Annotated in this window: 30 protein-coding genes and 1 pseudogene; 18 read left to right on the top strand and 13 right to left on the bottom strand. The window is 45.9% G+C overall.

Going from position 1 to position 40755, the window contains the following annotated elements; all coding sequences use genetic code 11:
- Positions 1–103: pseudogene (locus CHL74_RS16220) on the top strand (ISAon1 family transposase); the annotation flags it as partial.
- Here the strand turns inward: CHL74_RS16220 and CHL74_RS09495 are convergent.
- Entirely contained in the window at positions 100–1170 is a 1071-nt protein-coding gene (locus tag CHL74_RS09495) for a site-specific integrase (protein ID WP_254923263.1), read from the bottom strand. The pseudogene CHL74_RS16220 and the gene CHL74_RS09495 overlap by 4 nt on opposite strands.
- Before the next feature lie 331 nt (positions 1171–1501).
- On the opposite strand from CHL74_RS09495, the gene CHL74_RS09490 reads away from it, so the two are divergent.
- Entirely contained in the window at positions 1502–2416 is a 915-nt protein-coding gene (locus CHL74_RS09490) for a glutaminase (protein WP_094880928.1), read from the top strand.
- 101 nt (positions 2417–2517) lie between these two features.
- Here CHL74_RS09490 and CHL74_RS09485 read toward each other — a convergent pair whose 3' ends face one another.
- From CHL74_RS09485 to CHL74_RS09460, 6 genes are all read right to left on the bottom strand, one after another.
- The gene (locus CHL74_RS09485) at positions 2518–2901 is read right to left on the bottom strand and encodes a HepT-like ribonuclease domain-containing protein (RefSeq protein ID WP_254923262.1); all 384 of its coding nucleotides are present in this window, start codon (positions 2899–2901) and stop codon (positions 2518–2520) included.
- A complete protein-coding gene (locus CHL74_RS09480) occupies positions 2876–3175 on the bottom strand; it encodes a nucleotidyltransferase family protein (protein ID WP_094880926.1) in 300 nt (99 codons plus the stop codon). Before CHL74_RS09480 ends, CHL74_RS09485 begins: the two co-directional genes overlap by 26 nt.
- A 191-nt stretch (positions 3176–3366) precedes the next feature.
- Positions 3367–3837: a low molecular weight protein-tyrosine-phosphatase gene (locus CHL74_RS09475; RefSeq protein WP_094880925.1), complete on the bottom strand. Its 471-nt coding sequence runs from the start codon at positions 3835–3837 to the stop codon at positions 3367–3369.
- Positions 3827–5314 carry a DUF1846 domain-containing protein gene (locus CHL74_RS09470; RefSeq protein WP_094880924.1) on the bottom strand — a complete coding sequence of 496 codons (1488 nt, stop codon included), beginning with the start codon at positions 5312–5314 and terminating at the stop codon, positions 3827–3829. The genes CHL74_RS09475 and CHL74_RS09470 overlap by 11 nt, the downstream gene beginning before the upstream one ends.
- A 424-nt stretch (positions 5315–5738) precedes the next feature.
- Complete coding sequence (locus CHL74_RS09465) at positions 5739–6647, bottom strand: TraB/GumN family protein (RefSeq protein ID WP_094880923.1); 909 nt, start codon at positions 6645–6647, stop codon at positions 5739–5741.
- A 149-nt stretch (positions 6648–6796) separates the two neighbouring features.
- Positions 6797–8035 (bottom strand): hypothetical protein, encoded by a 1239-nt coding sequence (locus tag CHL74_RS09460; protein WP_141241285.1) that lies wholly within the window; start codon positions 8033–8035, stop codon positions 6797–6799.
- Between the two features lie 170 nt (positions 8036–8205).
- Between CHL74_RS09460 and CHL74_RS09455 the strand changes: the two genes are divergently transcribed.
- Positions 8206–10473 carry a fibronectin type III domain-containing protein gene (locus CHL74_RS09455; protein ID WP_094880921.1) on the top strand — a complete coding sequence of 756 codons (2268 nt, stop codon included), beginning with the start codon at positions 8206–8208 and terminating at the stop codon, positions 10471–10473.
- 36 nt (positions 10474–10509) lie between these two features.
- Positions 10510–10746 (top strand): hypothetical protein, encoded by a 237-nt coding sequence (locus CHL74_RS09450; protein WP_094880920.1) that lies wholly within the window; start codon positions 10510–10512, stop codon positions 10744–10746.
- Positions 10747–10842: 96 nt separating this feature from the next.
- On the opposite strand, the gene CHL74_RS09445 is transcribed toward CHL74_RS09450, so the two are convergent.
- Entirely contained in the window at positions 10843–12177 is a 1335-nt protein-coding gene (locus CHL74_RS09445) for an MATE family efflux transporter (RefSeq protein ID WP_094880919.1), read from the bottom strand.
- A 266-nt stretch (positions 12178–12443) separates the two neighbouring features.
- On the opposite strand from CHL74_RS09445, the gene CHL74_RS09440 reads away from it, so the two are divergent.
- Positions 12444–15050 (top strand): chitobiase/beta-hexosaminidase C-terminal domain-containing protein, encoded by a 2607-nt coding sequence (locus tag CHL74_RS09440; RefSeq protein ID WP_176452216.1) that lies wholly within the window; start codon positions 12444–12446, stop codon positions 15048–15050.
- Positions 15051–15149: 99 nt separating this feature from the next.
- Here CHL74_RS09440 and CHL74_RS09435 read toward each other — a convergent pair whose 3' ends face one another.
- Positions 15150–16721 (bottom strand): hypothetical protein, encoded by a 1572-nt coding sequence (locus CHL74_RS09435; RefSeq protein WP_141241284.1) that lies wholly within the window; start codon positions 16719–16721, stop codon positions 15150–15152.
- A gap of 153 nt (positions 16722–16874) precedes the next feature.
- Here CHL74_RS09435 and CHL74_RS09430 point away from each other — a divergent pair, with 153 nt between their 5' ends.
- The 5 genes from CHL74_RS09430 to CHL74_RS09410 all read left to right on the top strand — a co-directional run bounded on the left by CHL74_RS09430 (position 16875) and on the right by CHL74_RS09410 (position 24744).
- Positions 16875–18566, top strand: coding sequence for a sulfatase family protein (locus CHL74_RS09430; protein ID WP_094880916.1), 1692 nt, complete (start codon positions 16875–16877; stop codon positions 18564–18566).
- Between the two features lie 131 nt (positions 18567–18697).
- Positions 18698–19954 (top strand): DUF6361 family protein, encoded by a 1257-nt coding sequence (locus CHL74_RS09425; RefSeq protein ID WP_094880915.1) that lies wholly within the window; start codon positions 18698–18700, stop codon positions 19952–19954.
- On the top strand, positions 19947–20744 hold the full coding sequence (locus CHL74_RS09420; RefSeq protein WP_094880914.1) for a hypothetical protein: 798 nt from the start codon (positions 19947–19949) through the stop codon (positions 20742–20744). Before CHL74_RS09425 ends, CHL74_RS09420 begins: the two co-directional genes overlap by 8 nt.
- On the top strand, positions 20741–21763 hold the full coding sequence (locus CHL74_RS09415; RefSeq protein WP_369597365.1) for a phospholipase D-like domain-containing protein: 1023 nt from the start codon (positions 20741–20743) through the stop codon (positions 21761–21763). Before CHL74_RS09420 ends, CHL74_RS09415 begins: the two co-directional genes overlap by 4 nt.
- Before the next feature lie 2 nt (positions 21764–21765).
- Positions 21766–24744 carry a helicase-related protein gene (locus tag CHL74_RS09410; RefSeq protein WP_094880912.1) on the top strand — a complete coding sequence of 993 codons (2979 nt, stop codon included), beginning with the start codon at positions 21766–21768 and terminating at the stop codon, positions 24742–24744.
- Positions 24745–24818: 74 nt separating this feature from the next.
- On the opposite strand, the gene CHL74_RS09405 is transcribed toward CHL74_RS09410, so the two are convergent.
- Genes CHL74_RS09405 through CHL74_RS09390 form a run of 4 tightly spaced genes read right to left on the bottom strand, consistent with a single transcriptional unit; the run spans position 24819 to position 27102 of the window.
- A complete protein-coding gene (locus tag CHL74_RS09405; protein ID WP_094880911.1) occupies positions 24819–25715 on the bottom strand; it encodes a prolyl oligopeptidase family serine peptidase in 897 nt (298 codons plus the stop codon).
- Positions 25712–26167 (bottom strand): hypothetical protein, encoded by a 456-nt coding sequence (locus CHL74_RS09400; protein ID WP_094880910.1) that lies wholly within the window; start codon positions 26165–26167, stop codon positions 25712–25714. The genes CHL74_RS09405 and CHL74_RS09400 overlap by 4 nt, the downstream gene beginning before the upstream one ends.
- Positions 26168–26201: 34 nt before the next feature.
- Positions 26202–26546 (bottom strand): hypothetical protein, encoded by a 345-nt coding sequence (locus tag CHL74_RS09395; RefSeq protein ID WP_094880909.1) that lies wholly within the window; start codon positions 26544–26546, stop codon positions 26202–26204.
- A gap of 4 nt (positions 26547–26550) precedes the next feature.
- Positions 26551–27102 carry an RNA polymerase sigma factor gene (locus CHL74_RS09390; protein ID WP_094880908.1) on the bottom strand — a complete coding sequence of 184 codons (552 nt, stop codon included), beginning with the start codon at positions 27100–27102 and terminating at the stop codon, positions 26551–26553.
- Positions 27103–27677: 575 nt separating this feature from the next.
- On the opposite strand from CHL74_RS09390, the gene CHL74_RS09380 reads away from it, so the two are divergent.
- The 8 genes from CHL74_RS09380 (at position 27678) to CHL74_RS09345 (ending at position 40542) form a co-directional block, all read left to right on the top strand.
- Positions 27678–28634 carry a tyrosine-type recombinase/integrase gene (locus CHL74_RS09380; protein ID WP_094880906.1) on the top strand — a complete coding sequence of 319 codons (957 nt, stop codon included), beginning with the start codon at positions 27678–27680 and terminating at the stop codon, positions 28632–28634.
- Positions 28635–29187: 553 nt separating this feature from the next.
- Positions 29188–31158, top strand: a complete 1971-nt coding sequence (locus tag CHL74_RS09375) for a hypothetical protein (RefSeq protein WP_094880905.1) — start codon at positions 29188–29190, stop codon at positions 31156–31158.
- An 820-nt stretch (positions 31159–31978) separates the two neighbouring features.
- Positions 31979–33025: a M42 family metallopeptidase gene (locus CHL74_RS09370; RefSeq protein WP_094880904.1), complete on the top strand. Its 1047-nt coding sequence runs from the start codon at positions 31979–31981 to the stop codon at positions 33023–33025.
- A 207-nt stretch (positions 33026–33232) separates the two neighbouring features.
- On the top strand, positions 33233–34567 hold the full coding sequence (locus CHL74_RS09365; RefSeq protein ID WP_094880903.1) for a radical SAM/SPASM domain-containing protein: 1335 nt from the start codon (positions 33233–33235) through the stop codon (positions 34565–34567).
- Positions 34568–34692: 125 nt separating this feature from the next.
- Positions 34693–36885, top strand: coding sequence for a DEAD/DEAH box helicase (locus CHL74_RS09360; protein WP_176452215.1), 2193 nt, complete (start codon positions 34693–34695; stop codon positions 36883–36885).
- 6 nt (positions 36886–36891) lie between these two features.
- Positions 36892–39495 carry a hypothetical protein gene (locus CHL74_RS09355; protein WP_094880901.1) on the top strand — a complete coding sequence of 868 codons (2604 nt, stop codon included), beginning with the start codon at positions 36892–36894 and terminating at the stop codon, positions 39493–39495.
- Positions 39496–39514: 19 nt separating this feature from the next.
- On the top strand, positions 39515–39820 hold the full coding sequence (locus tag CHL74_RS09350) for a hypothetical protein (protein WP_094880900.1): 306 nt from the start codon (positions 39515–39517) through the stop codon (positions 39818–39820).
- A 221-nt stretch (positions 39821–40041) separates the two neighbouring features.
- Complete coding sequence (locus CHL74_RS09345) at positions 40042–40542, top strand: hypothetical protein (RefSeq protein WP_094880899.1); 501 nt, start codon at positions 40042–40044, stop codon at positions 40540–40542.
- Positions 40543–40755: the final 213 nt, after the last annotated feature.

The following is a 40755-nucleotide window of genomic DNA, read 5'->3' as shown; positions in this document are numbered from 1 at the left end:
TGCAGAATCTTTCAATGCAAAAGTCAAGCATTTCAGAGCACAACTTCGGGGTATCATTGACAAGAAATTCTTTCTCTTCAGACTAACAAGATTGTATGCTTAATCCACACACTTTTTCAGGTGAGCCCAACTATGACGTGAGACATGAAACGAGACACGCTTCTTGATGCCACACATTGCAGCAACTTTCTTTATGCGCTTGTTGATGCTGTCAAGGTTGCCGATATTGAACAAGTGACTTCCTTTTCTGAAAGCCTTGTATCTCTCAATAATCTGCATGGGAATATCCATCAGCTTGATTTGGAAAGGCACACCTGTCTTCTGACGCTTGGAAACAATCCAAGGAGCACCGTTTATCATGCTGATGTTGTCTTCCGTCAAGTTCTTGATGTCGATGAAAGATATACCTGTCCAACAACCAAAGATAAAAAGGTCTCTCGCAAATGCTATATTCGGGTCTTCCAACGTTATCTCGGTCATGGCGGTAAGCTCGTCCAATGTCAAGAACTCACGTTCCTTGTGGTCTGGGTCAACGTGGTACATGGCAAATGGATTTCTCGGTATCTTGCCGTTGTAGTGAGCTGCCGTTACGATATGCTTCAGTGGTATGGAATAAATCCAAATGGAGGACTGCGCAAGTCCGACGACATTCTTCAGATACAGGCAATAGTCACGGATGAACTCCTCAGTAAGCTCGTTCATGGACATATCGCTGCGCTTGTACTGATACTTGATGAAATCGGCAACATACTTTCTTACCGTCAGATACTTGCGGTAGGTGTTCTTGGCTCTATCCTTGCCAACACGCTTGGCAAAAGCTGCGTTCTCCTTGTCAAAGGCTCTGAGCAATGTCTCGTATTCCGTGCCTATGCCTTGGTAGGCGTTTCTCACCATTTCAGCGGTAACGAAAGCCTCACGGTCGGAAAGTCGCTGGTAATGCTTGGTGATTTGAGCCTTGATGTTGTCAAGCGCAAAGTTCACCTCCTTGGCTTCCTTACTCTTGCCTGTGGCTCTGTTGCCCTTGGCATCCCAAATAGCCTTGGTAACGCTCTGCTTGCAACTGAACTGTGCGATAGTTCCGTTGATTGTCACTCGCCCCATGATAGGGACAATTCCGTTTCTCTCCTTGCTTCCATTTACATAGAAGACTGTCTTGAAAGTGCATCTCATAATTCTTACTTTTTTGTTCGGTGCAAAATTAAACTATGAGAGTTGCATGGCAAAACCAAAACTTACGCAGAACGGGGAAATATGAACCGCCACCGTTAAAAATGCTTATTAGGGCGTTTCTGCGAGGTAATGATTTGAAAGCGTTTCTATTTCTCCAATCTGCGTTTTTCGCTTTTCCTCGTCTATGCCACTTAAAGCCAACGACTGCCACAACCACTTGAAACTCAAAATAAAAGCATCATTCTGCTATTTCTTGCTTTTTTAGGCGTTATTTTCTGAAAAAAACGATATCTTTGCAGCGTCTTATAATACTACTTGAATAATGAAAACAATGGACTATCAACCTTTATTGGAAAAAATAAGGAAGGAGATTGAGATATATGCCAAGGACGGCAAGCAGGCGGATTATATTCCGGCTTTAGCTGAGGTCAATCCTGACCAGTTCGGTATATGCCTCACAATGCTTGACGGCAGAACCTATCGCCTCGGCGAGTCGGACGTTAAGTTCTCCATACAGAGTATAGCAAAGGTGTTCTCCCTGGCCGTGGCTTTGAGTATTTTGGGTAAGGACTTGTGGGCAAGAATAGGCAAGGAACCTTCCGGTTCGGCTTTTAATTCGCTCGTGCAGTTGGAGTATGAGCACGGAAAGCCGCGCAATCCGTTTATCAATGCCGGTGCCCTGGTAACCGCCGACGTCATTCTCTCGCATCTTGACAATCCTAAGGAGTTCTTCCTTGAGTTTGTACGCACCATCGCCGGCAACCGTGACATCAACTATTCTGAGGAGGTGATGCGCTCGGAGCTGAACAGCTGTTACCTCAACGCTTCCATCGCTTACCTGCTGAAGCATCATGGCAACCTGCATAATGACGTGCATGATGTGCTGGAGTTTTATTGCACGATTTGTTCGTTGGAGATGAGTTGCGAGGATCTCTCACGCGCTTTCATGGCGTTCGCAAAGAGTAGCGAGCCTTTCTCTCACGCTGGCGTAAACCTCACCATATCAAGAGTGAAGCGCATAAACGCCATAATGCAGACTTGCGGTTTCTACGACGAAGCCGGCGACTTCGCCTTCCTCGTGGGACTTCCCGGCAAGAGTGGCGTAGGCGGTGGCATCGTAGCACTCTATCCCTCACGTTACTCCATCGCAGTATGGAGCCCGCGACTCAACTCGAAGGGCAACTCCATCATGGGAATGAAAGCCTTGGAACTGTTTACGTCAGAGACGGAAGAGTCGATATTCTGAGTTGACAGTTGAGAGTTATGATATGCATTGTAGTTAGGATATGAATAAAGGAGACTATTGTATTTTGCCATGGTCTCCTTTATAATTATAGCAGTATAGCCTTAAATCTCATTTATCATTTCTTTTACAGCCTTTTTCAATGGCTGTAATTCTTTTTCGATAATCCACCAGATTTGATCGGGGTCTACGTCAAAGTAGTGGTGAGCAATTATGTCACGCAATCCTTTAATGTTTTTCCAGTCTATTTCAGGATGTGTGGGAAGTAACAGGCCTTTAGTGACTTTATCTAAGCCTTTCAAACTCTCTCCTATGGCAATAAATTGCATACAAATGGAATCAAGTATAGCGACACCCGTAGAGGACATAATGAAATCATCGCCACAATGATAAGGTTGTGAACGTTCTTCAATATGTTCTATGGACGTCAATACTCTATTAAGTATGTCCTTGGCAATGTATTTATCGTATTGCGTAGATTCCATCATGTTCTATTCTTGACTTGAAGAGGGGATTCATGTTTTTATGTATGCGGATTACGTCCACTGAACAATGGAATAGACTTTCCAAGAATTCTTTTAAGTCTGCTAACAGGAATGGATTCGGGGTTTCTGTTTCCACGCATACATCCAAATCGCTTAATTCTGTATGTTCGTTTCGTGAAACCGATCCAAAGATGCGTAATGTCTTTATTCCAAAATCATTAGTGATTTTGAAACTGTTTTGTTTTATGGTTGCTATGTAATCTTGAAGTGCTCTCATCTCATTATATTATTATGTATGCAAAAATAAGGAATATTTCTTTTACTTGTATATTATTCATGTCGTTTTTTTCATATTAAACTTGAAATAACCATATAAAGTTAATGTCAAATAAAAAGGAGAATGTGACTTGTGAGAGGTTTTCTCTTACAAGTCACATTCTCCTTTTTATATTGTTAACCCGAAGGCTGTTATGCGTTAAGCAGATTGCTGCATGCGTCCTCTATGAGGTCGAGCGCATAGTCGAAGTCGGCGGTGCCGCCGTAATATGGGTCGGGCACCACGCTTACGTTCTTATGGTCCTTAAGATAGTCGGTGAGCATCTCCACCTTTGCCCTTGCTTCCTCTGTCGGAGCCTTGGACGTGACGATGCGATAGTTGTCGTTGTCCATGACGAGCAGCTTGTCAAAACGAGAGAAGTCGTCGGCGCAGATTTGGCGTGCATGGCTGTCAAGGGTGTATCCGCGGCGTGCTCCACGCTGTCTCATTCTGCTGTCAGGAAGCTGTCCTACGTGCCAGTCGCCTATTCCTGCAGAGTCGATGAAGAACTCGTCCTCTCTTCCTGCGTCTGCCACCATCTTCTTCATCACCGCTTCAGCAGCCGGAGAGCGGCAGATATTACCGAGACAGATGAAGAGCAGTTTCTGTTTCTTATATTCCATTCTTTCTGTCACCAACGCTTTTAAGTACCGGCTCGCATGTAAGATTCACACCAAGCTTCTTGAATATTTTCTGGTCGACGTCGCTGAGCATCACGGTGCTGTGCACCTGGCAGCCGCGAAGCTTCGGAAGCTGCTCCAGAGCCTTACGACAGTTCTCGTCGTTCTCGGAAAGAACTGACAGCGCCACCAGCACTTCGTCAGTATGCAGACGCGGGTTGTGGCCTCCGAGATAGCTGATCTTCGTGTGCTGTATCGGCTCAATCATCGACTGCGGGATGAGCTTCACGTTGTGGTCGATGCCGGCAAGATACTTTGTGACGTTGAGGATAAGCGCTGCGGAGCACCCCAACAGCTCGCTCGACTTGGCTGTGATGATGGTGCCGTCCTCCATTTCGATGGCTGACGACGTATGTCCTGTCTCCTTCTTATAGTTCTTTGCTGCAACGGTGGTGCGGCGGAAGTCGGTGTTGATCTTAGCCTGATTGAAGAGCATCTGTATCTTGCTTATCTCTTCCTCGTTGCATGCTCCACGTGCCATCTTGTTGGTGGCGTCGTAGTAACGGCGGATAATCTCGTTCTTCGATGCCTCGCAGCAAGCCTCGTCGTCGCTGATGCAGAAGCCCACCATGTTGACACCCATATCCGTGGGCGACTTATAGGGGTTAGATCCGTAGATGCCTTCGAAGAGAGCGTTGAGAACCGGATATATCTCGATGTCACGGTTATAGTTGATGGCGATTTTGCCGTATGCCTCAAGGTGGAACGGGTCAATCATGTTTACGTCGTTAAGGTCGGCTGTGGCAGCCTCGTATGCGATGTTCACGGGGTGCTTGAGCGGCAGGTTCCATACGGGGAAGGTCTCAAACTTGGCATATCCTGCTCTTACGCCACGCTTGTTCTCGTTGTAGAGCTGGCTCAGGCACACAGCCATCTTGCCGCTGCCCGGTCCGGGAGCAGTTACGATGACGAGTGGACGCTCCGTCTCCACGTAGTCGTTCTTGCCGAATCCCTCGTCCGAGGCGATGAGGCTGACGTTGTGGGGATAGCCCTCAATAAGGTAATGGCAGTATGTCTTGATGCCGTCTCGCTCAAGACGCTGGCGGAAAGCGCTGGCTGCAGGCTGTCCGTTGTAGTGTGTGATGACCACTGAACCGACCATGAATCCACGGTTCTGAAACTCGCCACGCAGACGGAGCACGTCTTCGTCGTAGGTAATGCCTAAGTCGGCGCGCTTCTTGTTCTTCTCGATGTCGGTGGCGCTGATGACGATGACAATCTCTATGCTGTCGCTGATTTTCTGAAACATGCGCAGCTTGCTGTCCGGCATAAAGCCCGGAAGTACGCGGCTGGCATGATGGTCGTCGAAGAGTTTGCCTCCCAGTTCGAGATACAACTTTCCGTCGAACTGTGATATACGTTCCTTAATGTGTTCAGACTGAATCTTCTGATACTTCTCGTTGTCAAATCCAATTCTCATATACTGGTCATAAAAGTTTGTGCAAAGTTACAAAAAATATACGATAAAACATTAATGAGGGTGTGTCAAAAGTCGCAAGTGGTACGCCCCGAAGGAGCAATTTGGGCTTTCAGCTCGCATTGTTTGAGTTTTGACACACCCTCACGCAAGTAACGCTCTACCAAATGTTTTTTATGTTTATTGCCGTATATATTTTACGAGGGCACATCGTGCCACTGCTTTACATATAGACAAAGCTGTCGAGAGCTTGCTCTCGTAAGGCTTTATCTATATGTAAGGCAAGTCGAAGACTCGGAAAATATATACGGGGTTTTATCGGTTTTTGTCAAAGCCCTGCCATATACTCACATAAACCTCCCCGATAAACTCCAGTTTATATCTCTCCAGCTATCGGAGAGCCCGAAATAGTAGTCTCTGTATACAGTTAAGGCTTAACAGCCTCAACCGTGTATCCTTTTTCCTGCAGCAACTTAAGCACGCCCTTACTGCCAGGCAGGTGTCCGGCACCCACAACAAACAAGGTTGGGGCAGCCTTCATGATGGCAGGCATACGACTTGCCCAGTCGAGGTTGCGGTTGTCGAGCAGCTGTGCCATCTCTTCAGGAGTGCTGTCGCACGTTGTGTTGAACTTCTCGTTCATAAGGTCAAGCAGAGCCTTGACGTCCTGTGCGTAGTAAGCCTTGACCATGCGCTCGGTAAACTGGGCATAATAGTCGAGGTTGTTAAGGAAGCAGTCGAGCTGCTGGATCTGTCTTTTGAGCGGCGCGCCGTACAACAGACTTGCCTGGAACGACAGCGTCTCAAGTCCGCCTACAGGTTCGTTGTTCTGCTTGGCCTGCTTTTGGAAGTACTGGTCGATAAGGTTTGTAGGGTCGAACTCGCCCATGTGAGCCTTGAGATACTGCAACACCATAAGCTGTGTGAGCAGCGTGGCGGGCGACATCTTGCCCATCTGCTGAGCCACCATAGGGTTGCTTAGACCTACACCCATATAGTCTACCAGCACCGCATCAAGCTTTTTGTACTGCTCGGGGGTTAGCACCGTCTTCAAGGTCTTGCCCTCCGGCAGGAGCATGTGCTTCTGCATAACCTGCATACTGTCCGGGTTTAGCATAACATCAAAATTCAATTCGCCATACACCTGGTCGGTAGCGTCGAGCGCCTGGCGCACACCGGCAACCTGGTCGACAAAAGGCGAGTTGGCAAAGTGGAAGGTACCGAAGACGTACGACGGCTTTTTAAGGTCGGCACCCGACACGCGATAAAGCAACTGAGCGTTGGCGCTAACAGCCGAAACCAACACAAATAAGAGTGAAATTAAGATTTTCTTCATATTATTTATTGTTAAATGACCAACAAAGTTTTGTACTAAGGATGTTTTTACGTATTTTTACAAATGCGTCACATATATTTTAATATAATGACACAGCATCACTTAATTGATGTGGATATTGTTGTATATATATTATTGTATACGTACTGTTAACGTGCCATGACCATCTTGTCTGTCTTCACCTTTCCGTCCTTTGTTTTAACGGTTCTTACGTATACGCCCTTCGTGGGACGCTCCACACGACGACCGGCGAGGTCTGTATAGGTGTCAACGCCTTCCTCTTCTGCTTCAAGGCTCTCTACGCCTGCTGCCGAAGCGGGAACGAACTTAGGCTTTGTATAGTAAACGAAGGGATAATAATGATGGCCGCGGTTGATGGCAAGCGTAAGCTCGTCGGTGGAGAAGGTCTTTGTGGCTGCGTCGTATGCGAGTGACGGCGACTCCACTTCGTAGAGTCCGTACTTCTCATTACCTGTCTCGTCGGTGAAGTTGCCCCATCCGAAGGGATAGAGATACATGTGGGACGGCTGTCCGAGAGCGTATGTCTTGTTGTTGCGGTCAACGCCCATATACTGCCATTTCTTCAGCATAAGGCGGTCGCCTTCGATGGTGCCGGAGAACCAAAGATCTGGCTGCGTGTCGTCCAATCCGCAGAAGAACACCTCGTTGCCCTCGAACACCACGCTGATGTCCTTTCCTGTGGAGGTGTTGGTGGCGTCGTTGTATGTCACCTTATAGTCCACAGCCTTTGAGATGTCGGCAGGTATTGGGGCGGCGTCCTTTATCTTGTTGTATATGCTGACGGTGTCGCCGTAGCCATAGAAGTAGCCGTCGGCAGCGCCAAGACCGATGAACGCATTGCTGTCGCCAACCTTCACAAGCGAGTCGCCGCGCAGTTCAAAGGACACCACCTGCGACTTGGCATCCTTTGTGGCATAGTTCTCCGAGTCGTCCTTCAGATAGCGCCATGCGTAAAGGATGGGGTCGGATCCTCCCGTATTGTCATATACGGCCTGTGGCAGCTCCACATTATACTTGCCGTCACCGGCTTTTGTGGCTTTCACCCATATCTCAGCGTCCATATTTAGGAAGCCGAACGGATTCTTTATATATAGGTTGCCCTCGCTGTCCTCCACGATGTCCGAGACATAGCCGTCGCCGAGATAGTCATATATGTATCCGTCGCTGCTCGCATAACATCCCTCGAAATAATGATTGAGGTCCTTATAGAGCGTGCCCTCGGGCTGTGAGCTGATGATGGAAGAGAGTCCAGGCAGTTCAGCCTCAGCATAAAGCTTGGCAAGCTGGCGGCGCAGTGGCAGATTGTTGTCTGCAAATGACGGCGCAGACATAAGTGCCAGAAGAGATAAGATGTAAAGGTGTTTCATGTTTTTGATGTTTTATTATTAGTTACTCTTTATCGTTTATTGTCATTTAGTTCAATAAACAATCACAAAATTAACATATTATTTGTTACTCACAAAGATTTTATCTACTTTTGTACTCAAATATTACTTAAAAAATAAAAACTCTTCAAATCATTCATCTTTAAATGTTTATGAACGTTTCGACTACAATCAAGACACTTGCTGTGACCGCCATTATGACGGTGGCTGTCCCGTTTGCTGCCACTGCGCAGACCACGGACATCAGCGAGGACTTCAGTCTTTTCACGGAGGGTAGCGAGGATTCGCCTTCGGCTGCCATCAACAGCGAGAACGGCAATATTCCTGCACGCTACTTCCACACAACTGGATGGTCAGGCTACGGCGTACATCAGGCTGGCGGAGCATGTGCACTTATCAATCCTGACCAGTACGGAGCGCAGCTCAATACCGTCGTTGGTACATACACAGGAGCATACGTGGTTAAGGTTCGCGCGAAGACTATCAGCTCTAACTATCAGGACAACACACGCCTGAACATCGGACTCTGGGAGGAGGCTGAGAACCAGTATAACCAGACCACATACTACGAGAACTTCGTTACGACGAAGAGCGAGTGGCGCGAGTTTACGTTCAAGTTTGACAACAACTCCATCTATGCCAACTCCAACCGCATGCTCGTCAGCTTCTATACGGACGGCAAGGTTCTCATTGACGACATCCACGTGTATAAGTCGACGGAGCTGACGGCTCCCGTGGCTTACCGAGCCACTAACTTCACGGTGGACGGATTCACTGCCAACTGGGCTCCGGTGGAGAACGCCACACATTATCTCTTCTCGCTCTTCCACAACGAGAAGACTCCGGTGACGCAGACGGAAGACTTCACGGAGGACTTCAGTAGCCTTTCCAACGGCACGTTGCCGGAAGGTTGGACATACACTCCGGGAACAAGTGGTGCAGCTCCTGAGCAGTATGTCAACGAGGAAGGCGGCGTACAGTCTGCCATTAAGATAAAGAACGGCGACATCATCACCATGCCTGACAACGGAGGCAGACTGACAGCGCTGACTTTCTCGTTCATAGAGTGTAAGATGCCCCGCAACGTGGAGGACCTTTGGGGAACCGAACTCATCGTGGAGATGTGGGACGGATTCAACTGGAAGAACTTCACAACCGTGCAGATTGACGCTTCTGAATACGGCAATCAGCTGCGCCACGAGTTTGATTGGAGCCGCTTCTTCAAGAAGGACAAGTATAAGTCTACGAAGGTTCGCTTCCGTATGAGCGGCTTGCCCGACGACTGCGCCTTCGGTCTTACAGACTTCAGCTGGTCCACAGAGTCGTCATCCACACTCGTTTACGACCTCAAGGACGAGAAGGTGGAAGGCACATCTTATGTCGTTAGTGGCATGGATCCCGAGACAGACTATTCTTACACTATCAAGGCTGTAAACGGAGATGAGGTTTCGGCTTCTTCATCTGCTGTAGAGGCTGACGGACTTGCCACTCCCGTCGTAGAGCCGGCTACCGATGCCAGCCACGACAGCTATACGGCTAACTGGCAGGCGGTGCCCAAGGCGTCTTATTACGAGGTTACCAACTATGACACATACGTGGCTCCTGAAGAGGAGAAGGGGTTCGTAGTGCTCAACGAGGACTTCTCGAAGATTGCCGATACAGGCGTCACCATCGAGAAGCCGATGGCTTTCCAGAACTCCAACTATATGACATTGGGATCGAATATGACCTATCGTTCGGGATGGCAGTGCATCTGGGGCGGATATGCTGACGGCTGCTTCGTTGGCACAGGCATGACTGACTATAACATCTCGGGCGAACTCCTTACACCGATGCTTACGCTCTCTAACGACGAGGGACGTTTCCATGTAAAGGTAACGGCTCGATCTATGATTAAGGACGACGAGCTCGTCATCTATTCTAAGGGCTCTGGCAAGGGCGTACGCCTTAACATCACACCAGACGAATGGCGCACGTTCAATGTGGACCTTACCGACGGACAGGAGTCTGATATCGTGGTGTTCACTACAGCGAACCACTATCCGTTCATCATCGACGACATCAAGATTACGCAGAACCTTTCTGCCGGCGACCGTGTATATGAGGACCTGCTCACTTACACTACCGACGAGGAGGAGACATCGCAGACCGTCACAAATCTGAAGAAGCCTGAAGTGAACCATTCTTATGCTTACACCGTCACAGCTGTACGTCAGCGCCAGGCAGGTAAGGTAAGCTCAGAACGCTCCGCATTCCAGAATGTTGACACATTCCTTGGCGTTAAAGACATCAAGGACAATGCTGCAAAGACCGAGACAGGACGCTTCACCGTTGACGGCATGAAGGCGGATAAAAACACACGCGGTCTTATCATCGTCAAGTATGCTGACGGTAGCGCAACAACCATCTTACGCAGATAATCAGTAAAAGCAATTATAAAAAACGTAACGAAAGAAATGAAAAGCCTTCTTATCAAAGACACCACCGTCGACGAACGCATGGCAATCGTCAAGGAATCGCTCAACTTCTGCGACGGTGAGTGTGAAGGCGTCGACATGGATGACATGTACGACGACTACATCTTCGGCAGACGAGAGCTTGCCGACATCAACCGTGAGTTCAGCCAGGCGCATGCCGGTGAGGTAACGCCAAGTCGTACTGCAGAACCTTCGGGCTGCGGAATGGGACGATAATCTCAGATCTCTCGCACGCAAAGAAGATGTAAAGACACACTAAACGCAAAAGACCGGAAGCCTCAAAAGGAAGCTTCCGGTCTTTTTTTTATTTTCTTATCGCATTTCGCGGAATGCGCTCCACACCAAAGGTACGGTTATGGCAAAGGCGAATACGTCAGCCACTGCCTGACAGATTTCCAGTCCGAAGAGTCCCCAAAGCTTAGGCAGGATGAGCACCAGAGGGATGAAGAACAGGCCGCTGCGGGCTGCTGCGAGGATATTGGCGCGAATGGGCTTGCGGATGGTCTGCATAAACATGTTGCTGACGATGACCGTTGCTATGAGCGGAAAGGTGACGAGCTGCCAGCGAAGGGCTGCTGTTCCTACAATGACCACTTCCGGGTCGTCACGAAACTCCGCCACGATGGGTTCGGCAAAGGCGAAGCTGACCAGCGCCACCACTATAAGAAACGCCGTGCCGAGCTTCACGCTGTACATATATCCCTCCTTCACACGGCTGTAGAGGCGTGCGCCGTAGCAGAATCCGCACAACGGCTGGAAGCCCTGGCCCAAGCCGATGATGAACGAGAAGACAAAGAAGCAGCTTCTGCTGACGATGGACATTCCGGCAATGGCAGCGTCGCCGAAAGCTCCTGCCGCCACGTTAAGCATGATGACAGCCAAGCTTCCCAGTCCCTGACGCGACAGCGATGGCGTGCCGCCGGCTACTATCTCCTTCATGAGTTGGCGTGAGAACGAGAAGTTGCGTGGGAGAATATGGATGTTCCTGCTGCTGCAGGTCATGGCGAAGAGCACGCAGAAACTGCATATCTGCGAAATAAGCGTGGCTGTGGCGGCTCCAGCTATGCCCATGTGGAAGACAAAGATGAAGAGAGGGGCGAGGAAGACGTTCAGCACGGCTCCCGTCACGATGCCCACCATAGCCAAGAGAGCGTTGCCTTGGAAGCGCATCTGATTGTTCATGGTGAAGGAGGAGGTCATAAACGGGGCGCCAAGGAGGATGATGCCAAGGTAAGTGCGGGTGTAAGGAAGGATGGTCGGCGTAGAACCGAGCATCACGGCTATGTCGTCCAGGAACAGGTGACAGACTATGGCTATCACGATGCCGAACGAGAAGCTATAGAAAAAGCCGGTGGCAGCCATTATTGCGGCGTCTTCGGTCTGCTTTGCGCCAAGCTTCTGCGAGATATAGTTGCCTGATCCGTGCCCGCAGAAGAATCCCACAGCCTGTATTATTGCCATCATCGAGAACGACACGCCCACGGCGGCCGTACATTGCGTGTTTATCTTTCCCACGAAGTAAGTGTCCACCATATTATATAGGCTCGTCACCAGCATGCTGATGATGGTCGGTATAGCCATTGTCAGGATTACGCGGTGGACGGGCGCCGTGGTAAGGAATGTGTAGTTGTCTCTCTTTGTCTTCATCTTATTATTATGAGTATTTCAGGTTAATGCTGCAAAGTTACCCATAAAAAGTGATCCGCAAAAGGCAAACCTAAAAGATAAATAATACGAAGCATCGCTTAAATGATGCTAAATGGCTGCGTGTAGTGCATTATTGTAATTAAAAAGGCGATTTGTGTAAATAATTTGATATAATCTAACAGCGTATTGTTTTATTTTGTATATTTGCAAACCGCTGCTGCTTGCAGATTGTAAGAAGAATACGTTTCACAACAAAATTTATGCTTATGAAGAAGAATTTACTGTTTTTATTCGCCGTTTTGCTTTCATTATTGCCTCAGGCGATGAAAGCCGACACATGGTCGTTCGAATGGAATACCTCTAAGGCTAATGGGGGACAGGGATTTTATAATTTCGGAGCGAGCCGTGTGGAAAAGGACGTCTACACTACCGAACTCAACGGCGTGCAATGGAATGCTTCCGCCGAAGGAACGTTTATCTATGCCTATACGTCCAAGATGGGGCAGTACATCGGCTCGGCTGGCGAACCGCCTACGAGTGCAAAGCTGTGGACCGACGGCATATTGGGTAAGGTTACGGCTGTGCGCGTGACCGCACGTGTGCAGAAAGCTGAGTACGAGGGCAACGTCTCCGTAACGGTGAACGGTGTCAATTATGCCTGCGATGGCAAAACTACAGCTGCTCTTGAGTCCACCGAAAAGCATTTTGAGTTTAGTATTGCTGCCGCTGATGCCAAGGAAGGCGAGGTGGCCATCGTGCTAAACCAGACGAGCGAGAAGAAGGGACCGCTCTATGTGCGCAAGATTGAGATTGATTATGAGAAGGCGCAGTCAACGGTTCTGCCGCCGGTATTCACGCCTGCCGCCGGTACATACGACGAGGCGCAGACCGTGGAGATAAATTCGGAGGCTAGGACCGACGTCATTCGCACCATCTATTACACCACCGACGGCAGCAATCCGAAGCTGGAAGGCGGCACGCGCGTGGCTTACACGGAGCCTATCACCGTTGCTGCCACCACCACGCTGAAGGCTGTCGTGAAGGAAGGCAAGGAGTATAGCGACGTGGTGGAGGCGAAGTATGTCATCAACGAACCGCTGAAAGCTGACTTCACAACAGACCGTGCCTTCACGGCATTCTACGATCAGGAGTTCGATTCTGAGGAAGGAATGGCTGACTGGACCGTCGGCGAAGGCTGGGAACTTGCCAACCGCAACTTCAAGAGCGTAAAGGCAGACGACGTTTCGTCCGTGTCAATCGCTTACAACGCGCAGAACAACGGCACTTCGCAGCTCACCAGTCCGGAGTTCACCATTGAGGAAGGCAGCAACGTAGAGTTTTATGCTTACTTCCAAGCTCCGTTCTTGATTTACGGTAAGTGGACCTTTGATGTCATCGACACGGAGAGCAACGAAACCACAACGCTGCTCAACGCCTTCGACTGGGCGCAGGACAATGGCTATACTGGTCCGAACTGGAACAAGTTCAGCTACAGTCTTGCTGCCTTTACAGGCAAGAAGGTTAAGTTTGAGTTTAATTATCCGTTCGGTGGCGAAAACCTTGCCATTGACGGCTTCCGTCTTACCAAGGAGGATGCCTCCGCAGCTGAGACCATCCACATCTTCGAGGGCGAGAAGATACAGTTCGTGAGCCTTGCCAAGGGCAGCCCCGACGCAACGGAATGGAAGTTCCCGGGCAGCGCATCTGAGACATCCACCGACCCCAACCCGACCGTAACGTACAACAAGGCCGGCACTTACGACGTCAGCCTTACCGTTCGTCGCGGCAATGAGAGCGACGTAATGGAGCGCAAGGGCTTCGTGGTAGTGGCCCAGAAGGCACCGACGGCCCTTATCGGTCTGCCGGAGGAGGGATATGAGAGTCCTTGGGTGGGCGTATTCGTTCCGACAGACGTGCCCGTAACCTTCCGCGACCTCTCTACAGGCAATCCTACAGAATGGAACTGGGTGTTCCAGTATGCCGACAAGGAGACGAGCAACGAGCAGAATCCTACCGTCACCTTCGTAAAGAAGGGCACCGTGAGCGTAGGACTGACAGCCAAGAACGCAGCCGGACAGAGCAACGACGTTCTCCAGTATGCCATCCAGGCTGGCGGATCACAGTATGTATGGAACATCAGCTCGGAGGAGAACTCTAATCTTAAGAAGGTGGAACTCGGATGGTTCGGATCGTATGCCGGCTCCAACTGGCTGGGACTCGACCGCTTTGCAGAGAAATATAAGGCACCGCTTGCCGACGCAACCATCAATGAGGTGGCTGTATACTTCGCTTCCGTGACGTCCATCGATCCAGACTATGAGGTACGTCTGACGCTGAACGCAGTCGGCGAGAATGGCGAACCGGGCGAGGAACTTGCCTCTACGAGCGTCAAGGCATCCGACCTGAAGTATAGCGATGACGACTATCTCGCCACCACATTCGCGTTTGCCGAGCCGGTAAGCATGGAGAAGGGCAAGGAGTTCTTCGTCGTTGTCGGACCGTTCCCCAACGGCACGATGGAAGAATCGCCTTACACCTCCGACGACATCTCAATCTTCTGTCTGCGTCGCAACGCAGGAATGAAGACTACGGCATGGCAGTTAGTGGAAGATACTGACGAAAACGACAATGGTCTTGGCACCTATACGTGGTTCGCCAACACCGACGACCCGACGTCCATAGCCATCGCTCCTTGCGTAACATACAAGGACACTGCCACATCCATCGGCGTAACCACACCTGCCACCGACGCTGAAGCCACTGTTACAGCCGTCTACAGCATCAGTGGACAGCGCGTAAACGTTCCAGTTAGAGGCGGTATGTATATCATGAGATATTCTGACGGAACATGCCGCAAGGTGATGTGGAAGTGATGATTTGTTTAGTTGAGAATTAAGAATTGAGGGTTGAGAGTTATGATTTCTTTAATAACATATCATAACTTTCAACCCTCAATTCTTAATTCTCATTTTTTATTTTCTAAGAAAACAGAATTCTCTTACTGTTGCTCCGTCGTCATCGGCGAGGAAGCGTGTCTGTCCGCTCTTTGCCATCGGCTCGCCGTCAATCATGGCAGGCAGTTTTACGCCGTCCGCCACCTTTTGTCCGTTGACGCTTACCGTCACGGCGTCGCCCTTCAAGCTTACTGATGCCGTCGACCATTCGCAGATGTTCTTCACCTTATGCCACTTGTTTTCTCCTGCAATCTTCACACCCATCGTCGTGTCGAATGTTATTACAGGCGATGAGTGGAGGCTGAGTGTCAGTCGTCCGCGTGCCTTCCAGTCGAACACGAGGTCGCAGTCGTCCAGCTCTTCATGCAGAATCCAGAATCCACGCTTCTCCATCTTCGTCTGGTCCGTATGCGACATGTCGTAGCCGGCAGCCTGCTTCCAGTTGTCTATGGCTGCAAGTACCTGGTCGATGTACGTGTCGATGCCCTGCTCGTCGTAGTGATTGATGAACGACTGCTTGGCGGAATATAGCATGGCGCTCACCGAGCGTCCTCCGTTAGCCTCAGGATGTGTGCTCACGGTCTCAGCCGTTGCCACAGCCATGGCGTCAATGAACGGGGCCTTGCCCGTATAACGGCGCAGATAACTGAGAGCCTGAACGGAGTGGGTGGTGCCCAAGTCCACGATTATCTTGCTTCGGAGAGTGTTGTCTGTTACCAGTTCGTCAGCTGCACGCAACATCAGATAGTGTTCGGCGGCAGTAATGCTGCCCGTCTGAGCCGACTGTCCTGCGAGAGTCACGAATCGCGCCAGCACGCTGTTTCGCTCCGCTTCCTCCATGTTGGCTGCCATTTTCAGCAAGTCACGGAGCGCTTCCGGCGTGTCCTTCCTTATAAGGATGCTGTCCGCCTTGGGCATCGGAGCGTGGTACATACCTGCCACTTCCTTGTCTAAGCTCTCCGTCCACATAGGTATGGCTGCAGGTTTCGGCTTTGCCACGGTGGTGACAGCCGTCTGCTTGGGTCGTTTTCCGGCACGTATGTCCAGGATGGTCTGCACCTTCTGCTTGATGCCGGGCTGAGCCGCAGCTGCTTCCGCTATGCGGTCGTCAATGTCGGGCATGTTCACAAGGATGTCGCTTGCCGTCTGGGCCAGCTCAGGCATCTCCAAGTACATGGCAATGTGTGCGGCGTCGGCAGGCTTGGCTATGCGTGCCAGCTGTTCCATTACGTGCAACTGCACGTCAGGCTCGAAGCTGCGGTCGAGTGCCTTCGTCAGACCCTTACGTATAACGTCGGTGTATTTTCGTCCAGTCTCCTGCTGACTGAAGTCCACGATGTCGTCAATGAGGCGCAGACAGGCTCTCTGCTGTCTTGCGTCGTCGGGGTCGCCCATGCGGCTGACCATCTCCACACTCACCTCGGCGTTGTTGGAGAGCGAGTCCAGAATGTCAATGGTGGGCTTGCGTCCTGTCAATGCTATTTGTCTTACTGCCTCGTCGGCAAACTTCTCTATCTTCTTACGGCTTGTCTGAGCATCCATTGATGCAGCCATGCAAACCGCCAAAACTAACAATGCTATCTTTTTCATTTGAGGTGCAAAGTTACTATTAATTATCCATATATTGTCATTAGCGCCCCGTTAAGGGCTCTCTTTGACTTATTATTAGTAACTTTGCATAAATATAGCCGAACTTGCATTTATAACTGTTTACTAAATTTATTTATAACTATACTACAATTTATGGACAACAAATCCTTATTATCTTTCGCTGCTCTGTCCTGCATAGCCGCTACTGCTCAGGCACAGCAAAAAGCAGCCGCTGCCACTCAACGCCCCAACATCGTATATATAATGTGCGACGACCACGCATTCCAGTGCATCAGCGCATACGGAGGTCCCATCTCGAAGCTTGCTCCCACACCCAACATCGACCGCATCGCACAGCGTGGCATGCGCTTTGACCGTGCTTTCGTGGAGAACTCGCTCTCCACACCGTCGCGTGCATGCCTCATGACAGGTCTTTACAGCAATCAGAACGGACAGCGCCAGCTCGGTGAGGGCATCGACACCACACGCACCTTCTTCACCGAACAGCTCCAACAGGCTGGTTATCAGACAGCCGTAGTGGGCAAGTGGCACATGGGTTGCGACCCGAAGGGTTTCGACTATTATCACATCTACAACGACCAGGGACAGTATTACAATCCGCAGTATCGTGGAACGGACACGGACGGCAAGTACATAGTGGAGGAAGGCTATTCCACCGACCTCACCACCGACCACGCACTCAGCTTCATAGAGCATCGCGACGCCAGCAAGCCGTTCTGCCTTCTGCTCCATCATAAGGCACCGCACCGCAACTGGCTTGCCAATACCAAGTACTTCGGAATGTACGACAACGTAACCTTCCCCATGCCCGAAACCTTCTATGACGACTACGAGACACGCGGTTCTGCCGTACGCACGCAGAAGATGAGCGTCACGAAGGATATGCGATGGGAGCAGGACTTCAAGGTGCCGGAGATGCTCGACACCGCCAACGCCGACAGCTGGGACTCATACCTGAGCCTCATGAACGAGGTGAACCGCATGAATCCTGAGCAGCGCATCGCCTGGGGCAAGTATTACTTCCCGCGCAACCGCCGCCTCCTTGAGGCTCGTCTGACGGGCAAGGAGCTGGACGAATGGAAGTATCAGAACTACATCCGCGACTATATGAGCGTCATCAAGTCGGTGGACGAGAGCGTAGGACGCGTGCTCGACTATCTGGACAGCCACGGTCTTACCGACAACACCATCATCGTCTACACCTCCGACCAGGGATTCTATATGGGTGAACACGGCTGGTTTGACAAGCGCTTCATGTACGAGGAGTCGCTCCGCACACCGCTCCTCATCGCTTATCCCGGACACATCCAGCCCGGATCGGTATGCAACAAGCTGGTGCAGAACATCGACTATGCCCCGACCTTCCTCGATCTTGCCGGCATCAGCAAGCCGAAGGAGCTGCCCGGACGTTCGCTCACGCCCCTATTCAAGGCTGGCGACAAGGTGAAGGGATGGCGCAACAGCATCTATTATCACTATTATGACTACCCGACATACCACATGGTTCGTAAGCACGACGGCGTGCGCACAGACCGCTACAAGCTCATCCACTTCTACGGAGCGGGTGGACTGGACGCCGTGAAGGAGAACAAGTATCAGCGTCAGCCCGGCACACGCGAGCACGGCTGCATGACATACCTCACCTCCCTCGGCTACTTCGAGCCAAAGGATTCGGCTGTCAACTACAACGAACTGTACGACCTCCAGGCTGACCCCCACGAGCTGAACAATCTCTACGGCAAGCCGGGATACGAGAAGATATCAAAGCAACTGCAAAAGCAGCTCACCGACTACCGCAAGAGCATCGCGGTGGACGAGTATTAATTAGTATTTATTATTTAGTGGTTATTATTTGGTAGGGTGCGAACCGTTAGGGCGTAGCTAATTAATAATAATAACTACTAAACATTAGTGTCCCGTTAAAATCGGGACACTAATGATTTTTAATAGAAATAATGAAATTAGGTTTTGTCAACTTTAGTACCGAAGAGCAGGGCAAGCTGCGCCAAGTTATACAGTCCATTCAGGAGCATCAAGCCATTGATGAACTTGGATTAGGCCGTATTCGTGACGCTTTCTCCAATAAGATGTTCCCCGGAATGTCCACCTTACACAACAGAGCCAAGTATTATGCTGTGCTGCCGTCTTTGTTTTTAGAGGCAGAACGAGGCTCATACAAGAACGTAAATGAAGTAAGAGCTAAGATTCTTGATCTGGAGATAAAGCTTACACGTCAGTTACTGTTAGGCTCTTCTTCTGAACTTGCTAACGGAATTACGGGCAGCACCGTTATTGATAAAGCAGAGCGTGACAATGATAAATATGTGAAATACGACCCTACATATATTTATTATGGAGCGTTGACTACCTACGGGATGATAAGGAGCAATATCAATATCTATTCGCTTATAATGGAAAGAAGCAAGATAAAGAATGCCCAACCTCCCAAGTACCTCACAAAGGAGGAAGAGGAGGAAATGGGAGATGCCAACCAATTGTCTGGCAACTTTCAATTATTTGACGCAGGCGGTCTTTCTTATAGTTTTGACGGTGTCACTCCGATAAGCATAGACCTGACACGCGATGAAGCAAATTTCATAAAGAGTAAGATTTTAAGTTCGCCTAAATCGAAAGATTCGTTTTTGGCATCCATCCTTCGTGACGGTTATCCATTAGGGGAAAACAATGAATTTTTCAGTTTGGGAGATTTGTGGAGAGACAGAATGAGTGACGAGCATTATGCTGTTTATGCTTTATCGGTAAGGTTTTCCAAGTTTCAGTATCTCCTCCGATTAATATACAACTATATCTATTATTCACAGACTGCTTTTATTCAGGGGCGAAAGGATGAAGCCGACAACGTATTAAGGAAATACGAAGAACTGAAGGAACTTTGGAAACATGAGATAAGCAACGAACGTATTGCCGAGATATTGGATTATGTAGGCGGACTGATTACGGATAGAAACTCTCTCAGTTTCTGCGAAACGGCTTGCCGACTCATCAACAATGGAGATTCTGAGAGTTTAAAGGAACTGCAACGCCTCATAATCAGCAGAGAGAAACAGACCAAGGGTTCAACAAGAAGCAAGCTTGCCAATCCCTTGAAATATAAAGACATAGAACATGTTGGCGCTTACTTCTTCGATTATCGTTGGAAGTTAGTGTGCTCGGTTATCAACGAAATAAACAAAGGACTGGCAAATGGCTAAAGAACAACTCAACGACTATACATACGGAGAAATGCTTGTTACACCTGGATATGATGTGGATTTTGCTGTTGGCACTACATACAGCATCAATCCCCAAGCATTACTCGTAGTGCCAATGGCTTTAGGAATGCTGAGCGAAGAAGGCAAGAGCAATACTCCCATCTGTATATTGGAAGGCATTAGAAGAAGTGCAGACAAGTTTGTCTTGTTCTGCAATAGAGGTGGCATGCACGTTCCCCAAAGTTCACAGTCGTTCCTTCCGTTACTGGACAGCTGCATCTTCGAAGTGACAAACAAGAAGAAGCCGCTCTCAAACTTTCATCCAAAGGTGTGGATTCTGAAGGAGACAAGCAGAGAGGCTGAGACTGACCAGCAGATAAAGGTTGTGGTAATGAGTAGGAATCTTACTTTTGACAACAATCTCGACATGGTGGTTAGTCTGACAGGAAAGATAGAAGACCGAATTGCTGATAATGAAAAGCATCAGCCGCTGGTCAGCTTTCTTGATTTGCTTTCGAAGTTTGTGTGTTCTTCCAATACCGAAAACTCTGCCAACATAAAGGAGAAAAGACGAAGGATAAGGGAGCTTATTGGTTTTATTCTTAGGGTGGACCACTTCGACGTTGATACAGACTTGTTTGAAGAGGATGGTTATGAGTTTGTTCCGTTCCTCTTTGGCAATAATCTGAATGCTCGAGTGGAATATCCACAATCATTCCAAGGACAGGATCAGATTACCATTCTCCGTTTCTCAGCAAACAGACATTGCTGGAGTTGGACGCAAATGTGAAGGGACGCCATATTCTTGTAACCACATCAGGATACGTCACCAAAGACGTATACGATATGTTTGACAAAGAAGGACACAAGATATACGTGATGAAGGAAGGAATGACGCACAACGACATTATGCCTACCGACCTTCATGCCAAAACCTATCTGGTATGTAATCCGAAAGGCGAATACGGCAATTATCTTTTCGTCGGTTCGGCAAATGCCACTAACTCTGCGTTTCATTACAACTCAGAGTTTATCCTTCGTCTTCAATACAAATACGGCAAGCACTTTGTGTTCGATACGTTCCGACGAGAATTTCTTCAGATGGACAGCAATGATGAAGAAAGCAGAATCTTCGAACCCGTAAACGTTGCTCCAGAAACGGAAGACAATCATGAAACCAAAGAAATGGAAGCATTCGTCAGAAAGTTTATAACTGCTGACTTTGCTGCCGTCTGTAAGCCTAACGCCGATGGCACGTACGATGTGGAAATAAAGGCGAACGTTATGTCTGAAGACCGTTACGCTCTGTTCATTGCCCCAATGCAGATGCCTAACTATAAAGTGAAGCTGGATGAAGAGGCCACATTCCATAACATCACACTTGCCTGGTTGTCCGACTTCTACATTGTTACGGTACGTGATGAAGAAGGCGACAGCATGGAGAAAGTGATAAAAATCCAGACACATGGCATACCGTCCAAGGAACGCGATATTGCCATTTATCGCTCTGTGATTGACAGCAAGGAGAAGTTTCTCAATTATCTTTCGTTCGTCCTTAGTGACAATCCTGAGGAATATATGTTTGAGATGGAACAGACGGAGAGGATGGTTAAAGGCACAAGTGATAACTGTAATGTTCTTAACACATCCGTCAATATATATGAGCAGATGCTGAAGATGGCAAGCGCCAGTCCTAAACGGCTGGACGAGATAGAGGATATTGTCAAGAAATTGGGTAATGAGGAATACGCAAAGGAGTTTCTTGCCGTATATAAGACGTTCAAGCAAGCTCTGAAATTGATAAGGTGAACATGGAAAAGAAATTAAAGGACTTTCAGATAGCTACGGCAAATCACATCGTAGACATATTCAAAAGCAAAAGGCAACGTCGGGTTCTGCTTTCTGATGAGGTGGGGCTTGGCAAGACCATCGTGTCTAAAGAGGTGATTAGGCAGGTCGGAGAATTAGACGAAACCTACGGAGTTTGGGATGATGGCATTTACAGAGTGGTGTATATTTGCTCTAATGCCAACATCGTAAAGCAGAATACGGAGAACCTCGGAATAACGGAGGTGTTGAATATAGACGAAAGTCGTCTGTCTATGCAGCATCTTGTTGTTGCCAAGAAAGCTAAAGAGATGAAGGGCGGGAAGCCTCAGATTCTGATTCCTCTCACGCCGGGCACATCCTTCAATCTGCAAAACTCGGCTGGTAATATGAACGAGCGTGCCTTGATGTATAACATTCTCTCTGCTTTACCAGACTTTAAAGACCATAAACTCGCGCTGAAGAACCGTCTCAATATATACAATGCCAATGCCGTTAATTGGAACAATAACATAACGAAATATGAGCAAGAGATAAGCGATTTGGACGGGGAAGAAGGTGATTACAGCAAGAAGATAAGACAAGAAGTAATGGAAGACGAAGGCTATAAAGAGGCAAGCAGCTTGCTTCTTAAAACTATCTCGTGTCCTGACTATGCTACATCCAATAAGGCAATTTCGCTTTTCCGTCTGATTTTCTGCAAGATCAGCATGAAGGAGTTGTCGCCCGACTTGGTTGTCATGGACGAGTTTCAGCGTTTCAGTTCGCTTCTTGATACGGAGGACAATAGCGAAGAGGCATTGCTGACAAGAAATTTCTTTGGTCAGGAGAATGGTCCGTTTATTCTTTTAGTGTCTGCCACACCATACAAGCCTTTCACAACGTTGGAGGAGCTTAACGAGTATAGGATTGACTCTCAGTATCAAGACTTCATAAAGCTGACCGACTTTCTTTTCAAAGAAAGGGCAGATTTTGATTTTAAGCAGGTGTGGCACGACTATTCTATGGGACTGTGCCGGTTGAGCACGGACAGCTTAGACATTCTTATTGCCAAGAAAAATATTGCAGAGGATGCTATGTATGAGGGAATGAGCAGGACAGAACGTTATCGCACCCAAACGAAGACCGACTTGACTATGGGCATAGACGTTGGGGATGTGGTGTCTTATTGTCAGATGCAAGAGATAATAGATGTGTGCAACGATGTCCAAAAAGGACAGTTCGGAGCAAAGACTGTCCCTATGGAGTATGTAAAGTCATCCCCATATCTGTTGTCGTTCATGGACAAATACAAGCTGAAGCAAGCCGTAGAGAAGGCGTTAGACGGTCGTTTGTTGCCGATAAGCAGCCATAAGCAGAGATGTCTTCTGAAGGTTGATGACGTTTATAGGTATCGTAAGATTGAGCCTTGCAATGCCAAGCTGGGCAAGCTGTACGATATATTGTTTGGAGAAAAAGGAGAAAAGCATGGCGAGCAGTTGCTTTGGGTTCCCGCTTCGCATCCTTATTACAGTATTCCGTCGCATAATGTATTTGCAAGGAATCATGACTTTTCCAAGATTCTTGTGTTCTCGGCATGGGAGATGGTGCCCCGAATGATAGCATGTATGGTGTCTTACGCAGTAGAACAAAAGAGCATAAGCTTGGCTTTCCCTGCTGCCACTTACACCAATCAGAAGGAAAGTGACGAAATCAATGAACGTAATAAGCAGGAGAACAGGAAGGCAGGTACGGAAAGACTGCGTGATGAAAGCCTCAGACTCACGTCCTTTCCGTCCTTGTTTCTGACTAAAGCATACTGTCCGGAAGAATATTTAGGTCAGGACATAAAGAATGTCAGAGCCTCTGTACGATCGTATATTATAGGTCAGAAGAACATTAAGGTGCAGCCTCAGTCATATAGCGCTCAAAGCCTTTTAGACGCAATAACGCAGTTCGATTCGGACTGTACTGACGAGATTCAGCTTTCGTCAGAAGCACTCGACATATTGACCGATATGGCTATTGGTTCGCCTGGTGTTTGTTTTTATCGTCTGCTGCAGAATCAGGATTTGGCAAGAGAAGCTGCAGCGGAATTCTGCAAGATGTTTAATCGTAGATATAATGCGGCAACCCTTGACATTGTCTACAATAAGAAGAGCGCCCTTACTTATTATCAGCAGGTGATTGATTATTGTGTGATGGGCAATCTGCAGGCTGTGCTGGATGAGTTTGCGCACATGATAGACGAAGAACCGGTGAACGCCAATAATGTAAATAAGATTCAGAAAAGAATTGTAGACTCTTTTATAGGCAGAAACTATCAAGAAATAGACACTACCGAATCTTTCGCAAAGAAAAAGAAGAAATGGAGAATACGCACTCATTATGCAATGCCATACGGAAAGATGAAGATGAACGAGAGGGATACGAACAAAGCCAACGACACGCGTCTGGCATTTAACTCCCCGTTTCGTCCGTTCGTATTGACGTCAACAAGCGTTGGACAGGAGGGACTCGACTTTCATTGGTATTGTCGTAAGATTATGCATTGGAACATTCCGTCCAATCCGCAGGACATAGAGCAAAGGGAAGGAAGAATAGACAGATATAAGAGTCTGTACGTAAGGAGGAACGTTGCCAAACTCCATCCTGACATATATGAATGGAGTGGGATATTTGACGAGGCAAGGAACGAAGCGGAAAAAGAAGGATTGTGCGAGCTGGTGCCCTACTGGTCAATTCCCCAAAAACTGCTTGACAGGATTCCTGATTCTCAACAGGAAAGAATAGAGTCGGTTATCCCGCTTTATCCGTTAAGTGCAGATTGGAGCAAGTATGAGCGCATGAAGTCTGTTCTGGGCTTATACAGGCTGACAATGGGGCAGCCAAGACAGGAAGAACTCTTGGAGTTGTTCAAGGATTTGCGTGAAGAAGATGTCAAGAGACTCTTAATCAATCTGTCGCCGATTAGGAGAAAATAAAAAAACGTAGCCCGGTAATGCAGAACGCTTTCATGTAATTACCGGGCTTGCTGTGCTACTTACGTATTGCTTAATCACTTGTTCTTCGATGCGTAGGTTATGGTTTTCTCTCTTGTTATACCACCGTTGTCGTACGTGGTCTGTCGGATGAATACGCCGTGTGAGGATGGGGAGGAGGACAGACGGCGACCGGAGAGGTCGAACCAGACTACGGATGTGGGGACGGCTGTTTCTTGCTCAATGTTGTCCACGGCTGTGGAGGAGCGTGAATGGCTGAAAACCCAGTCCAGACGGTTGGTGGTGTAACTGCGTGTGCAGGTGTCTTCGTGGGTCCATCCCTCCTCCGTCTCCATGCGATATTCGGCTCCGAAGGCATCCATGCTGGAGAGGAAGTCCTCCACTGTCGGAATCTTCATTATGGCGTCAGCCGTTCCCATGACTGTGAAGAGCGGTGTTTGTGCCACTTTCTCGGCATCGCAGCCAGACGGATTGCCGGCTACGGGCATGGCTGCGGCAAAGAGTTCGGGGCAGGTGGAGAGCATTGTCCACGTGCCGGTGCCGCCCATCGAACCTCCGAATATATACATGCGGTCTGCGTCAGCGCTGCCGTCGTCGGTGTATGAGAGGACGAGGGCACGCAGCACGCCCGTCATTACGCCGCCCCACGATTTGTCTGAAGGACATTGCGGAGCGATGACGATGGCGCTGTGATTGTTGCGGACGAGATAGTGGCATACGGAGTCAATGCCCACTTCGGTAAGCTGCTTCTCGTTGTCCGAACCTTTGCACGATCCTCCGTGCAGCCAGAGCACGAGGAGCGGCTTGGCTTCCGCTCCTTCGATGACTGCCTTGCGGTATTGGAGGGTGTTGCCCATCAGCGTGAACTTCTCGTATGAGAAGGAGAGGTCAGTTGCTATGGCTTGCAATGTGATAGTGAGGAGTGTGATGATTGTCAATGTGAAGCGTCTCATCGGCGAGCTCCTCCTTTCTTTCCTGCGGCTCGACGTTGCGCCAGCTTTTTACGCATGCCGCGTTCTATTTCGTAAACGCGCTGTATCTGGCGCTGCGTAAGGAAAGTGCTGTACTTCTTGTAGTATTTCTCGCGAAGGTCAAGGATGCGCTGGCTGCGTGAGAACTGCTGTTTCATCTGCGCCTCAGCCTGTTCCTCGCTCTGCGCATTGCCCTTTACTCTCTTCGGACGTGGACCGATGGCCCACAGCTCTTTCTGGTATTCGTGGTAGGTGGCTACGAACTTTGCTGTGGTGGCATCGTCAAGTGCAAGGTCGTGGGCTATGTGCTGTGCCTGTTTCTCGGCGAGTTGTTCGCGTGATATGCGCTGCTTCTCACTTACCTGTGCTTGCAGCGTGAGCACCGACGTGATGAGCGCCAATGCAATGACGATGGTTTTTCTGAGTGCGTTCATAATTCTTGTTGTTTTTATTGGTTAATAATATGTGTTATTCTTCGAAGACGTCGTCCTGATACAGACTAAGCAGATAAGCCTGGTCGCTCGTCGAGAGCTTTGTGAAAGCTTGCTCCACGTCCTGCATGTTGTCTTGCTGTCGTGAATCGGGCGTGTGGATGTCAAGTACAAAGAAGGCGGCAATGGCAGCTGCGGCTGTCAGCGCAATGGGGATAAGCCTCCGCATGACGGGGCGCTTCTTCTTTGTGATGCCCAACGGTTTAGAAGTCTCGCCCTTTATCTCCTCCAGGATGTTGTCTTCCATCTTGGCAAAGAAATCGTCAGGAACCGAGTAAGGCATGCGTTTGCCCACTTTGTCGAAACTGAATTTATCGTTCATATCCTTAATTGTTAGAATTCATATACTTTATTATTTTCTCTTTTGCGATGTGATAGCTTGACTTGATGCTCGAAGCCGATGATTCGGCTATCTGTGCAATCTCGTCAAATCCGAGCTCGTCATAGTAGCGGAGATTAAAAGCCAATTGCTGTTTTGGAGGAAGCGTGAGTATTGCTTTTTGTAGTTTCGCCGCTATTGCGTCACCGTTGTCTATGTTGTCATCAGAGAAAAGTAGGATTGCTCCCGTTGATTCTGACTCTAATGAGACGTTCTCCTGCCTGCGTTTTCCGATGATGCGCAATGCCTCGTTTGTGGCTATGCGATATATCCAACTTCGGAACGAATAGTCGCCCTTATATTGGTGGAGCGAACGGAATATCCTTACAAAGGTCTCCTGTGAGGCATCCTGAGCGTCATCATGCGATACCACCAGTCGGCGGATATGCCAGTAGACAGGCTCCTGATACTTAGCGAGGAGCATTCGGAATCCTTTTTCCTGGCTTTGCTCCAGAGCCTCAATGATAGCTCCGTCGCTTGTTGTCGTATGATTGAACATTATCTTTTTGTTTAAAACTTTCACTTATATGACCCGGCAAACTGTAGAAAGTAAAAACGAAAAGTGATGATTTGTGCACAGCACGCGCCCATAGGCGAAAAAAACAAAGAAAAACACAAGGTATCGGACGGCATGTCGTCCGACACAATATTTGCATTTCTAATGCTCAATACTCCTCGTTCAGCGCACAACAAAATCTTTGGTGCGAAATTCTTGAGTTTTGAGCGTGCAGCGATAGTGTATTGACACACAGCTGATTATGCTGGCGGAGAAAGAAATGTGCAATGAATACACGCATCATAGAGTTGTCATAGCGCCACTTTTATACTCTAATAGTGCCACTTTTATCATGCAATAGCGCCACTTTTACACTCTAATAGTGGCACTATTGGACTGTAAAAGTGGCACTATCGTTAAGCATTGGTGCTGTTTGCTCAGCAGAACACCATAAAAACAGCTTTTTGATTCTCTAAAATTGATTTTTATTTTGTAACATGTTTTTACTCTTTGTACGATATTTGCATAGCAAGACAGATGATTAAAACGACAATAGAGACAACAAAAACACAACCATTATGGCAAGAAACAAGAAAACATCAGAGACGCTGTTTCAGTTTATGAATCTCCTCATCTCCCTCCTGACGAAGAACGGACAGTATCGCACCATGCAGCATTACAAGGCTACGCTCAACAGCTTTATGCGATTCCGTGGCAATCGGGACATTGCCCTCACGGAGATTGACGCGGAGGAGATGCGCTCGTACGAGGCATACTTACATAATAAGGTAAGGGTATGTAGCAACACCAGTTCGTTCTATCTGCGCATCCTTCGTGCCGCCTACAACAAAGCCGTGGCTAAAGGCATCACTCCGCAGCACAGTCCCTTCCGTTATGTCTATACCGGCATTGCCAAGACCGCCAAGCGAGCCATCCCTGCGGAATGCGTGAGCAGGATAAAGCGCATGGATTCGGCTAAAGACCTCACCTTCAAGGAGGAGCTGGCAAGGGACGCATTCCTGATGAGCTTCTATCTGCGCGGCATCTCCTTCGTCGACCTTGCCCATCTTCACAAGTCCGACCTCAAGGAAGGCTATCTCTGTTACACGCGAAGCAAGACCGGGCAGCGCCTTACGGTGCGATGGGAGAAGGAGATGCAGGCGCTGCTGGATAAATACAAAAATAAAACCGACTCCTCACCTTATCTCTTTCCCTTCCTTCTTGGCTACGGAAAGCACCCTCATGACTGGGCTGTAGACAACAAACGGGAAGGGATGCGCCTTTATCATAGTGCGGAAGCACGCATAGCCTATCACCTTAAAAAGATAGGGGAGAGGATAGGCATCAAGGGCAAGCTAACTCTCTATGTAGCACGCCATTCGTGGGCAACCGTGGCAAGAGATAGCAACATCCCCGTCTCGGTCATCAGCGAAGCGTTGGGACATAGTTCGGAAACCACCACGCAAATCTATCTCCGCTCCATCAGAACCTCAGAAGTGGATGATGCCAATGCCAGAATACTTGCAGCAATCTGAGACCAGAAAATGAATGAATATTAATGGATATACAAAAATAAAACAATTTGAACTAATATTTTGTGTCTCTACGTAAGAGATACTGAAAATCACGTAACCGACTGATAATCCGATAAGGTAGATAAGGCTGCTTCAAACTTTTACTCAATCTAAGACAATTTTCTCAGAATATAACGAATAATTTAACTACCGTAATTCGCTAATTTACATTATTTTTCGTACATTTGCAGCATGATTCTGTATCTCTTACGTAGAGTTTCAGAATCTCGTGTTGAAAATAGAATATATTATGGCTTTCATATAAGCAGAAGGTATATGATAATACGATTTGCTAAAAACGGTAAGGTTGAAAGACATAAAAGTATTGAAGATTAGTGGAAGTTAGTCTATTGGTCGTTCAATGCTGTGATACATATCACAACCCTCATAACTCGGGAAGAGACATCTTTTCAGGGGAAGCCGAGGTATGCCTTGCAGCCAGATGCGCTTAAGGTCTGGTTTCGGATTTTTTAACTTCCCAATCTTATTCACCCTTCCAATCCAAAGTTTCAGTATGTGGTTTATTGTCAAGACAGATGTTTTCATGGAGCAAGCGTCCATCGACTTGCTGCGTGAGAAGTATGCGGATACGATAACCGACATCTATTTCCCTTTGGCAAGGAAGACCTACAAGAACGAGAAAGGGAAGGAGAAGGTACGTTTCGCTCCCGTCTTGCAAGGAATGTTCTTCATCAGGGCGGCAAGTGAGAAGCGGCTGATGAGGATTCTCTCCAAGCATGGCTACTTCATGTATAAGGGCGCTGACTATGACGTGAGAACCAATGAACTGATGGAGCGCACCTTCTTCGCAAGGGCGCACATCCTTTGCGCCAACACCAAGAAGCTGTCAATCGGCGAAATCGTAAGTCAGGCGAGAATCCCCGATGAGGATATGGAACGCTTCTCCTATTACAATGACAAGATAGCCGACGGCATAAAGGGCTTGACCATTGTGGACAAGCGATACAGCGACCTCGTCAAGGAGAACGACACCATACGCATTCTCAGCGGACCGATGGCTGGATGGGTAGGCGTGGTGAAGCAGATAAAGAACAAAGGCAAGAAAGACCGCCATCTCCTGGTGCGTTTCGGCAATAACAGCTGTCTCTGCATCTCCAACATCCGTCAGTATGACATGCAGATAGAGCATGAGGCACCGTCGGAATCGGTGGACGCATGGCGTGCCATAGACCAGATGATTGGTTATTTGCAGGCTAAGGAACCATCCGAAAATGCCTCAAAGACCTTGCGCAGAATGTTCTCCGACTATCAGAAGAAGCTGACGGTATATCGCAACCGCAACACTTCCGACGTAGAATACGACAAGAAGACATCGGACAAGCAGATTGCCCATCAGCAGGAGATTCTCGGAAACATAGACAGTTCGATGCGCGGCAACTTCCGCATCCTTGCCAAGTATTTCCAGAGCGACAAAGCCTCGCTGGAGCAAGGACTGAACGCTATGATACCGGACGCCAAGCTTCGTCCGTTCCTTACCCCAACTTCCGGCATCGAGATTCCGCAAGGAAAGGATTACGCTGTTCTTCAGCATAATGACATCACGGAGTTTATCTTCCGCTGCAACCTCCGCGAGTTTTTCCGAGGAAAGAAATACGAGGCGGACAAGTATGCACCGGTCTTCGACGAGGACTATGACTATTTCGCTCACTTCGCTCTCTTCGAGACTGAGGAAGGCAAGCTGAAACTCATCTGCTCATGGGGCGACTTCTACGAACATTATGCCTCGCAAGGCAAGTTGGACCGTGAGAAGTTTCTCGCAGACTTGGAAGCAAAGAAATATCCCCGTCTGCTGCATCTTCTCACACAAAGTAACTATCAGTGTGAGAAAATCAGCGGCATAGGAGGATTCTCCATACAGACCGACGTCGACTATACCGACGACATTGAGGAATTAGGCAGAAGGACAAACGAATACTTCACCGCCAACGCCACCCTCTTCTCCCAGCTCACCGCAGCTGCTGTGGAAGTATGGCAGGGAGCACGTCTCCTGATCTGGCGTAAGCTCCTCCAGCGTCACGTCCTCCTCCACAAGGTCCCAATCATAGACCTCCCCTCCGTCATCACCCCCGACCCGAAACTGGAAGAGGCATTCACGAAGGAGGATGGCAAGCTTGACATCGAAAAGGTGTCCGCAGCCCTGGCAGAGGCGCAGGAAGCCATAGAGAAGCACTTGCAAAAAGAAGAAACGGCATACGCCATCTTCCGCTTCCTCTCCATCTCCCTGGTCCTCTCCTCCCACTTCGCCAAAGACGAGCTATACAATCACATAACAGACTCTTTCAATCCCGACCAAACCCTCACAGCACTGTTCAGCAAAATAAAGGAGAAGCTCCCCAACACCCCCGCCACAACAGTCACCCACCTGCACAAAGGAATGCAAGAACTACAATCCCAAGACTCCTGGACCTACTTCAAGTTCCCCTCCTTCCTGAAGCAGACAAAGAAGAAAAGTAAGAAAGGGTGAGGAGTGAGAAGTTAGTAGTGATTATTTAGTAGTGATTAGAGGATAGTGATTTCTCTCAAGCAGCCAATACAAACTTAGGAGGCTATGGCGTCCCGCCGTAGCCATGCACCCACGCTTCTTCATTTAGTAGTTATTATTTAGTAGTTATTATTTGGTAGGGTGCGAACTATTAGGGCGCAGCCAATTAATAAATACAAAATACTTACTAATAATTATATAAGGCCCCACACCCACAAATGCAAGCAGATTGAGTATGAACTGCGGGTTCCGCGAAGCGGGACCTATATCATGAAACCCACTGCAAGCTGCAAAGCAGCGCCGCTGTGGGCAAGTAACTCTCCCTTTTTATTTTGTTCCGCGAAGCGGGACAGACATATCAAGTTAAAGGAATCTGTAATAGTGCCTATACAAAGGGCTGTGCCTTAAATTGAGTATTAACTGATAAGTATATAAAGCTAAACGTTAAATTGGCTGATTATATAAAAAGCACTTGCTTTTTACAAATCTTATAATAATGAGACATAATTCCTATGTTAATAAGAGTTTATGGAAATTATCTATAAAATATAACAAAAAAGCTTGCAGATGCCAATATAGTTTTTTATCTTTGCATTAGCATGAACGCAACTGATATTGAAGGTTGAACAGAATTATCTATGCTCTCCACTTGTCCTCTTTATTGCCTCAATGAGATGGATCTGATTTCAGAATTTGTTAACCAGGTCTTTCTGCGTGATATTATAAAAAGTGTGGTGAAGTATGGTTCTTCCTGCATCTTTATATATGCCAACCCATATCTATACATTGATTTTATAGAATAATGAATATAACAAAAGAAGATATATTAAAGGAATTATTGATAACTCCTAGTCCATCTGGTAGCGAACATGCTATCATTAAGAAGGTTACCAACTTTCTCAAGGATTATGTTGACGAGTATTCGATTGATAATAATGGCAATCTTATAGCATTGAAGCATGGGGCTAATCGCAATAAAAAGTTGATGTTGGCAGCCCATGCTGATGAGGTGGGTTTGATGGTTACCTACATAGATGATAATGGCTTCCTCTTTTTTCAAGAGATAGGAGGCATTGATACCAATATTTTACCTGGTCAACGAGTGGAAATTCATAATCGTCATGGAGTTGTTACAGGTATCATTGGTAAGAAACCTATTCATCTTCAAAAAAGAGATACCAAGGCGAAAGACTATGATGCCGAAGACCTGTGGATAGATATATCTGCTAAGGACAAGGAGGATGCCGAGAAGGTAGTGGAAATAGGTGACTATATTACTTATCAGACGCAGCCGTTAAGTTTAAACCAAGATTTCTGGACTTCCAAGGCACTGGATGATAAAGTGGGACTTCTCATGTTGATAGAGTTAGCCAAGGCTCTTGACGGCAAGTTACCTGCCATGGATGTTTATTTTGTTGCCACTGTTCAGGAAGAGTTGGGTGCACGAGGTGTAAGAACGGCAACGTTAGGAATAAATCCTGACTTTGGTATCGCAATAGATGTTACACATGCTACCGATTATCCCACTTGCTCTCCTCAGAAGAGTGGCGAGATAAAACTTGGTAATGGCATTGTAATAGCAAAGGGTCCTAATATTGATTCTGTGATGGGGGGGATGCTCATAGAATTGGCAAAACAGCAGAATATCAGATACCAGATAGAACCTATTGCTCGACCAACAGGCACAGATGCCAACAGTATGCAAATCTCAGGTACAGGTATTAAGACAGCTTTACTGAGTATTCCATGTAGATATATGCATTCGCCTAATGAAATAGTATCTTTATTAGATGTCAATGAGGGAGTAAGGTTACTTGCTCATTTCTGCGATGTTGAATTAGATAATTAGTTAACTAAATTGTTAAATTTTAAGCTTAAAAATGAAAACAAAGAAAATTTCATTTTCTTGGGAAGAGAAAAGTTCTTTTGATACAGAGCGTGTAGGAGCAATGTATTGCTTCAAGCGTTGTGATGTTAATCAGAACTAATCCGTAAAATCCCAAAGGGAGATTCTAGTGGCATGCGCTAGAGTCTCCCTCTTCATTATTTATATTTTATGAGAAGAAAAAGTGGTAGCTATCAGGCTGATGATGTTCTTTGCTTTTCTGAGAGCATTGAGCTTATTCCCTATGAGGATAAAACTTTGGTGTTGTCAGTAGATACTGGTAATTGGATAGTTTTGTATAATGATAGCCAACTTAAATATTTTAATAAATTACTCTCTAAAGTAACAATAGGAGATGTCTATGAGGAGGCACAGCAAGAAGATGCTTTGCCTGACCTCATGAGAGTGCTCTCATCTATATATGCAAGGTCTTTTGCACAAGTTGGACATTCTCCATTGGCAACTGTTGTTAACGCATCTAAATACTTGAATGTTTATCTAACTAATGCTTGTAATTTGCACTGTATTCATTGTTTCATGAATGCAGGAATAAAGTTGGAGCAAGAGTTAAGTGTAGATAAGTGGAAGTCTGTTTTGCGAGATTTTTCTCAGACAGGAGGCGAATTTGTTACATTTACCGGAGGTGAGCCAACTATGTATAGCGGATTCGAAGAGGTGGTTACCTTTGCTCATCAGCTAGGACTGAATGTAACGGTTCTATCTAATGGATTGCTATGGACAGACGAGCAAATCCTTCGAATGAAAACTTATATAGATGAAATTCAGTTCAGCATAGATGGTGTTACCGAACAAGATAATGCCAAGGTGCGTGGCAAGAATCATTTCCAAAAGGTAGTAGATACGGTATGCCGTTTTGCCATGGCTGATGTACGCACATCGGTAGCGACGACTTTCACATGGGAAAATTTGAGTACAGCTGATGCATATAAGCATTTTGTAGATAGCATAAAGGAACGGGTAGGAGATAGAGTCTTCTTCAAGTTGACAAAGAAAATGCTTCCAGGCAGAGGTAAAACCTTCTCAGAAGAAGATAATAGACGCTATTATGAGCAGATAGATGCCATTGAAAGGTATGTAGATCCAACGGCAGGCTATGCCAACTTCATTGAGGGGCATGAACCAAATACCATGATACGTAATTGTGGTTTCGGAGGTTTATCCATATCTTCTAATGGAAATGTTTATTTCTGCAATCGCATTCATGAGGTGGACTGTTTTGGCAATGTAAATCGTGATAGATTGCAAGATGTCCTGACAAAGGGTAAGTTGGTATTGGATAATACGGCTGTGGACAATGTAGAGCCATGTCGGGATTGCCAGTTGCGCTATGTTTGTGGTGGAGATTGTCGTATTGATTATTTTAATTTCAAAGGTCATATTAAAGGCTGGAATAAAGAATATGTTCAAACTCGTTGTACAGATGAGTTTAAAGGTCGCTTAATCAAAAAAATGGTAGATAGTTTCACCTTTTATTATAATATGTAATGTCCCAATATCGCTTGGTATGTATCTATGAAACTTATAAGTCGCCAACTCGTATAGAGTTGAGAATTGAGGTTTGTTTGGGTAGTAATACGAAATCCATGTCCCCATTTATAAGAAGGGTTGATATGGAAGAGTTATTCTATGCCTGTGTACCTGAGTCTCAATGTCTGATTCCATTGCTCAATCAAATGGGATTAGTAAAGCAACCTTTCCGTATATCAGGACAGGTATTGTCTAACAAGATGGTGCAAAATATTTTAATAAAGAATCCTTGGAGTGGCATTCAGGTGAATGGTAAAGGTAGTATTAAGAAATCCGCCCCGGTTTTTTCAGCACCTAGTCTGCAAAGACTCTCAAAAGGACAGCTTCTTAATGGTGAGTTGTATATTACAAATATTGCAAATTGGAATAAAAGTATCAAGGTTCGTCTAGCTTATCAAGATGCCTTGACTTCCTTCTTACCGAAATATAATGAATGTCCATACATAACGTCATCTGAAAAACTCTTGCTTCGTGATTCAGAAGCAGAAAAGAAACTCTTGGCTGATTTGGAATCTGACTTGAACATTGAGTTAGGCGAGGTGACATTTAGAGAATATGATATAGATACTTTGGCTCTATTGGCAGATAAAGGTTGGAAGGTCTTAGTGGCTAAGCCTAAAGGTCCTGCAACGCAAGTATATCTTAAGCACCATCATTCGGGCATCAATTGGTTTACTAACGATTCAGACTCATCTTCAGAAGATGCGGTGATAGGGCTGATGCTAAATAACTATCTAAATGGCAGGAACTTTATTGATAGTAAGGGCAAGTTAAGCTTGTTTAGGGCAAAAGACATCACTTTTGTAGAAACAGAACAACTGTCAGACAGTTTTCCTGCCTTTAATTGGAAGCAACTCTATGGCGTACAACGTAAATTAACAGAATCAGAGAGAATCGCTATTCTTTCCTCCATAGAATATGGTGTGAAGGCGCAATTACGTTCTTATCAGCAGGAAGGAGTGCTTTGGTTGGCAGAAATGCGTAAAAATAATCATGGTTGTCTTTTGGCAGATGAGATGGGATTGGGAAAGACACTTCAGGTCTTGTCACATCTGTACAGTCTAGGTGATCAAGAAGGTAAGCCACATTTGGTTATAGCTCCAACATCGTTAGTCTATAATTGGCAAAATGAGTTAGCTAAGTTTATACCATCATGGCAAAATAATGTCGCAATCCAACTTCATCAACCTAATGCTAATAAGCGGATACTTATAGTTTCTTATGATATCCTTCGCTTAAATATTGAAGCTTATCAACGAATAGAGTATGAGACTATAGTCATAGACGAGGCTCAGATTATCAAGAATCGGGACACGAAGAAATATAAGGCAATCAAAACATTAAAGGCACATCATCATATTATCCTCACAGGAACACCCATAGAGAATAGTATTGATGATATATGGTCACATTTCATGCTTTTGATGCCAGAGATGAAGTCTATTTATGCTCTGTTAAGCAAGCAATGTCAATCTAAGGGTAATGAGGCGTTCTTAGAGATGTCTCGTAAGTTCTTGAAACCTTTCATACTAAGGCGAACAAAACAAGATGTTCTGCATGACCTGCCAGAATTGATAGAAAAGACAGTATATATAGAGATGTCAAAAGCTGAACGTCATCTTTATGACAACGTCCATAAGATGGTGCTTCAAGCATTGACTAGTGGGGTAAGTGGTAGGATAGAAAGCATAGCCTTAGAAGGTTTGTTGAGGTTACGCCAAGTGTGTGTGACTCCCATGTTGCTTCCAGATACAATATACAAAGGTCTTAGCTCTTTGATTTCATCTAAACTTCAAACGGCTCTTGATTATATTGAGATGTTTAGACATAATAATGAAAAAGTCTTGGTCTTCTCTCAATTTGTAGGAGCATTGGAGGTGATGGAAAATGTTTTGGATGAAAGAAATATACGTTATGAGAAAATTTATGGAAATACACGAGATAGAGTTTCTCCCATAGAACGATTCCAAAATGATAAAGATACTACGGTGTTTCTTATCAGCTTAAAGGCTGGTGGCGTAGGCCTGAATTTAACGGCAGCCAACAATATCATCCTCTTGGATGATTGGTGGAATCCTGCTGTGGAAGACCAAGCATTTGCTCGTGCTCATCGAATTGGGCAGAAGCAGAATGTGATGGTATTCCGTATCATTTGTAAGGATACGGTAGAAGAGAAAATCTTGCAGCTTCAGGACAGAAAACGCCAGACCATAGATCTGTTTAATGCTGCCAGCGGCAATTTGAGCATGGAAGAATTGAAAAGCTTATTAATATAAAGCGGTATGGAAAATTTAAGTATGGCATTGAGAGCCATGTTTAGTCAGATGAGTGGTGATGACATCCTCAAGGAGGCTGGATTTGTACCTTTGGGTGATGAAAAATTCCATTTAGATACTCAATGTGAAGAGTCAACCATTGTAAGAATGTTGTTGCGTGAGAATGGGAATAACTATTCGATTGATCAATTGTCAATGATAGGGCAGGTGGTTAATCAAAAATGGATAATGCCAAGTACCATTTGTTTACCTTTCAAGTTTTATGAAGGTGACTCTGTTTTTAATATGCCACTTCACTTTTCTACAAAGATGCTCATCATAAAAGATGGAGAGCCAGTATGTCGGTATAGTACTCTACTTAGATGGCATCTCCTTACGGTACAGTTGGGTGAAGATCTTTTCACAACTTCATTTTTGGCTTCTCATGATATTGTAAATAAATTTAAACGTAAGTTTTTTGATTGGGATGCTTATCTTAAACATGATTGCAAAGAGCTGAATGCGTTGTTTCTAAAACCCATGGCTGAATTGCACATGCATTTGAAAGGATCATCTTATAATGTAGATATCAGTTGGATTTGCTTGATGTGTAATGTGTTAAGCATGCGTAAGGTATTTGAAAATATAGCTAATAGCCGCCAAAATCAAAGTTGGAATACTTGTCTATACGAGAAAGTCCGTAATGCAGCAGTCCTGCGGTTCTATTTGTCTGGTGTAGTTGGGTGTCATGATTATGTCATCACCAAGAGTGAGATGACCAACTTTCTGAACCATCAAAAACCTGATTATGGAGAGGATGTAAATGTCCCTACATTTGATGAATGTTTAAAAAAATGTTATGAATCAGCTGTAAGCAAAGCGAAGAAACAAGGAATCGCATCTGAATATGTATTAGATTACATACCGGTGGAGTATTATGAGAAGAATCCTGTAACTAATTTTGTGATGGCGTCGGAAAGAAGGTTCATGTATGAATGTTATCGTTACATTTATTCTGGCGATTGTAAGGATGCAGACTTTCCAACTCTTTTTTATGCATATCTTACCTATAAGGATGATTTTAGGCACATGATATTGCAACTTAATTCGCGAGTAGGTTTTGCTAATTTTGCTAATTATGAGGAGTTGAAGTCAGAGTTTATTCTCAAGAAATACTATCCTTTGCTATACAAGGCGGCAATAGAGGGATTTATTAATAACACGAATAATAGATATATAGAGGCTAGAATTGTTCCTAAGGATTCTTCTGATGAAATTAGCAAGTCTATTTCAGAAATCTATCGCCCTTTGAAAGAAGAAAGCAAGGATAAGTGCTCCATCATATTCCACTTCATTAAGAAAAGGGATGAGACCTATAAGAACAATTCCTCAATTAGGCATAGTGTGCTTAGGGCTGAGCTGAAGAAGAAAGCATTTGCTATATATAGTTTCCGTAAAGAGCAGATTGATCCTGAGTTGGTGGGACGAGTGGTTGGTATCGATGCAGCCAATTCTGAAATTTTCGCCCGACCAGAAGTTTTTGCACAAGCCTTTAGATTTTTGAGAGGACATGAAGTGTTTCCAATAGACCGTGATTGTCCATACGATTTAAATATAACCTATCATGTAGGTGAGGATTTTTTAGATGTTGCTGATGGCTTGCGTGCTGTAGAAGAGGCTATTGTCTTTTTAGACCTTCGTAATGGTGATCGTTTAGGTCATGCATTGGCATTAGGAACAGATGTTCGTGCCTATTATGCCAAACGTTATCATACAATATGTGAATCTAAGCAAGTAATTCTTGATAACTTGGCTTGGTTACACCATAAGTGTATTAAACTGAAAGGTTCTATTGCTCTCTCTGGCTATCTTGAAATGATGTTTCATAAGTACTTTAGAGATCTATATGATAAGAATCTTTGGAGTATGAAAACGATGATGGATCATGTTTTTTCTGAGCCGAATCCGGAGTTACAGCGATTGGATAATATACGCACCTATTATCTGTCCTGGTTGTTGCGAGGTAATTCTCCTACATTTGGAGCAGATCTTTCAATTTATAACGAGGTGCCTGATGGAATGGAAAGAAGGTGGATAGATGCTTGTATGAACCAGCATGTGGTTGTAGAAATGGCTTGTCAGAATGCTGATGCCAGAGAATTATATGATATGTATCATTCTAAGGAATATGCTGATAAAAGTAGTTCTGTAGATTCTTTTACAGTTCCTTCAATATACAGAGAAGATTACTATGACTTGCTCGAGAAAATACAGGAAGACTTGATGAACAAGATAGAGAAGAAGCATATAGCAATAGAATGTAATCCCTCTTCTAATTATAAGATAGGTGAAATAGAACGATATGACCAACATCCTATCTTGCGTTTTTTCAATTATGGAATAGATACTCCATACCCCTCTCATAATATTACAGTCTCTATAAATACAGACGATCAAGGTGTTTTCTCTACTTCATTGGAACGAGAGTATTCCTTGATTGCATTGGCTATGGAGCGAAATGAACTAAAAGGACATACCAATTCACCAAGAGCTGTAATAGATTGGCTGAATCAGGTACGCGAGATGGCAATTGAGCAACGCTTTGATATGAGGGAATATAATAATGACTAATTTTAATATCTAAAATTGAATGAATACTTATTATAAAGAATGCTTTGTAGAGCAGGTGTATCATTATGAAGCACTTAAAATTTGGCAGGATTTGAAGACTGGTGACAATTTACACCTGATATATGATGATAAACATGGTAAAGTAGTAGTTAAGAAGGATATTTCTTGCTTAGGAGTTCTTGGTGAGGATGATAGCAAGTCTATATTACCATTCTTGAAAGCAGGGTGGACAGATGTCTTTACTGCTCAACTTTGTTTTAAGAGTGAAAATGATTCAGAGGACAAGCGAATAAAGATTGTGATTTATCTGGTTTCTAAAGCATAACGTATATATTTTATAAGTATAGTACTTTAACAGTAGTGAAGATTTGGAGCTTTTTTCGATCAGTGAGTACAATGAAAGCTTGCTTTCAAGTTCTCGTACCGAGAAAATGTTTCAAAAGATTCTTTATAGAGAAGGAATGTATCTAACTCAATGTATAGGCATCTGCAAAAGGATATATACAAAGGGTATGCCCTAAATTGAGTACTAAAAAATGAAAAAAGATGGTAAAGAAAAATGTAACATATCGTGTCTTCGAAATCAAAAACAATGAATTGACAAAGGATGCTACAGAACTTAAAAATGATCTGAGAAACTGCCTTATGAATAGTAAGATAGAGAAACGTTTAATCCCAGTAAAGGAAGATGACGATACTCTGAAAGACTTGTTAGGGGCATTTGCTCCAAGTACAACTGCAGAGGACAAGGATTATTTTTATGGAGTTATGATGCGCTTAAAACCTGCCAAAGAAATCAAGGCTTTACCTGACAATTTCGAGCAACTTACAGAATTGGAAGAATCCACATTGCAGGAAATAAAAGAAATAGCAGGAAAGATTGTTTGTAGTAACTTGTATCACTTCCTGATTAAAGACAAATACTTGATTACAGATCTTTCACAAATTCAAACAATATCAAGTTTACAAAAATACATTGCAAAATTGTTATCAAAAGAAAGCTATGCCTTTGTTCGGACCACTGGAAAAAGTGTGTGGATATCGTAGTACAATAAAAACACTATATTGTCCGTTTATAAAGTCAAAGAACGGATAAATATGGAAAAGTATAGACTCCTTGCAGAATGTCTTTTGCCCGAACACATGCTGGATTGGTTCGACCTTAAAGACGTGTTTGTAGAGCAAAAGAAAGAAACAAAGCTTGTTCACATATACCTTGACGAAAACGAGCTGAGACCAGGTGACAGAACCGATATTCGT

This window comes from Prevotella sp. 885 (genome assembly GCF_002265625.1).
Lineage (GTDB): Bacteria > Bacteroidota > Bacteroidia > Bacteroidales > Bacteroidaceae > Prevotella.
The sequence above is the reverse complement of the archived record's forward strand: the minus strand, read 5'-3'. Positions and strand labels throughout refer to the sequence as shown.

What these genes read in the sequence shown, in the direction of transcription:
- CHL74_RS09365 (WP_094880903.1), top strand. Translation starts at nt 33,233, where the DNA reads ATGAGAAGAAAAAGTGGTAGCTATCAGGCTGATGATGTTCTTTGCTTT.
- CHL74_RS09470 (WP_094880924.1), bottom strand. Translation starts at nt 5,314, where the DNA reads ATGAGAATTGGATTTGACAACGAGAAGTATCAGAAGATTCAGTCTGAA.
- CHL74_RS09395 (WP_094880909.1), bottom strand. Translation starts at nt 26,546, where the DNA reads ATGAACGATAAATTCAGTTTCGACAAAGTGGGCAAACGCATGCCTTAC.
- CHL74_RS09430 (WP_094880916.1), top strand. Translation starts at nt 16,875, where the DNA reads ATGGACAACAAATCCTTATTATCTTTCGCTGCTCTGTCCTGCATAGCC.
- CHL74_RS09440 (WP_176452216.1), top strand. Translation starts at nt 12,444, where the DNA reads ATGAAGAAGAATTTACTGTTTTTATTCGCCGTTTTGCTTTCATTATTG.
- CHL74_RS09405 (WP_094880911.1), bottom strand. Translation starts at nt 25,715, where the DNA reads ATGAGACGCTTCACATTGACAATCATCACACTCCTCACTATCACATTG.
- CHL74_RS09375 (WP_094880905.1), top strand. Translation starts at nt 29,188, where the DNA reads ATGTGGTTTATTGTCAAGACAGATGTTTTCATGGAGCAAGCGTCCATC.
- CHL74_RS09350 (WP_094880900.1), top strand. Translation starts at nt 39,515, where the DNA reads ATGAATACTTATTATAAAGAATGCTTTGTAGAGCAGGTGTATCATTAT.
- CHL74_RS09465 (WP_094880923.1), bottom strand. Translation starts at nt 6,647, where the DNA reads ATGAAGAAAATCTTAATTTCACTCTTATTTGTGTTGGTTTCGGCTGTT.
- CHL74_RS09495 (WP_254923263.1), bottom strand. Translation starts at nt 1,170, where the DNA reads ATGAGATGCACTTTCAAGACAGTCTTCTATGTAAATGGAAGCAAGGAG.
- CHL74_RS09480 (WP_094880926.1), bottom strand. Translation starts at nt 3,175, where the DNA reads ATGAGAGCACTTCAAGATTACATAGCAACCATAAAACAAAACAGTTTC.
- CHL74_RS09435 (WP_141241284.1), bottom strand. Translation starts at nt 16,721, where the DNA reads ATGAAAAAGATAGCATTGTTAGTTTTGGCGGTTTGCATGGCTGCATCA.
- CHL74_RS09345 (WP_094880899.1), top strand. Translation starts at nt 40,042, where the DNA reads ATGGTAAAGAAAAATGTAACATATCGTGTCTTCGAAATCAAAAACAAT.
- CHL74_RS09445 (WP_094880919.1), bottom strand. Translation starts at nt 12,177, where the DNA reads ATGAAGACAAAGAGAGACAACTACACATTCCTTACCACGGCGCCCGTC.
- CHL74_RS09455 (WP_094880921.1), top strand. Translation starts at nt 8,206, where the DNA reads ATGAACGTTTCGACTACAATCAAGACACTTGCTGTGACCGCCATTATG.
- CHL74_RS09410 (WP_094880912.1), top strand. Translation starts at nt 21,766, where the DNA reads ATGGAAAAGAAATTAAAGGACTTTCAGATAGCTACGGCAAATCACATC.
- CHL74_RS09450 (WP_094880920.1), top strand. Translation starts at nt 10,510, where the DNA reads ATGAAAAGCCTTCTTATCAAAGACACCACCGTCGACGAACGCATGGCA.
- CHL74_RS09380 (WP_094880906.1), top strand. Translation starts at nt 27,678, where the DNA reads ATGGCAAGAAACAAGAAAACATCAGAGACGCTGTTTCAGTTTATGAAT.
- CHL74_RS09475 (WP_094880925.1), bottom strand. Translation starts at nt 3,837, where the DNA reads ATGGAATATAAGAAACAGAAACTGCTCTTCATCTGTCTCGGTAATATC.
- CHL74_RS09425 (WP_094880915.1), top strand. Translation starts at nt 18,698, where the DNA reads ATGAAATTAGGTTTTGTCAACTTTAGTACCGAAGAGCAGGGCAAGCTG.
- CHL74_RS09390 (WP_094880908.1), bottom strand. Translation starts at nt 27,102, where the DNA reads ATGTTCAATCATACGACAACAAGCGACGGAGCTATCATTGAGGCTCTG.
- CHL74_RS09360 (WP_176452215.1), top strand. Translation starts at nt 34,693, where the DNA reads ATGGAAGAGTTATTCTATGCCTGTGTACCTGAGTCTCAATGTCTGATT.
- CHL74_RS09460 (WP_141241285.1), bottom strand. Translation starts at nt 8,035, where the DNA reads ATGAAACACCTTTACATCTTATCTCTTCTGGCACTTATGTCTGCGCCG.
- CHL74_RS09370 (WP_094880904.1), top strand. Translation starts at nt 31,979, where the DNA reads ATGAATATAACAAAAGAAGATATATTAAAGGAATTATTGATAACTCCT.
- CHL74_RS09490 (WP_094880928.1), top strand. Translation starts at nt 1,502, where the DNA reads ATGGACTATCAACCTTTATTGGAAAAAATAAGGAAGGAGATTGAGATA.
- CHL74_RS09355 (WP_094880901.1), top strand. Translation starts at nt 36,892, where the DNA reads ATGGAAAATTTAAGTATGGCATTGAGAGCCATGTTTAGTCAGATGAGT.
- CHL74_RS09420 (WP_094880914.1), top strand. Translation starts at nt 19,947, where the DNA reads ATGGCTAAAGAACAACTCAACGACTATACATACGGAGAAATGCTTGTT.
- CHL74_RS09485 (WP_254923262.1), bottom strand. Translation starts at nt 2,901, where the DNA reads ATGATGGAATCTACGCAATACGATAAATACATTGCCAAGGACATACTT.
- CHL74_RS09400 (WP_094880910.1), bottom strand. Translation starts at nt 26,167, where the DNA reads ATGAACGCACTCAGAAAAACCATCGTCATTGCATTGGCGCTCATCACG.